General features: G+C 73.5%; 51 protein-coding genes and 5 tRNA genes (1 of these 56 cut by a window edge). 17 read left to right on the forward strand and 39 right to left on the reverse strand.

All coding sequences use genetic code 11. The features are described from left to right. Positions 1–120: 120 nt before the first annotated feature. Entirely contained in the window at positions 121–552 is a 432-nt protein-coding gene (locus tag ACFY7H_RS30870) for a hypothetical protein (RefSeq protein WP_388944914.1), read from the reverse strand. Between the two features lie 163 nt (positions 553–715). Between ACFY7H_RS30870 and ACFY7H_RS30875 the strand changes: the two genes are divergently transcribed. After that, positions 716–1219, forward strand: a complete 504-nt coding sequence (locus tag ACFY7H_RS30875) for a DsbA family protein (RefSeq protein ID WP_388944916.1) — start codon at positions 716–718, stop codon at positions 1217–1219. Between the two features lie 156 nt (positions 1220–1375). On the opposite strand, the gene ACFY7H_RS30880 is transcribed toward ACFY7H_RS30875, so the two are convergent. The 4 genes from ACFY7H_RS30880 to ACFY7H_RS30895 all read right to left on the reverse strand — a co-directional run bounded on the left by ACFY7H_RS30880 (position 1376) and on the right by ACFY7H_RS30895 (position 4854). Beyond that, the gene (locus ACFY7H_RS30880; RefSeq protein ID WP_388944919.1) at positions 1376–2029 is read right to left on the reverse strand and encodes a hypothetical protein; all 654 of its coding nucleotides are present in this window, start codon (positions 2027–2029) and stop codon (positions 1376–1378) included. Positions 2030–2039: 10 nt separating this feature from the next. Beyond that, on the reverse strand, positions 2040–2864 hold the full coding sequence (locus ACFY7H_RS30885; RefSeq protein WP_388944921.1) for a GNAT family N-acetyltransferase: 825 nt from the start codon (positions 2862–2864) through the stop codon (positions 2040–2042). A gap of 74 nt (positions 2865–2938) precedes the next feature. Beyond that, positions 2939–3760: an aminotransferase class IV gene (locus ACFY7H_RS30890; RefSeq protein ID WP_388944923.1), complete on the reverse strand. Its 822-nt coding sequence runs from the start codon at positions 3758–3760 to the stop codon at positions 2939–2941. After that, a complete protein-coding gene (locus tag ACFY7H_RS30895) occupies positions 3757–4854 on the reverse strand; it encodes a chorismate-binding protein (RefSeq protein ID WP_388944926.1) in 1098 nt (365 codons plus the stop codon). The genes ACFY7H_RS30890 and ACFY7H_RS30895 overlap by 4 nt, the downstream gene beginning before the upstream one ends. Positions 4855–5035: 181 nt before the next feature. On the opposite strand from ACFY7H_RS30895, the gene ACFY7H_RS30900 reads away from it, so the two are divergent. The 5 genes from ACFY7H_RS30900 to ACFY7H_RS30920 all read left to right on the forward strand — a co-directional run bounded on the left by ACFY7H_RS30900 (position 5036) and on the right by ACFY7H_RS30920 (position 5538). Continuing rightward, positions 5036–5108: transfer RNA gene (locus ACFY7H_RS30900), tRNA-Gly, on the forward strand. A 40-nt stretch (positions 5109–5148) separates the two neighbouring features. After that, positions 5149–5222: transfer RNA gene (locus ACFY7H_RS30905), tRNA-Cys, on the forward strand. Position 5223: 1 nt separating this feature from the next. Continuing rightward, positions 5224–5295: transfer RNA gene (locus ACFY7H_RS30910), tRNA-Val, on the forward strand. Positions 5296–5330: 35 nt separating this feature from the next. Then, a tRNA-Val gene (locus tag ACFY7H_RS30915) sits at positions 5331–5402 on the forward strand. Positions 5403–5466: 64 nt separating this feature from the next. Continuing rightward, positions 5467–5538: transfer RNA gene (locus tag ACFY7H_RS30920), tRNA-Val, on the forward strand. A 202-nt stretch (positions 5539–5740) separates the two neighbouring features. On the opposite strand, the gene ACFY7H_RS30925 is transcribed toward ACFY7H_RS30920, so the two are convergent. Then, positions 5741–5926 (reverse strand): hypothetical protein, encoded by a 186-nt coding sequence (locus ACFY7H_RS30925; protein ID WP_037797219.1) that lies wholly within the window; start codon positions 5924–5926, stop codon positions 5741–5743. A gap of 550 nt (positions 5927–6476) precedes the next feature. Between ACFY7H_RS30925 and ACFY7H_RS30930 the strand changes: the two genes are divergently transcribed. Next, entirely contained in the window at positions 6477–7652 is a 1176-nt protein-coding gene (locus ACFY7H_RS30930; protein WP_388945065.1) for a protein kinase, read from the forward strand. Positions 7653–7703: 51 nt separating this feature from the next. On the opposite strand, the gene ACFY7H_RS30935 is transcribed toward ACFY7H_RS30930, so the two are convergent. The 8 genes from ACFY7H_RS30935 to ACFY7H_RS30970 all read right to left on the reverse strand — a co-directional run bounded on the left by ACFY7H_RS30935 (position 7704) and on the right by ACFY7H_RS30970 (position 18859). Next, positions 7704–8519, reverse strand: coding sequence for a TrmH family RNA methyltransferase (locus ACFY7H_RS30935; RefSeq protein ID WP_388944930.1), 816 nt, complete (start codon positions 8517–8519; stop codon positions 7704–7706). 42 nt (positions 8520–8561) lie between these two features. Continuing rightward, the gene (gene cobA / locus ACFY7H_RS30940; protein ID WP_388944933.1) at positions 8562–9785 is read right to left on the reverse strand and encodes a uroporphyrinogen-III C-methyltransferase; all 1224 of its coding nucleotides are present in this window, start codon (positions 9783–9785) and stop codon (positions 8562–8564) included. Positions 9786–10147: 362 nt separating this feature from the next. Beyond that, on the reverse strand, positions 10148–13546 hold the full coding sequence (gene cobT, locus ACFY7H_RS30945; RefSeq protein WP_388944935.1) for a nicotinate-nucleotide--dimethylbenzimidazole phosphoribosyltransferase: 3399 nt from the start codon (positions 13544–13546) through the stop codon (positions 10148–10150). Positions 13547–13796: 250 nt separating this feature from the next. Continuing rightward, positions 13797–15017 carry a precorrin-6y C5,15-methyltransferase (decarboxylating) subunit CbiE gene (cbiE, locus tag ACFY7H_RS30950; RefSeq protein WP_388944937.1) on the reverse strand — a complete coding sequence of 407 codons (1221 nt, stop codon included), beginning with the start codon at positions 15015–15017 and terminating at the stop codon, positions 13797–13799. 167 nt (positions 15018–15184) lie between these two features. Continuing rightward, entirely contained in the window at positions 15185–15901 is a 717-nt protein-coding gene (locus ACFY7H_RS30955) for a GNAT family N-acetyltransferase (RefSeq protein ID WP_388944941.1), read from the reverse strand. 274 nt (positions 15902–16175) lie between these two features. Beyond that, on the reverse strand, positions 16176–17042 hold the full coding sequence (locus ACFY7H_RS30960) for a MetQ/NlpA family ABC transporter substrate-binding protein (protein WP_388944945.1): 867 nt from the start codon (positions 17040–17042) through the stop codon (positions 16176–16178). Between the two features lie 96 nt (positions 17043–17138). Further along, positions 17139–17807, reverse strand: a complete 669-nt coding sequence (locus ACFY7H_RS30965) for a methionine ABC transporter permease (RefSeq protein WP_388944947.1) — start codon at positions 17805–17807, stop codon at positions 17139–17141. Then, on the reverse strand, positions 17804–18859 hold the full coding sequence (locus ACFY7H_RS30970) for a methionine ABC transporter ATP-binding protein (protein WP_388944951.1): 1056 nt from the start codon (positions 18857–18859) through the stop codon (positions 17804–17806). Before ACFY7H_RS30970 ends, ACFY7H_RS30965 begins: the two co-directional genes overlap by 4 nt. A 634-nt stretch (positions 18860–19493) precedes the next feature. Here ACFY7H_RS30970 and ACFY7H_RS30975 point away from each other — a divergent pair. Both ACFY7H_RS30975 and ACFY7H_RS30980 read left to right on the forward strand, forming a co-directional pair. Further along, positions 19494–19862, forward strand: a complete 369-nt coding sequence (locus tag ACFY7H_RS30975; protein ID WP_388944954.1) for a hypothetical protein — start codon at positions 19494–19496, stop codon at positions 19860–19862. After that, positions 19855–20271, forward strand: coding sequence for a hypothetical protein (locus tag ACFY7H_RS30980; RefSeq protein WP_388944956.1), 417 nt, complete (start codon positions 19855–19857; stop codon positions 20269–20271). Before ACFY7H_RS30975 ends, ACFY7H_RS30980 begins: the two co-directional genes overlap by 8 nt. A gap of 45 nt (positions 20272–20316) precedes the next feature. Here ACFY7H_RS30980 and ACFY7H_RS30985 read toward each other — a convergent pair whose 3' ends face one another. The 3 genes from ACFY7H_RS30985 to ACFY7H_RS30995 all read right to left on the reverse strand — a co-directional run bounded on the left by ACFY7H_RS30985 (position 20317) and on the right by ACFY7H_RS30995 (position 22654). Beyond that, a complete protein-coding gene (locus tag ACFY7H_RS30985) occupies positions 20317–20820 on the reverse strand; it encodes a GNAT family N-acetyltransferase (RefSeq protein ID WP_388944959.1) in 504 nt (167 codons plus the stop codon). Positions 20821–20857: 37 nt separating this feature from the next. Further along, the gene (locus ACFY7H_RS30990; RefSeq protein WP_388944962.1) at positions 20858–21382 is read right to left on the reverse strand and encodes an RNA polymerase sigma factor; all 525 of its coding nucleotides are present in this window, start codon (positions 21380–21382) and stop codon (positions 20858–20860) included. A 102-nt stretch (positions 21383–21484) separates the two neighbouring features. Next, positions 21485–22654 (reverse strand): glycerophosphodiester phosphodiesterase, encoded by a 1170-nt coding sequence (locus tag ACFY7H_RS30995; RefSeq protein WP_388944967.1) that lies wholly within the window; start codon positions 22652–22654, stop codon positions 21485–21487. A 303-nt stretch (positions 22655–22957) separates the two neighbouring features. Here ACFY7H_RS30995 and ACFY7H_RS31000 point away from each other — a divergent pair, with 303 nt between their 5' ends. Further along, positions 22958–23587 (forward strand): lysophospholipid acyltransferase family protein, encoded by a 630-nt coding sequence (locus tag ACFY7H_RS31000; protein WP_388944970.1) that lies wholly within the window; start codon positions 22958–22960, stop codon positions 23585–23587. A 12-nt stretch (positions 23588–23599) separates the two neighbouring features. On the opposite strand, the gene ACFY7H_RS31005 is transcribed toward ACFY7H_RS31000, so the two are convergent. The 3 genes from ACFY7H_RS31005 to ACFY7H_RS31015 all read right to left on the reverse strand — a co-directional run bounded on the left by ACFY7H_RS31005 (position 23600) and on the right by ACFY7H_RS31015 (position 27246). Next, a complete protein-coding gene (locus ACFY7H_RS31005; protein ID WP_388944973.1) occupies positions 23600–25075 on the reverse strand; it encodes a membrane-associated oxidoreductase in 1476 nt (491 codons plus the stop codon). A gap of 78 nt (positions 25076–25153) precedes the next feature. Next, on the reverse strand, positions 25154–26698 hold the full coding sequence (locus tag ACFY7H_RS31010) for an MFS transporter (protein WP_388944976.1): 1545 nt from the start codon (positions 26696–26698) through the stop codon (positions 25154–25156). After that, complete coding sequence (locus ACFY7H_RS31015; protein ID WP_388944979.1) at positions 26698–27246, reverse strand: TetR/AcrR family transcriptional regulator; 549 nt, start codon at positions 27244–27246, stop codon at positions 26698–26700. Before ACFY7H_RS31015 ends, ACFY7H_RS31010 begins: the two co-directional genes overlap by 1 nt. A 100-nt stretch (positions 27247–27346) precedes the next feature. Between ACFY7H_RS31015 and ACFY7H_RS31020 the strand changes: the two genes are divergently transcribed. Then, complete coding sequence (locus tag ACFY7H_RS31020; protein ID WP_388944982.1) at positions 27347–27847, forward strand: HAD domain-containing protein; 501 nt, start codon at positions 27347–27349, stop codon at positions 27845–27847. 83 nt (positions 27848–27930) lie between these two features. Here the strand turns inward: ACFY7H_RS31020 and argH are convergent, their stop codons facing one another. Then, positions 27931–29358, reverse strand: a complete 1428-nt coding sequence (gene argH / locus ACFY7H_RS31025; protein ID WP_388944985.1) for an argininosuccinate lyase — start codon at positions 29356–29358, stop codon at positions 27931–27933. Positions 29359–29621: 263 nt separating this feature from the next. Here argH and ACFY7H_RS31030 point away from each other — a divergent pair, with 263 nt between their 5' ends. Next, on the forward strand, positions 29622–31073 hold the full coding sequence (locus ACFY7H_RS31030; RefSeq protein ID WP_388944987.1) for a hypothetical protein: 1452 nt from the start codon (positions 29622–29624) through the stop codon (positions 31071–31073). Positions 31074–31131: 58 nt separating this feature from the next. After that, the gene (locus ACFY7H_RS31035) at positions 31132–31821 is read left to right on the forward strand and encodes a L,D-transpeptidase (RefSeq protein WP_388944990.1); all 690 of its coding nucleotides are present in this window, start codon (positions 31132–31134) and stop codon (positions 31819–31821) included. Positions 31822–31845: 24 nt separating this feature from the next. Here ACFY7H_RS31035 and ACFY7H_RS31040 read toward each other — a convergent pair whose 3' ends face one another. From ACFY7H_RS31040 to argC, 5 genes are read right to left on the reverse strand one after another with little or no spacing between them, the layout of a single operon-like run. Then, positions 31846–32385: an arginine repressor gene (locus ACFY7H_RS31040; RefSeq protein ID WP_388944993.1), complete on the reverse strand. Its 540-nt coding sequence runs from the start codon at positions 32383–32385 to the stop codon at positions 31846–31848. Between the two features lie 7 nt (positions 32386–32392). Beyond that, positions 32393–33583: an acetylornithine transaminase gene (locus ACFY7H_RS31045; protein ID WP_388944996.1), complete on the reverse strand. Its 1191-nt coding sequence runs from the start codon at positions 33581–33583 to the stop codon at positions 32393–32395. Next, on the reverse strand, positions 33580–34488 hold the full coding sequence (gene argB, locus ACFY7H_RS31050; RefSeq protein ID WP_388944999.1) for an acetylglutamate kinase: 909 nt from the start codon (positions 34486–34488) through the stop codon (positions 33580–33582). The genes ACFY7H_RS31045 and argB overlap by 4 nt, the downstream gene beginning before the upstream one ends. Beyond that, complete coding sequence (argJ, locus tag ACFY7H_RS31055) at positions 34485–35642, reverse strand: bifunctional glutamate N-acetyltransferase/amino-acid acetyltransferase ArgJ (RefSeq protein ID WP_388945002.1); 1158 nt, start codon at positions 35640–35642, stop codon at positions 34485–34487. The genes argB and argJ overlap by 4 nt, the downstream gene beginning before the upstream one ends. Next, positions 35639–36667 (reverse strand): N-acetyl-gamma-glutamyl-phosphate reductase, encoded by a 1029-nt coding sequence (argC, locus tag ACFY7H_RS31060; RefSeq protein ID WP_388945005.1) that lies wholly within the window; start codon positions 36665–36667, stop codon positions 35639–35641. The genes argJ and argC overlap by 4 nt, the downstream gene beginning before the upstream one ends. A gap of 115 nt (positions 36668–36782) precedes the next feature. On the opposite strand from argC, the gene ACFY7H_RS31065 reads away from it, so the two are divergent. Then, positions 36783–37763, forward strand: a complete 981-nt coding sequence (locus ACFY7H_RS31065) for an SDR family oxidoreductase (RefSeq protein WP_388945008.1) — start codon at positions 36783–36785, stop codon at positions 37761–37763. Here the strand turns inward: ACFY7H_RS31065 and ACFY7H_RS31070 are convergent. From ACFY7H_RS31070 to ACFY7H_RS31085, 4 genes are all read right to left on the reverse strand, one after another. Further along, positions 37754–38812, reverse strand: a complete 1059-nt coding sequence (locus tag ACFY7H_RS31070) for a helix-turn-helix transcriptional regulator (protein ID WP_388945011.1) — start codon at positions 38810–38812, stop codon at positions 37754–37756. The two genes, ACFY7H_RS31065 and ACFY7H_RS31070, sit on opposite strands and share 10 nt — an antisense overlap. A gap of 69 nt (positions 38813–38881) precedes the next feature. Continuing rightward, positions 38882–39379 (reverse strand): GNAT family N-acetyltransferase, encoded by a 498-nt coding sequence (locus tag ACFY7H_RS31075; RefSeq protein ID WP_388945014.1) that lies wholly within the window; start codon positions 39377–39379, stop codon positions 38882–38884. Continuing rightward, the gene (locus ACFY7H_RS31080) at positions 39376–40146 is read right to left on the reverse strand and encodes an N-acetyltransferase (RefSeq protein WP_388945017.1); all 771 of its coding nucleotides are present in this window, start codon (positions 40144–40146) and stop codon (positions 39376–39378) included. Before ACFY7H_RS31080 ends, ACFY7H_RS31075 begins: the two co-directional genes overlap by 4 nt. 32 nt (positions 40147–40178) lie before the next feature. Next, entirely contained in the window at positions 40179–41654 is a 1476-nt protein-coding gene (locus ACFY7H_RS31085) for a PLP-dependent aminotransferase family protein (RefSeq protein ID WP_388945020.1), read from the reverse strand. Between ACFY7H_RS31085 and ACFY7H_RS31090 the strand changes: the two genes are divergently transcribed. Together ACFY7H_RS31090 and ACFY7H_RS31095 are read left to right on the forward strand one after the other, a co-directional pair. Continuing rightward, positions 41653–42612 carry a DMT family transporter gene (locus ACFY7H_RS31090; RefSeq protein ID WP_388945023.1) on the forward strand — a complete coding sequence of 320 codons (960 nt, stop codon included), beginning with the start codon at positions 41653–41655 and terminating at the stop codon, positions 42610–42612. The genes ACFY7H_RS31085 and ACFY7H_RS31090 overlap by 2 nt on opposite strands. A gap of 59 nt (positions 42613–42671) precedes the next feature. Next, on the forward strand, positions 42672–42887 hold the full coding sequence (locus ACFY7H_RS31095; protein WP_388945026.1) for a DUF1918 domain-containing protein: 216 nt from the start codon (positions 42672–42674) through the stop codon (positions 42885–42887). 1 nt (position 42888) lies between these two features. Here ACFY7H_RS31095 and ACFY7H_RS31100 read toward each other — a convergent pair whose 3' ends face one another. After that, a complete protein-coding gene (locus ACFY7H_RS31100; RefSeq protein ID WP_388945029.1) occupies positions 42889–44175 on the reverse strand; it encodes a glycoside hydrolase family 10 protein in 1287 nt (428 codons plus the stop codon). Positions 44176–44328: 153 nt separating this feature from the next. On the opposite strand from ACFY7H_RS31100, the gene ACFY7H_RS31105 reads away from it, so the two are divergent. Beyond that, on the forward strand, positions 44329–45231 hold the full coding sequence (locus tag ACFY7H_RS31105) for a 3-hydroxybutyryl-CoA dehydrogenase (protein ID WP_388945032.1): 903 nt from the start codon (positions 44329–44331) through the stop codon (positions 45229–45231). Positions 45232–45344: 113 nt separating this feature from the next. Here the strand turns inward: ACFY7H_RS31105 and ACFY7H_RS31110 are convergent, their stop codons facing one another. From ACFY7H_RS31110 to infC, 8 genes are all read right to left on the reverse strand, one after another. Further along, entirely contained in the window at positions 45345–46682 is a 1338-nt protein-coding gene (locus ACFY7H_RS31110) for a transcriptional regulator (RefSeq protein ID WP_388945035.1), read from the reverse strand. A gap of 655 nt (positions 46683–47337) precedes the next feature. Then, a complete protein-coding gene (pheT, locus tag ACFY7H_RS31115; protein ID WP_388945038.1) occupies positions 47338–49881 on the reverse strand; it encodes a phenylalanine--tRNA ligase subunit beta in 2544 nt (847 codons plus the stop codon). Next, positions 49881–51008, reverse strand: coding sequence for a phenylalanine--tRNA ligase subunit alpha (gene pheS / locus ACFY7H_RS31120; RefSeq protein ID WP_388945042.1), 1128 nt, complete (start codon positions 51006–51008; stop codon positions 49881–49883). The genes pheT and pheS overlap by 1 nt, the downstream gene beginning before the upstream one ends. A gap of 162 nt (positions 51009–51170) precedes the next feature. Next, a complete protein-coding gene (locus ACFY7H_RS31125; RefSeq protein ID WP_388945045.1) occupies positions 51171–52430 on the reverse strand; it encodes an ATP-binding protein in 1260 nt (419 codons plus the stop codon). A gap of 55 nt (positions 52431–52485) precedes the next feature. Further along, positions 52486–53343, reverse strand: coding sequence for a TrmH family RNA methyltransferase (locus tag ACFY7H_RS31130; protein WP_388945047.1), 858 nt, complete (start codon positions 53341–53343; stop codon positions 52486–52488). 117 nt (positions 53344–53460) lie between these two features. After that, a complete protein-coding gene (gene rplT / locus ACFY7H_RS31135; protein WP_007263143.1) occupies positions 53461–53847 on the reverse strand; it encodes a 50S ribosomal protein L20 in 387 nt (128 codons plus the stop codon). Between the two features lie 101 nt (positions 53848–53948). Further along, positions 53949–54143: a 50S ribosomal protein L35 gene (gene rpmI / locus ACFY7H_RS31140; protein ID WP_007263144.1), complete on the reverse strand. Its 195-nt coding sequence runs from the start codon at positions 54141–54143 to the stop codon at positions 53949–53951. A gap of 100 nt (positions 54144–54243) precedes the next feature. Beyond that, a protein-coding gene (infC, locus tag ACFY7H_RS31145; RefSeq protein ID WP_388945051.1) for a translation initiation factor IF-3 crosses the window boundary here: on the reverse strand, positions 54244–54685 show its 3' portion. The gene runs 257 nt beyond the window's last position; only the last 442 of its 699 coding nucleotides appear in the window; its start codon lies beyond the right edge, outside the window; its stop codon occupies positions 54244–54246.

The raw sequence follows: 54685 nt of genomic DNA on the forward strand, positions 1-54685 counted from the left end.
TCCTCCACACCTACAACCACCACCGCTGCCACACCGCACTGGGCGGCATGCCACCCATCAGCCGCGTGAACAACGCTGCGGGTCAATACACCTAGACCCCTCGGATCCTGTGCGACCCCGTCAGATCCCGTGCTTCTTGAGGATCGCCTCGATGTCGGAGAAGTCGTCCGCCGGGGCCGCCGTCCGGGCCGGCCCGGCGTCCTGGCGGGCTCCCCTGCCCAGGGAGGGGGCGGAGGCGCCCGGGGCGACGGCCTTCCCGCCCGTGGCACCCTCGGCGGCCTTCGGGGCCCTGCCGAGGCTCCGGCGCTCCACCGCCCGGGTGGTCATGAAGAGCACCCAGGCCAGGCCCAGCAGGGCGAAGCCGATCCAGACGCTCGGCTTGAAGACCATCCCGGACACCCACTGCACGACGCCGGTCAGCACCAGCCCCACGGGCACCAGCGAGTAGGCCGTGATCCGCACGGCCGCGAGGAACCGCCTGCGGTACGCGGTCAGCGCGGCGACGCCCAGGCCCGCCGCGGACACCGCGGAACATATGGTCTCGGCCAGCATGCGGTCCTCCGGCGGTCTGCGGTGGGCGGTCTGTCCCTTCCATCCTGCACCCGCCCCCGCCCCCGCAGCCACGCTCCCCGCCCCTTCCGCGCCGATCTCCGGGACATCTCCGGGTCGGATCTCCTCCTCAGGGGTCCGCAAGGAGGTCTGGGAGACTGTCCGCATGACCGATTCCGTGATCCTCGAAGTCTGGTGCGAACTCCAGTGCCCCGACTGCCACAGCGCCCTGGACGACGTACGCGCCCTGCGCGCCCGCTACGGCGACCGGCTGGACGTCCGGCTGCGGCACTTCCCGCTGGAGAAGCACAAGCACGCCTTCGCCGCCGCGCAGGCCGCCGAAGAGGCCGAGGAGCAGGGGCGGGGCTGGCCGTACGCGGAGGCCGTGCTGGCCCGCACCGCCGAGCTGGGCGAGCGGGGCGAGGCCGTACTGCTGGACGTCGCGCGTGAACTCAACCTGGACGTCGAGGAGTTCGACACCGCCCTGATCGACGGCCGGCACATCCTGATCGTGGACGCCGACCAGGCCGAGGGCAAGGCCATCGGCGTGACCGGCACCCCGACGTACGTGATCGGCGGCGAGCGACTGGACGGCGGCAAGAGCCAGGAGGGCCTGCGCGCCCGCATCGAGGAGATCGCGGACCGGATGCTCGCGGGCGAGAGCGCCTAGGGGTCGTCTCTTTCGGATCTTGCCGGTCAAGCCCGCGGCGTCTGGTGCGGTGCCTCGCAAGGCGGAGGCACAGCGCGCGTACTGGACGTACTCGGCTGTGCCGACAACGCGGCGAGGTGCCGTGCCAGGCGTCGCGGGTCACGCAAGATCGACGGCCTAGGGGCCGTCCGTCGCCCCGGCCGGCGCTACGGCGCTCCCCGCGCGGTCCGCCAGCCAGGCGGCGATCCGCCGGCGGTACTCGGGATTGCTCCAGGGGCTCTCGTAGCCGGCCGTCCACTCCAGGTGCCGCATGACGTTCTCCGAGCGGTCCGGGTGGCGCACCGCGACCACGTCGACGCCGGCCTCGCCCGTGGAGCAGCCGACGTACACGCCGCCGTCGAGCGCCATCATCGCGAAGCCCGGATGGGCCGCGTGCACGCCGAGGAACGCCGAAGCCGCGCCCCGGCCCATGATGTCCCACCGCTCCAGGAGCCGGACGCGGGTCCAGAGCGAGGGGGGCGCCCAGCGGGAGCCCTCGTGCGCGTACCGCAGGGCGGCGCGGTGGGTCCGGGTGCCCTGGGGGAGCTGGACGAGGAACTCGCGCCGGTGGTCGAAGAGGCCCGTGGAGACGGCGAGGTCGTACCAGTCCTCGTTGAGCCGCTGGACGAGGCGCGGGGTGCCGTAGGGGTGGGAGAAGCCCCCGGCGAAGTCCTCGGCACGGTATCCGATGACGAACGGCATGACGCCGTCCGGCACCGCGTCCGGGATCACCTCGAGACCGGCCCGCCGCAGCGGCCGGTACACCTTGCGCTCGCGCTCCCTGGCCCCCATCGGGCACAGCCTAGATCAGCTCCTTGGCGTAGTGGAGGTCCGTGGGCCGGAAGCCGAGGGACTCGTACAGGCGCAGGGCGGGGGTGTTGCCCGTGAACACGTGCAGTGCGAGCAGCCGGTGGCCGGCGGCGATGGCCGTGCGCTCCGCGAGGAGCATCAGGCCCCGGCCGTATCCGTGGCCGCGGTGCTCCTCGGCGACGGCGACGTCGAAGACGTACGAGCCCTCCCCGGCCGGCGCCACCCAGACGTGGCCGACGGGGGTGCCGGCCGCCTCCAGGACGGCGAGGGAGACCCCCGGCGTGGCCGGTCCCTGCGGGAGCCGCGCGTCGTGGTCGGCCCGCGCCTTGGCCTGGGCGGCCTCCTGCGGCATCCCGCGGGCGACCCAGCTCGCCGCGTAGTCCGCGCGGGCCCGCGCGTCCCAGGCCTCGTACTCGGCGCCGGTCATCGGCCGGCCGGCGGTGCCTTCGGGGAGGGCGGGCGGCTCGGCGGGGAGTTCCTTGGCCATGTTCCGGCCCTGCTCGGTGTACCCGAGGGCCGCGGCGAGCCGCAGGCCGCCCGGGGAGCCGGCCGGGACGGAGACCCGTACCCGCCGGCAGCCCCAGCCGCGGAGCACCTCCTCGGCGGCGAGCGCCGCGACCGTGGCCCGGCCGCGGCGGCGGTCCGGCGCGTCGATGGCCAGGTCCCGGATCTCCCCCACCGTCGGCCCGAAGGGCGTGTCGGCGGCGATCAGCAGCGCTCCGACGCGCCTGCTGTTGACGCGGACCTCGTACGGGCGTGAGCGCGCGCCCGAGCCGCTCTGCTGAAGCGGCCCGCTCGGCCGCAGGGTGGTGGTCATCGTCGATTCCTACCCGCCCCGCGCCGCCGTGACCAGGGGGCCCGCGCCGGAGGGGGCCCCGTGGCTCCTGGGGCCTACGGGTCGATGTCGGCGGCGGCGCGCTCGTCGAAGACGCGCATGGCCTTGGCGGTGACGGGTCCCGGCGCGGCGGTCAGGAGGCGCCCGTCGACCCGGTGCACGGCCTGTACGTCGCGCAGGGTGGAGGTCAGGAAGACCTCCTCGGCGCGTTCCAGGACGTCGAAGGGCAGGTCGGTCTCCTTCGCGCCGGTCCATTCGACGGCCAGGGCGCGGGTGATGCCGGCCAGGCAGCCCGAGGTCACGGGCGGGGTGTGCAGTTCCCCGTCGAGGACGACGAAGACGTTGGAGCCGGTGCCCTCGCAGAGCTGTCCGACGGTGTTCGCGAAGAGGGCCTCGGAGGCACCCGCCCGGTTCGCCCGCGCCAGCGCGACCACGTTCTCCGCGTAGGAGGTGGTCTTGAGCCCGGTGAGCGGGGAGCGCTCGTTGCGGACCCACGGGACGGTGATCACCGCGGTGGTGTCGGGGCGGCGGGTGGTCTCGCCGACGGCGACGACGAGGGTGGGCCCGGTCTCGCCGCGGTCGGAGCCCAGCGGGGACAGGCCGCCCGTGTACGTGATCCGCAGCCGGCCGAGCGGCACGGGGTTGGCCTCCAGTACGGCGGCGCAGGCGCGGCGCACCTCGTCGAGGTCGGGGTCCGGCAGGCCCAGGCCGCGCGCCGAGCGGGTGAGCCGCTCCAGGTGGCGGGTGAGGGCGAAGAGGGTCCCGTGCTGGGCCTTGAGCGTCTCGAAGACCCCGTCGCCCACGGTCAGCCCGTGGTCCAGTACGGAAACCTTCGCGTCATCGGCGTCGCGCAGCGTGCCGTCGAGCCAGATCCTCACCGTACGGTTCCTCCACTCAGGTCGTGCGTCTCGTGTGCGGCCGGCGGCTCCGTGCCGGGTATCGGCCCGCCGGAGGCCAGGGCGACCAGCCGGGCGGCCTTCAGCTCGGTCTCGGCCCACTCCCGTTCGGGGTCGGAGCCCCAGGTGATCCCGGCGCCGGTGCCGAAGCTCAGGCGAGGGCCGCCGGGTGCCTCGCGGTCGATCCAGAAGGTGCGGATGCCCACGGCGAGCGCGGCGGTGCCACGGTCGGCGTCCACCCAGCCGATGCCCCCACAGTAGGGGCCGCGGGGGGCGGTCTCCAGCTCTTCGATGATCCGCAGGGCGGAGGACTTGGGAGCGCCGGTGACGGAGCCGGGCGGGAAGGTGGCCGAGAGCAGCTCGGGCCAGCCGGCGCCCTCGGCGAGTTCGCCGCTGACGGTGGAGACGAGGTGGACCAGGCCGGGGTGCTCCTCCAGGGCGCACAGCTCGGGGACGGTGACGGAGCCGGTGGAGCAGACGCGGCCGAGGTCGTTGCGTACGAGGTCCACGATCATCACGTTCTCGGCGTGGTCCTTGGGGAGCAGGTCGGCGGCGGTGCGGCCGGTTCCCTTGATGGGTCCGGACTCGACGTGGCGGCCGGCGCGGCTCAGGAAGAGCTCCGGGGAGGCGGTGGCGATCTCGACGCCGTGGGCCCTCAGCCGAATCGTTCCTGCGTAGGGCGCGGGGTTGCCGCGCGCGAGGAGGGCGGTCAGGGCGTCCACATCGGCCGCGGCCGGGTCCGGCAGGGGCGCGGACATCACCCGGCAGAGGTTGGCCTGGTAGACCTCCCCCGCCGCGATGTACTCGCGGATCCGGCGGACGCCCGCGACGTACGCGGAGCGGTCGAGGGAGGAGGACCACCGGTCGGCGGCCGGTCCGCGCCAGGCTCCGGGGACGGGCGCCGGTACGGGGTCGGGGCGTATGTCTCCGAAGCGTGCGCAGACCAGCCGGCCTTCGAAGTCTGCGGTCACCGCCCAGAACCCGGTGGAGTCGAGGGCGGAGGGGTCGCTGGTGACGTCTCGGAGGTCGGTCGCGAGAAGGCCGCCGAAGCGGGCCAGGGGAGGCAGGTCGTGCACGGCTGCGAGTCTATGACCGGTGGCGCGATGACGCCGGTGGGGTGACCGACGGGTGACCTCCGGTGATCGGGTGGCAGCACGCTGCGGAAACGCGTTTTTGAGCTGGCCCGGGAATCCGCTAGAGTTCAACACGTCGCCAGGGAGCGAAGGGGAAGAACCCCGGAGCGGACACGGTGACACTGCGGACGTAGCTCAGTTGGTAGAGCACCACCTTGCCAAGGTGGATGTCGCGAGTTCGAGTCTCGTCGTCCGCTCTGAGTGGGGGATCTTCCCGAGAACCCCTGCGCACTCCGAGGTGGAGTGGCCGAGAGGCGAGGCAACGGCCTGCAAAGCCGTCTACACGGGTTCAAATCCCGTCTCCACCTCCAAGGACGATTAGCTCAGCGGGAGAGCGCTTCCCTGACACGGAAGAGGTCACTGGTTCAATCCCAGTATCGTCCACTGGTCCGCAAGGACCTTGATCCGCGAGGATCCCCGCGCGATTAGCTCAGCGGGAGAGCGCTTCCCTGACACGGAAGAGGTCACTGGTTCAATCCCAGTATCGCGCACGCAGAACGTGAGCACTCGACTGACTGCACACCTTGTTAGACCTGTGGTTCCGTACCGCAGCCCGCGCGATTAGCTCAGCGGGAGAGCGCTTCCCTGACACGGAAGAGGTCACTGGTTCAATCCCAGTATCGCGCACCGCACCGGAAGCCCCGGCCGTCACGACGGCCGGGGCTTCCGCGTTCTCCGGGGTGCGGTCACGCGAAAAAGGGTGCTGCCCGTCCGACTCCCCAGTCGTACGGGCAGCACCCTTCACCTGCCGTCCGTCGCGCCCCCGTCCCCACGGGGTACGACGGGCCGATGCCCGGCCCGGACCGCTCTTCCGGACCCGGGGCGCCGCTCAGCGCCCCAGCATCACACCCACGGACGACGCCTGCGCCGCCACCTGATCGAATCCTCCGAAGAGGAAGAGCAGGAGGGCGGCCAGGGGGAGCACCATGGCCGCGGCCACCAGCGGGTGGCGCGTACCGGACTCATGGCCGTTGAACGCGAATGCCTTGCGTCCCTGCCGTGCGATGTCCGCCATGGTCCTCTCCCTGTCGTTTGCAGCGGCGGGCTCGTGACCTCGGGGGACGAGTGCGCCGCCCGCCGCTTGTCTTCAACACTAGGCGGGAGCAAGGCTCCTGGCCTCATGCCCTCGTACCCATTGCCTGGCCTCCAGGAGGATGACGAGGCGGGCCCCCGCCTACTCCCCTGGGTGGAGATCCCTCCCCCGCGCTGGGGGTCTTCCCGGAGGGGATGACCGGAGGGTAGTGACTTCGCTCACTTCCGTCACTCCCCGCACACACGTGTCTTCGTACGGGGTGTTGACGGCCCCGCCCGCCCGGACGGGCCGATCCGCCGCGGGAAGAGCTCCTCGTGGGAGCGGCGGGGCCGTCAATCCCCTTGGCCCGAGGGCGGTTTGGGGCGGGGGGCCGGGGGCGGTCGGAAGAGCGGCGCGGGAGCTGTCACACCCTCAAGTGGCGTGCCCCGCACTGACAATCGAATCCTCCGGTGAGGGCGCGGCCTCTGAGCGCTCGTGCCGGATGGTCCGTAAGCTGTGCCAGATCAGCAGGACGACCGTCAGCGGGGTGGACATGGCGATGATGCGGCTCCGGCGCGAGGACCCGCGTGTCGTCGGCTCGTTCAGACTGCACCGGCGGCTCGGTGCCGGCGGCATGGGCGTGGTCTACCTGGGGTCGGACCGGCGCGGCCAGCGCGTGGCCCTCAAGGTGATCCGGCCGGATCTCGCCGAGGACCAGGAGTTCCGTTCCCGGTTCGCGCGCGAGGTGTCCGCCGCCCGGCGCATCCGCGGCGGCTGCACCGCGCGGCTGGTGGCCGCCGACCTGGAGGCCGAGCGCCCCTGGTTCGCCACCCAGTACGTGCCCGGCCCCTCGCTGCACGACAAGGTCGCCGAGGAAGGGCCCCTGACGGCCGCGCAGATCGCCGCGATCGGCGCCGCGCTCTCCGAGGGCCTGGTCGCCGTGCACGAGGCGGGAGTCGTCCACAGGGACCTGAAGCCCTCGAACATCCTGCTCTCCCCCAAGGGCCCCCGGATCATCGACTTCGGCATCGCCTGGGCCACGGGGGCGAGCACCCTCACCCACGTGGGCACCGCCGTCGGCTCGCCCGGTTTCCTCGCACCGGAGCAGGTGCGCGGCGCCGCCGTCACCCCGGCCACCGACGTGTTCGCGCTCGGTGCCACGCTCGCCTACGCGGCCACCGCCGACTCGCCCTTCGGGCACGGCAGTTCCGAGGTCATGCTGTACCGCGTGGTGCACGAGGAGCCGCATCTCGTCGGGGTCCCGGACGCCCTCGCGCCGCTGGTGCAGGCCTGCCTGGCCAAGGACCCCGAGGAACGGCCGACCACGCTCCAGCTGTCGATGCGGCTGAAGGAGATCGCCGCCCGCGAGGCGCAGGGGCTGGGCGACGGCCGCCCGCCGGCGCAGCGGGCCCGCGTCGAGCGGCCCGTGGCCCGGCCCGCCGAACGCGCCCCGGGCCAGGCGGACCGGAGCACGGAGCGCCGTACGGGAGGCTCCACTCCCGTCGCCAGACCCCAGCGGCCCCAGGGCGGGCCCCGGTCGCGGCCGTTGTCCCCCCGCAACCCGGGGTCCACCGCCGGACGCGCGGGGGGCCGCACGGGGCCGCGTACGACCGGTACGGGACGCCGCCCGTCGCGGCCGGACCCGAAGCTGCTGCGGCAGCGGCTGATCGTGTTCGTCGTGGTGACCCTGATCGTGGCACTGGGCATCGCCCTCGCGCAGAAGCTCTGAAGGGGTGTCCCGCCTCGTCGGCGGGACACCCCTCCAGGTCAGGGCCGGTGACTACGCGCGGCCGCTGCCGGCGACCGCGTAGAAGGCGACGGCCGCCGCCGCGCCCACGTTCAGCGAGTCCACGCCGTGCGCCATGGGGATGCGTACCCACTCGTCGGCGGCGACCAGCGCCTGCGTGGACAGCCCGTCGCCCTCCGCCCCCAGCATCAGCGCGACCCGCTCCAGGGTCTGCGGGGCGGCCACGTCGATCGGCGAGGCCTTCTCGTGCGGGGTGAGGGCGAGCAGCTTGAAACCCGCCTCCCGGACGGTGTCCAGGCTCTTGGGCCAGGCCTCCAGGCGGGCGTACGGGACGGAGAACACCGCGCCCATCGACACCTTCACCGAGCGCCGGTACAGCGGGTCCGCGCAGTCGGGCGACAGCAGTACCGCGTCCATGCCGAGGGCGGCGGCGCTGCGGAAGATGGCCCCGATGTTGGTGTGGTCGTTGACCGCCTCCATGACGGCCACCCGGCGGGCCGAGGCCAGCAGTTCCTGCGCCGTCGGCAGCGGCTTGCGCTGCATCGAGGCGAGGGCCCCGCGGTGCACGTGGTAGCCGGTGACCCGCTCGGCCAGGTCCGGGCTGACCGCGTAGACCGGGGCGGGCAGTTCGTCGATGACGTCGCGCATGACGTCGACCCACTTGGCCGACAGCAGCATCGAGCGCATCTCGTACCCGGCGTCCTTGGCCCGCCGGATGACCTTCTCGCCCTCGGCGATGAACAGGCCCTCGGCGGGCTCGCGGCGGCGCCGCAGCTCGACGTCGGTCAGGCCCGTGTAGTCGCGCAGGCGCGGGTCGTCGGGGTCTTCGATGGTGATGAGATCAGCCACAGGGTGATACTGCCTTGTCCTGGGTGCGGTGCCAACGGCCTGTCAGGCGCCGGCGAGGGGTGCGTTGACGCGGACGACGTCGCCGATCACGATGACGGCGGGCGGGCGGACCTCCTGCGCCTTGACGGTCTCGCCGACCGTGGCGAGGGTGGCGTCCACCCGGCGCTGGGTGGCGGTGGTGCCCTCCTGGACGACCGCGACGGGGGTGTCGGCGGAACGGCCGTGGCGGACCAGGGCCTCGGCGATCAGGCCGATCTTGTCGACGCCCATGAGGATGACGATGGTGCCGGTGAGCTTGGCGAGGGCCGCCCAGTCGACGAGGGAACGCGGGTCGTCGGGACCGACGTGACCGCTGACCACCGTGAACTCGTGCGCCACCCCGCGGTGGGTGACGGGGATGCCGGCGGCGCTCGGGACCGAGATGGAGCTGGAGATGCCCGGCACGACGGTGCAGGGGATACCGTGCTCGGCGAGGGCCTGGAGCTCCTCCATGCCGCGTCCGAAGACGTACGGGTCCCCGCCCTTGAGCCGGACCACGGCCTTGCCGGCCTTGGCGTGCTCGATCAGGGCGTTGTTGATGGCCTCCTGGGCCATGAAACGGCCGTACGGGATCTTCGCGGCGTCGATGACCTCGACGTGCGGCGGCAGCTCGTCGAGCAGGTCGCGGGGGCCGAGCCGGTCGGCGATGACCACGTCCGCCTCGGCGAGCAGGCGGCGGCCGCGCACGGTGATCAGGTCCGGGTCGCCGGGCCCGCCGCCGACGAGGGAGACACCGGGGACGCGGGGGCGGGCGGCGGTGAGGGAGCCGTCGCGCAGCCCCTCGACGACCGCGTCGCGCACGGCGGCGGAGCGGCGGGGGTCGTTGCCGCTGAGCACGGCGACGGTGACGCCCTCCACACGGCCGGTGGCCGGGGTCCAGGCGGTGGCCGCGTCGGCGTCGTCGGCGCGCACGCACCAGACGCGGCGGCTCTCGGCCTCGGCGGAAGCCGCGTCGTTGGCCTCCCTGTCCCGCGTCGCGATGAGCGCGTACCAGGCACCGTCGAGGTCGCCGTCCTGGTAGCGGCGGCGCTCCCAGCGGATCTCGCCGGTCGCCGCCATCGCGTCCACGGAGGGCGTCGCGGAGGGGGACACGAGCAGCACGTCGGCCCCGGCCGCGATCAGCGCGGGCAGTCGGCGCTGGGCGACCTGCCCGCCGCCGATGACGACGACGCGGCGCCCTGCCAGACGGAGTCCTACGGGGTAGGCGGGGTGTGCCGGGTTTGCCATGGCGGTTGCGGCTCCTGATGCGGCGGGGTGGGGTCTGCGGGGCCGCTGCTGCGCTGGAGCGGCTGGGCGGGCACGCGGTGCGGGGCGCCCGTCCGGGACCACGATACGACCCATCGGCGCTGGTGGTACCTGCGGGGGCGAAGTTCGGGCGGCCTCGGGGGCGGTCTCCGGCCGGGGCGCGGAGCCGGGGCGACGGGCTCCGGCGGGGCGGGGTCGGGAGGGTGCGGGGGGTTCCCGTCAGTCCCATCGTCCTTCCGTGTCGTGCCGGCCCGCCAACGCCCCGGGGCCGGACACCCCCTGGTGTCCGGCCCCGTTCAGCTGTGGCGCGTGGCGCGTGCGTGCCTGCGTGCCCGCCGCCGCCCCTACTTCTCCGTCACGCCCGCCGCGTCGAAGGTGGCGACCTCGTGCATCGCGCGGGCCGCGCTCTGGACCAGCGGGAGCGCCAGCAGGGCGCCGGTGCCTTCGCCGAGGCGGAGGTCCAAGTCGACCAGGGGGCGCAGGCCGAGCTTGTTGAGGGCGGCCACGTGGCCCGGTTCCGCACTGCGGTGGCCCGCGATGCAGGCCGACAGGGCTTCGGGGGCGATGGCGCGGGCCACCAGGGCGGCCGCGCCCGCGCTCACGCCGTCCAGGATGACCGGGGTGCGCAGCGAGGCCCCGCCGAGGAGGAGACCGACGATCGCCGCGTGCTCCAGGCCGCCGATCGCCGCCAGGACGCCGATCGGGTCGTTCGGGTCGGGCTGGTGGAGCTCCAGGGCGCGGCGTACGACGTCGACCTTCCGGGCGTGCGTCTCGTCGTTGATGCCCGTGCCCCGGCCGGTGACCTCGGCGGGGTCCACACCCGTGAAGACGGAGATCAGGGCCGCCGAGACCGTCGTGTTGGCGATGCCCATCTCGCCCGTGAGGAGCGCCTTGTTGCCCGCCGCGACCAGGTCCCTGGCCGTCTCGATGCCGACCTCGATGGCCGCGACGGCCTCCTCGCGGCTCATCGCGGGGCCGACGGACAGGTCGGCCGTGCCGGGGCGGACCTTGCGCGGCAGGAGGCCGGGGGTGGCGGGGAGGTCCCCGGCCACGCCGACGTCGATGACGCAGACCTCGGCGCCGACCTGGTTGGCGAAGGCGTTGCAGACGGCCCCGCCGCCCAGGAAGTTGGCCACCATCTGCGTGGTGACCTCCTGGGGCCAGGGGGTCACGCCCTGGGCGTGGACACCGTGGTCACCGGCGAAGATCGCGACGGCGGCCGGCTCCGGGATCGGCGGCGGGCAGACCCGGGAGAGCCCGGAGAGCTGCGCGGAGATGATCTCCAGCATGCCGAGGGCCCCGGCGGGCTTGGTCATGCGCTTCTGCCGCTCCCACGCCTCGCCGAGCGCCTTCGCGTCGAGCGGGCGGATGCCGGCGACGGTCTCGGAGAGCAGGTCGTGCGGGGCCTCGCCGGGCAGCGCGCGGCGGCCGTACGTCTCCTCGTGCACGACCCACGCCAGCGGACGGCGCTGGGACCAGCCCGCCTGCATCAGCTCCGGCTCCTCCGGGAACTCGTCCACGTACCCGACACACAGGTACGCGACGACCTCCAGGTGCTCGGGCAGCCCGAGCGCGCGGACCATCTCGCGCTCGTCGAAGAAGCTGACCCAGCCGACGCCGAGGCCCTCGGCGCGCGCGGCGAGCCAGAGGTTCTCGACCGCGAGGGCGGAGGAGTACGGGGCCATCTGCGGCTGGGTGTGCCGGCCGAGGGTGTGGCGGCCGCCGCGGGTGGGGTCGGCGGTGACGACGATGTTCACCGGGGTGTCGAGGATGGCCTCGATCTTGAGTTCCTTGAACTGCTTGGCCCGGCCCTTGGGGAGCGACTTGGCGTAGGCCTCGCGCTGCGTCTGGGCGAGCTCGTGCATCGTCCGGCGGGTCTCGGCGGAGCGGATGACGACGAAGTCCCACGGCTGCGAGTGGCCGACGCTGGGCGCGGTGTGGGCGGCCTCCAGGACGCGCAGCAGCACCTCGTGCGGGATGGGGTCGGTGCGGAAGCCCTTGCGGATGTCGCGGCGCTCGCGCATCACGCGCAGGACGGCCTCGCGCTCCGCGTCGGCGTACGCGGGGGCCGCTTCGCCGGGTGCCGGCTCCGCGGCGGCTTCCACGGCTTCCACGGCTTCGGCGGGCGGCACGGCGGCCTCCACCGGCTCGGGCTGCGCCTCGACCGGCTCGGCGGTCTCGGCGGCGGGCTCCTGCGCGGCGGGGACAGGGGTCTCGGCGGAGGCTTCGGCCTGGACCGGCGCTTCCGCGGGGGCCGGCTCGACGGCCTCGGCCGGACCCTGCGGCTCGGCGGCGACGGCGGGTACTTCGGCGGGCGCGGCGGCCTGCGCCGCCTCGGCGGGCTCCGGTGCCGCGGGTGCGGCTTCGGCGGCGGCCGGGACGGCCTCGGGGGCCGCGGGCGCGGCCTCGGCGGGGGTCCCGGGCGCGGGAACGACCGCCTCGACGGCCGCGGCGGCCGCGGGAACCTCGACGACCGCCTCGGGGGCGGTCGCTGGGGCTGCCTCGGCGACCGGAGCGGCCTCGGGCGACGGCTCGGCGACGGCAGCCGGGGCCACGGCGGGCTGGGCGACGGCGGCCGGCTCGGCGACGACGGCCGACTCCGCTACAACGGCCTCCACAGCGGCGGGCTCCGCCACAAAAGGCTCCGCCACAAAGGGCTCGGCAACAACCGGCTCGGCGACGACCGGCTCGGCGACGACCGGCTCCGCAGCAACAGGCTCGGCGACGACCGGCTCGGCGGCGGCAACCGGCTCGGCCGTCCACGGGGTCCCCGCCTGCGGCGGGACGTCCCCGGGCTGCGGGGCGGCGCCCGGCAGGTCCTGGTGCTCGGGGCCGGGGGCGGGGGCGGCGGGCACGGCGGCGGCCGGGTCGCCCTGCACGGCCTCGGCGCCCGGGGCCGCGACGGCCTCGGCGCCCGCAGCAGCGGCCTCGGCCTCGACGGCCTGCGCGGCGGCAGCGGCGGCGGCCACCTCGGGGGCCGGCACCACGACCGGCTCCGGCGCGACGGCCGGGGCCTCCACCGCCTCCGCCTCGGCCAGCTGCGCCGGCACGGCGGGGGCGGCCTGCGGCTGCTGCGCCTGGGGCGCGGCCTGCGCCACGGGAGCGGCGGGCGGTACCGGTGCGGCGGCCGGGCCCCGGTCCGCGAGGGAGCGTACGACTCCGCCGGTGGCGTCGGGCATGGGCGGCCCCATGTGCAGCGGGCGGCGCGGCGGCATCACGGGAGCGGCGGGCGGCGCCTGTGGGGCCGGCCCGGCCTGCGGGACCAGGCCGCCGAGGTCGAGGGAGCCGGAGTCGCGGCCACCGGTCTCGTGCGCGCCCGCGCTGTAGACGGCGGGGTCGGCGAAGGGGGTGGGGAAGCCGGGCGCGTGCTGTGCGGCGGCGGGGAAGGCCTCGGGGTAACCCTGTTCGGGGAAGCCGATGTGACCGGGGTCGGGGTAGCCGGCGGCGGGGTCCTGCGGGTACTCCGTGTAGACGGGCTCCTGGTAGTCGCCGGGGAAGGCCGGCACCGGCGGGACCACCTGGGGGTCGCTCCAGGCGCCCTGCCCGTGACCGCTCGGCATCAGGAGCAGTTCCTCGTCCTCGGCCTCGGCCGGGTCGTCCACGAGGTCCTGGAAGGCGTACCCGGCGGGGGCCTGGGGCGGCGTCGGGGGCAGGGGCGGGACCGGTGCGGGCATGCCCTGCTGATCCACCATGCCCGTGTTGTCCGGGTGACCCTCGCCCGGAACCTGGCCGGTGTCAGTCATGCGTACCCCTCGCCCATCGGTGTTGCCTCTTCGATCGCCCGGCCGCCCACAGGGCCCGCCGTGCGGACTTTGCCGTGCGGGTCGTCGCGCGGTGCGGCGTCTGGCGTGCGCACCCACAACAACTCCTGAGCATTGTCGCGCTCGTCGGCCGCCGTGTCGGCCAGAAACCGGCACGGTCCGCTGTGGACTGCGCCACGTCGCGCGTCCACCTGGCGGTACGACGATCGGCCAGCCTACCCCGGGCTCCGCGTCAGCGGTTCACGGGGCGTTCGGCTGCCAGCAGGAACACCACGGAACGCTCCTGTTCCGCCCAGGTCCGGGGGTCGAGGGCAACGGACTGGAGCAGCGCGCACTCGACGGCGTACCCGTGTTCGGTGAGGGTGCGTCCGATGGCCTCGGCCTCGTCGCGCGTGGAGGCGTGGCTGACGATCCGTTCGGGACGCCGTTCGGCGACGGCGGCGACGACCGCGGGGCCTCCGCCGCCGACGCGGACCACGTCGGGTTCGGGCAGGCTCTCCAGTACGTGCGGGGCGCGGCCCGGGACGACCTGGATCTGGACACCGCGCGTGCGGGCGGCGGCGGTTACGCGTTCGCAGGCGCGTGGGTCGGCGTCGACGGCGATGACGGCGGCGCCGTGGGCCGCGGCGTCCACGGCGAGGGCTCCCGAGCCGGCTCCGATGTCCCAGACGAGGTCCCCGGTGCGGGGGCCGAGCCGGGCGAGCTGGGCGGCGCGCAGCTGGGCGGACTCCCCCTCCCCCGGCCGGTGTCCGTCGGCGGCGGGCTGCGGGCGGGCCCAGCCGCGTACGGGGGCCGGGCCGGGGCTCTGGCCGAGCAGCCAGCCGGGGTCGGCGGCGGCGGGGGAGGGCCCGGCGCCGCCGATGACGATGACGACGTTGGGGTCGCGCCAGCTGTGGTCGGCGGCGGCGTCGGAGGTGAGGACGGTGACGCGTTCGCGCTCGGTGCCCAGTTCCTCGCAGATGACGAAGGTGCGGTGGACGCCTTCGAGCAGCAGGGCGAGTTCGGCGGGGCCGGCGCCGGGCGAGGTGAGCACGGCGACCTTGGTGTGGGCGCGGCAGACGTTGACGGCGCGGCGCAGGGTACGGGGGTGGGCGACGACGACCTGGGCGTCGTCCCACGGCATCCCGGCGCGGGCGAAGGCGGCGGCGACGGCGGAGACGGCGGGGACCACCTCGACCTCGAGGCCGTGTTCCGGGGCGCGCAGGGTGCGTACGACGCCGAAGAAGCCGGGGTCGCCGTCGGCGAGGACGACGGCGGTGCCGCGGTGGCCGGCGATGCGGCGGGCGGCGAGACCGAGGCTGCCGAGGCGGATGCGTTCCGCGCCCGGCGGGATTTCGGGGAGCGCGAGGTGGTGGGCGGCTCCGGCCACGAGGGTGGCGGCGGAGAGCGCGGAGCGGGCGGCCGCGGTCAGGGGGGAGCCGTCCCAGCCGATCACCGTGACCCGGTCGGCCATCGTCGTCGGTCTCCTGGGGTGGGGTTGGGGACGCCTTTCGGCGTTCTCGTCGGCGTCTTCGGTGTTCTCGCCGGCGTCGGCGTCTCCGGCGTCGTCGGCGTCTTCGGCGTTCTCGTCGGCGTCGTCGCCCCGTCAGGGGGTCACGGTGAGACTACCTGGTCATCGGGTCAGTGCCGGTCGGCGCCGACGGCGTAGCCGTGTGCGTCGGCACGCCGGCGCAGGGGGTATCCGTCGTCGTGGCCGGGGCGTCCGGCGGGGCCGGGGCGGGCGTGGCGGCTCTCGTACACGTCGTACTCGTCGGTGTCGTCGAGGTCTTCGGGTACCAGGCTCCAGACGATGAGGTCGGTGCGGGTTCCGGTCCAGCTGCCGTCGGCCGCCTGGGTCCGCACTATCCATGCGTTGCGCAGGACGCCTTCGCTGATGCAACCGATCTTCTGGGCGACCTGCTGGGAGGCGGTGTTGTCGGCGGCGGTGCGCAGTTCGAGTCTCTCGAAGCGCTGGTCGCGCAGGAGCCACTGGGCGACTGCGAGCACGGACTCGCTGGCGTAGCCCTCGCCGCGGGCCCAGGGGGCGGTGACGTAGCCCACCTCGGTGGTGCGGGTGCGCCAGTCGGTGTTCCGGAGGTGGACGATGCCCACGAGGCGCTGGGTGAGGAACTCGGTGACGGCGAAGACGATGCCTCGGCCCTCGGTGCGCTCGGCGTGGGAGAGCACGGTGGCCCAGGCGTGGGCGTCGGCGTGGGTGTAGGGGTGCGGGACCGAGGTCCAGGCGGTGATCTGCTCGTCGTTCATCATCTCGGCGAGCGCGGTGACGTCCTCCTCCTCGAAGGGGCGCAGCACCAGCCGGTCCGTGCTGATGGTGACGTCCGGGAAGGTGGTAGTCATGCGCAGCTCCATGCCTGGGACCGTGGGGCGGGACCGTTCGTACGGGACCGTTTGTGCGGGTCGTAGGCCACAGCATGCAGCATCGGCCCGGGGATGTGCAGGGCCGGGCCGCCCGGAGGCGGGCATCCTCCGGGCGGCCCGGGCAGCCCTCGGCCCCGCGCGCCCGAGGGGGTGCGCGGGGCCGGGAATCCGGCGTCCGCCAAGGGGACTTGGGTCGGACGGTCCTGGGTTGGACGGTCCTGGGTCGGACGGTCCGGCGTCAGGCGGTCCGGCGTCAGGCGGCCGGGGAGCCGAAGGCCGGGGTGACCGAGCCCTGGTACTTCTCCTCGATGAACTTCTTGACCTCGTCGGAGTTCAGGAGCTTGGCGAGCTTCTGGATGCGCGGGTCGTTCTGGTTGCCTTCCTTGACCGCCAGGAAGTTGGCGTACGGGTTGCCGTCGGCCTTCTCGAGGACCAGGGCGTCCTTGGCGGGCGCGAGCTTGGCCTCGAGGGCGTAGTTGCCGTTGATGACGGCGGCGTCGACGTCGTTCAGGGCGCGGGGGACCGTGGCGGCCTCCAGCTCCTTGAACTCCAGGCCCTTCTTGTCGGTGATGTCGGACAGCTTGGCGCTGGTGCCGACCCCGTCCTTGAGGGTGATCAGCTTGTTCGCGGCGAGCAGCTGGAGGGCGCGGCCCTCGTTGGTGGTGTCGTTGGGGACGGCGATGGTCTGGCCGGGCTTGATGTCCGAGAGGGCCTTGACCTTCTTGGAGTAGAGGCCGAGGGGTTCCAGGTGCACGTTCACGACGGGCACGATGCGCGTGCCGTTCTTCTTGTTGAAGTCGTCGAGGTACGGCTTGTGCTGGAAGTAGTTGCCGTCGACCTGGCCCTGCTCGGTGGCGGTGTTGGGCAGGACGTAGTCCGTGAACTCCTTCACCTCCAGCTTGAGGCCGTCCTTGGCCGCGAGCTTGTCCTTGACGAAGTTCAGGATGTCGGCGTGCGGGCTCGGGGAGGCCGCGATGACCAGCGGCTTGCTCTCGTCGACCTTGCCGCCGTCGGTCTTGGCGGCGGTGGACGGGTCCGAGGAGCTGCCGCAGGCGCTGAGGGCCAGGGCGAGCGCGGCGGAGGCGGCGGCGATGGCGGTGAGCTTGGTGTTCTTACGCACGAAGAGTGCCTTTCTTGCTTTTCGCGGGTGTTCGCGGGGTGATGGCCCAAGCACGACAAGTGCGGGCTCTGCGGTGGGGAGGTTCTTGTGGGGGCTTCAGGCTGTCCGGCCGCGGCGCGCGAGGACGCGTACCACGCCGTCGCCGATCAGCTGGATCACCGTGACGAGGGCGATCAGTACGGCCACGGTGGCGAACATGAAGCCGGTCTCGAAGCGCTGGAAGCCGTAGGTGATGGCCTTGGAGCCGAGTCCTTCGCCGCCGACGGCGCCGGCCATGGCGGAGTAGCCGACGAGGGTGATCACGGTGGTGGTGACGCCGGCGACCAGGGAGGGCAGGGCCTGCGGGAGCAGGACCTTGCCGACGAGGGTCGGGATGCCGCCGCCCATGGACTCGACGGCCTCGATCAGGCCGTGGTCCACCTCGCGGACGGCCGTCTCGACGAGCCGGGCGAAGAAGGGGACGGCGCCGATGGCCAGCGGGACGATCATGGCGGTGGGGCCGATGAAGGTGCCGACCACGGCGGTGGTGACCGGGATCAGGAAGATCAGCAGGATGATGAACGGCAGCGAGCGGCCTATGTTCACGATCACGCCGAGGACCTTGTTGAGCGGCCGGTTCTGCAGGAGACCGCCCTTGTCGGTGAGGACGAGGAGGATGCCGATGGGCAGTCCGCCGAGGACGGTCACCAGGGTGGACCACAGCACCATGTAGAGGGTGTCGTAGGTGCCCTGGGTGAGCAGGGGCTGCATCTCGGACCAGGTCACTTGGCACCATCCTTGACCAGTGCGGCGATCTCGGAGTCGAGGTCGGAGTCGTCGTCGACGAGGTCGACCTGGAGGCCCTGCTCGCGCAGGAAGCCGACGGGCACGACGTTGTCCTCGTAGCGGCCGGGCAGTTCGATGCGCATGCGGCCGATCTGGCGGCCGGCGACGGTGTCCATGGCGGCGCCGAGGATCGAGATGTCGATGTTGTACGTGCGGGAGAGCTGGGAGATGACCGGCTGGGTGGCGGCCTCGCCGTGGAAGGTGACGTCGACGACGGTGCGGTCGGGGCCGGTGGCGGTTCCGCTGACCGGGAAGAGTTCGCCGGCGAGCTCGGAGCCGGGGGTGGCGAGCAGTTCGGCGACGGTGCCGGACTCGATGATCCGGCCCCGCTTCATGAGCGCGGCGGAGTCGCAGACGGCCTTGACCACGTCCATCTCGTGGGTGATGAGCAGGACGGTCAGGCCGAGCTGGCGGTTGAGGTCGCGCAGCAGCTGGAGGATGGAGCGGGTGGTCTCGGGGTCGAGGGCGCTGGTGGCCTCGTCGGAGAGGAGCACCTTGGGATCGCCGGCCAGGGCGCGGGCGATGCCGACGCGCTGCTTCTGGCCGCCGGAGAGCTGGCTGGGGTAGGCCTTGGCCTTGTCGGCGAGGCCGACGAGGTCGAGGAGTTCCAGGGCCTTGCGGGAGCGTTCACGGCCGGAGACGCCGAGGATCTCCAGGGGCAGCTCGATGTTGGCCTGGACGGTGCGCGAGGACAGCAGGTTGAAGTGCTGGAAGACCATGCCGATGCGGCTGCGGGCCTCGCGGAGCTCCTTGCCGGCGCGGCGGCCGCGGCCGGCGAGGGCGGTGAGCTCGACGCCGTCCACGGTCACGGTGCCGCTGGTGGGGCGCTCCAGGAGGTTCACGCAGCGGATGAGGGAGGACTTGCCGGCGCCGCTCTGGCCGATGACTCCGTAGACCTCGCCCTCGCGGACGTGCAGGTCGACGCCGTCCAGGGCGGTGACCTCGCGGCCACGGGACTGGTAGACCTTCGTGAGGCCCGATGTGGTGATCACAGGATTTCCGTCGCTGTCGAGTGCACGGGGTGCGGGTGCCGTGCACGGGGCAAACATCTGGGGACGCGATACGGGTCTAACCGTCACAAAACGATGGTGTCGACGCGTGCGCGGGGCAGGAGCGGTCCGTACCGGAGTCAGTCGGAGGTGTCGTCCGACCGGGGTGGCGGAGTTGCTCGGCCGGTCTCGCTTCGGGGCGCGAGACTGCGTGAAGGGGCCCTCAGAAGGCGCACATTCGACACATACAACGAGCACCGGGCGTCATCGTCGCCTCGGTCGCAAGGGTGCGGCTGCTCGTCGTGGTCATGCGCCCCAGTAAAGCAGACACGTCGACTCACCGATCAATGCTGTCCGCATAGCGGACGGAATGGGGCCGCATCCCGGACGCGGCGGGACGCCTCCACCCCTCCGCACCGAGCCCGGCACCGGGCTCGCCCGCCCAGTGCCGGCACGGCCGGGAGGCATCTGACCGCCACGTCCGCGCCGAGCCCGAGGACGGGGTGCGCTGTGGCCAAGGCCACGGTCCGCGTTCGGGCCGCGCGGCCGGCTCCGGCATGCGGCGGTGCGCCTTCCGGCCGGGCGCGCCCCGAGGGGCGGGCACATCGGGCCTTCGGGCCCGTAATACCCTCGCTGCATGCTCGTCGCCCTGACGGTCGCCATCGGTGCGGCCGCCCTCGCCCTCGCCGCCTGGTGCGGTCACGCCGCATGGCGGGACCAGCCGACCAAGGACTGGCACTTCATCGGCATGGCCGTGGTGACCGTGCTGGTCCTCGCCCAGCTGGTGATCGGCCTGGTCCAGCTGGGCCGGGGCGAGAAGCCCGCACAGGGGACGGTGATCTTCGTGGCCTACCTGCTGGGCGCCTTCGCGGCGGTCCCGGCGGCCGGGATGCTCTCGCTGACCGAGCGCACCAAGTGGGGCTCGGTGACGGTGGCCGCGGGCGCGGTCGTCCTCGCCGTGCTGGAAGTACGCCTCTACGACATCTGGGGATCCGCAGGTGCCTGACACGACGACCGCCCCGCCCGCCGGGCGCAAGCGACTGGTCTCCGGTCCGGGGCTGCTGCTGGTGTGGCTCTACGGCGTGATGGTGGTCGGCGCGGTCTCGCGCTCGGTCTACCAGATCGCCACCGAGTTCGACCGGGCGCCGCTGCCGTACTCGCTGTCGGCGGCGGCGGCCCTGGCGTACGCCTTCATCACGTACTCCCTGGTGCGCGGCGGGGAGAGGGCCCGCAGGGCGGCGCTGGTGTGCTGCGGCGCCGAGCTCGCCGGTGTGCTGGCCGTGGGCGCCTGGACCCTGGTGCGGCCCGAGGCCTTCCCCGACGCGACCGTCTGGTCGGACTTCGGCATGGGCTACCTCTTCATCCCGTTGATCCTGCCGGTCACCGGGATGCTCTGGCTCCGGTCCAGGCGCTGAGGTCGCGGACCCGGTCCGCGACCGGGCCCGCGACACCCGGTGCGGCTACGCGCTGACGGCGTAGTCGGTGTCCTTGGCGTCCTTCTCCAGGATCACCAGGTGCACGCCGTCGGAGGCGGTGCGGTTGCCGACCTGGGCGTAGCCGGCCTTGCGGTAGAGCCGCAGGTTCGACTCGCTCTTGTGGCCCGTGTGCAGGCGGAAGCGGGTCGTGCCGCCGCGGCCGGCGAGGGCCTCCTCGACCCCGCGCAGCAGTCGCGCGCCGAGGCCGTGGCCCTGGAGGCGGGGGTGCACGCACAGCTTGGCGATGCTGGCCGTGCCGTCCTCGCCGACGCTGCCGCGCACCGCGCCCACCACTTCGTCGCCGAGCCGGGCCACCAGGACGGTGTCCTCGGCGAGCTCCGCCTTCAGGGAGTCCAGGGACTGGGTGAGGGGCTGGATGAGGTAGTTGCCGTACAGCTCGGCCTCCCGCTGGAACGCCAGGTACTGCAGCTTGAAGATCTGCTCGGCGTCCTCGGCGGCCGCCGCCGAAATGGTCACACTCATGCCCATGTGCGCATGCCTCCCGCTCACCTGGTGGCTCTCCGGTCTACCGCTCCTTTCCCCATGGGTCAGGAGCCGCAACCTCGACAGCGAGCATTCTGCGCAGACATCCCAGGCAACGGGAACGTACCGGTCCCAAACTTCCTTGTGAGATACCCAACTCCCCTGCGATTTCACGGTAAGTCAGGTCTCTGGGCGACAGAAGTGCTGCCATCAGTTCCGGACAGCGTCCCGGCAATCGGGCGACCGCCGATCGGAGGGCCCGATTCGCCTCGCCGTGCAGCAGGGCGTCCTCCGGCTCGCCGGCGGCGTCCGCGGGCGTGCCGCCGTACGGGACCTCGCGGCGGGCCCGGCGCCGTGCGTGCCGGGCCTCGGCGCGCACCGCCCGGCGCAGCCAGCGGGCGCGGCCGGCCGGGTCGGGTGCGCGCGGGCCGCGCTCCAGCAGCCGCACCCAGACGGCTTGTTCGAGGTCGGCGGCCTCCACTCCGGCGGCCGGGGCCTCGGCGGCCGCCTCCGCGGAGAGCAGCGGGCCCAGCTCCTCGAGCAGATCGGGTTCCTGTAACAGGTCCATGCCGGGCGGGACGCGAGTGCCGGGCCGGGCGGTTTCCCCTCCGGGTCCGGCCCACCCGATCGGGGGCCGGGGGCTTGACCGGCAAGATCCGAAAGAGACGACCTAGCGGTTGACGCCGCGGCCGGGGCGGAAGGCCTCCGCCGCGAGGAGTCCGGTGTCCGGGTTGTCGGTGAAGATGCCGTCGATGCCCAGTTCGAAGTACCTCTGGAAGGCTGCGAAGGCGTCTCCGTAGGCGGCCGGGTCGGTGCCCTTGCGGTACTCCGCGGGCAGGAAGCTGTTCTCGTTGCGCGCGGTGTAGGGGTGGAGCACCAGGCCCCGGGCGTGGGCGTCGCGTACGAGGGTGGTCGGGGTGGTGAGCCTGCCGGCCGCGTCGCGGGGCACGATCAGGTCGAGGGTGGGGCCGATGCCCTGGGCGAAGCCGGCGATCCACTGGAGCCCCTCGGGCTTGACCAGGTCGGCGACCGTACGGGGGTCCTTGGCGACCTCGAAGTCCCAGGGCCGGGTGTTCGCGGCCGAGAGCAGCACCACGCGCGGGGCGGACACCAGGCGCGCGAGCCGCTGGATGCTGGAGGGCTCGAAGGACTGGAGGAACACGGCGGCGTCGCGGCCGTCGCGGCCGTAGCGGCGCAGCAGCTTGGCGAGGGGCTCCTCCAGGCCGAGGCCCAGGCTCCGGAAGTAGGTGGGGTGCTTGGTCTCGACGTGCAGCCAGATCCGCTTGTCGCGCAGGCGTCCCTCGCGGTTGGCCCAGCGCAGCACCTCTTCGAAGGTGGGGACGGCCCACCTGCCGTCGTAGAGGGTGTTGCGCTGGCGGACGGCGGGGATGCGTTCCTTCGCGCGCAGGGTCTTCAGCTCGGCGAGGGTGAAGTCCTCGGTGAACCAGCCCGTGACGGAGACCCCGTCGACGGTCTTGGTGGTGCGCCGGGAGGCGAACTCGGGGTGGTCGGCGACGTCGGTGGTGCCGCCGATCTCGTTCTCGTGGCGGCAGACGAGATGGCCGTCCTTGGTGGGGACGAGGTCCTGCTCGATGACGTCGGCGCCGAGGTCGAGGGCCAGCTCGTAGGAGCCGAGGGTGTGCTCGGGCCGGTAGCCGCTGGCGCCGCGGTGTCCGATCACCAGGGGGACGGGCAGATCGCGGTAGCCGCCCCCGCCGTGCTCGCCGTGCTCGCCCGGGGCGGCCGTGGCGGTTCCCGCCGTCATTGCGGTGATGCCGGTTCCGGCCGCCAGTACGGCCGCTCCGAGCACCGTCCGCCGCGCTGCCCCACCGTGTGTCATCAGTGCCACTCCTCGTTCTGCGACGGGCCCGCGGCCCCGGGATCTCCGGGGGGCGTGGAGGCCCGGATCGGCGTGGCGATCGTAGGCGGGGGCGGGTGGCCCTGGGATGGGCTCCGCCGGAACATGGCGGAAACATGTGTCAACAACGCGTATCCAGCTCGTGAACCCGATGTGCGATCAGGGGTGACCCGCGAGTATCGTCCTCACCTGCACTACCGCCGTGTGGTGCGAAAGCCGCTTTTCGATGCCGGAGGGCTCACGTTGTTCCGTACCGCGCTCATCAAAGCCACCGTCGGACCGGTCATGCGCCTGATGTTCCGCACCAAGGTGGAGGGGCTCGACAACATCCCGGGCACGGGTCCGGTGATCCTGGCGGGCAATCACCTCACCTTCATCGACTCGATGATCCTTCCGCTCGTCTGCGACCGTACGGTCCACTTCATCGGCAAGGACGAGTACGTGACGGGCAAGGGCCTCAAGGGCCGCCTGATGGCGTGGTTCTTCACCGGCGCGGGCATGATCCCGGTGGACCGGGACGGTGCGAACGGCGGCGTCGCCGCGCTGATGACGGGCCGCCGGATCCTCGAGGAGGGCAAGATCTTCGGCATCTACCCCGAGGGCACCCGCTCCCCCGACGGCCGGCTGTACCGGGGCCGCACGGGCATCGCCCGCCTGACCCTGATGACCGGCGCCCCGGTGGTCCCGTTCGCGATGATCGGCACGGACAAGCTCCAGCCCGGCGGCGCGGGCATGCCGCGCCCGGGCCGGGTCACGGTCCGCTTCGGCGAGCCGATGGAGTTCTCCCGCTACGAGGGCATGGACCGCGACCGCTACGTGCTGCGCGCCGTCACCGACTCGGTGATGGCGGAGGTGATGCGGCTGTCGGGCCAGGAGTACGTGGACATGTACGCCACGAAGGCCAAGGCCGCCTGAGCGCCGGCGCGCTCACTGCCGCTGGAGTGACCGGCTGACGCCCGCCGCCGTGGTGGTGGCGAGGACCCAGCCGGTCACGATCAGCAGGTACGACAGCCACTGGTACCAGCCGGCCGGGGCGAAGGCGCCCTCCTGGCCGAAGCCGATGATCGGCAGCATCAGGTCCAGGGTGTAGAAGAGCGGGTTGAACTCCGGCGCCTCCCCCGCCTTCAGGGCCCGGGGCGGCGCCAGCCCGTAGGCGACGGTCCCGGTGACGGTCAGCGCCAGCAGCCACGCCGCCGCGCGCAGGGGCCGGAAGCCGTAGCCGACGGTGACGTCCTGGAGCAGGCCCCAGAGGCGGGTGTGCCGCGGCCGGGTGCGCCGGTGGCGGCGCAGCTTGGCCAGCTGGGCCGTGCGGGCGCCCGCCTCGTCGCCGACGGTGCGGTAGGAGGCGGCCAGCTGCTCGTAGGCGTACGGCAGGTACCCGTCCTCCTCGCGTTCCAGCAGCGGCAGCCGCTCCTCGGCGGGCAGGTGCGGGTGCAGCAGCCGGTAGCTGAGCCCGTCGGCCCGGACCACGGGCGGCCAGACGGACGGCTCGGCCCACAGCATGTCGAACTGGCTGCGGCGCAGGTTGACGATGCCGTCGATGGTGGGGCACTTGCGCAGCCAGAACTCCCCCATGACGGCGGAGCTGGCGCGCAGCGCCACCCGGCCGGGGTTGGACAGGCTCGCGCGGGTCAGTATCACCTGGCCGGGGACGCGGGCCCCGGTGAGGTTGACCATGCCCTCGGCGTGGAGCCGGTGGCCGCGTACGTCGCTGCCGACGGCGAGGGTCTCGGCGTGCAGGGCGATGCCGCCGGGGTTGACGAGCCGGGCCCCGTCGAGGCTGACCTGGCCGGCGATGGTGGCTCCGTTGAGGCGGAACTCGCCGTGGACGGTGAGGCCGCCGGCGATGATGTCCGTCCCTATCTCGGCGTGGTTGAGCTGGAGCGGCGGCTCGTCGACCTCGTCGGGCAGGCTCCCGGGCCGGATGACGGCGCCCTGGAGGAAGAGGCCGCCCCCGATCTTCGCGCCGGCGAGCCGGACGGGACCGTCGATGCGGCAGCAGGAGAGCCTGAGCACGACCTCGACGCGTACGGTGGCGGCGGTCAGGCCCGGCAGGGTGGAGTCCCCGAGCACGACGGCGCGCAGCTGGGCCCCGTACATCATGGGCTTGCGTTCGAACCAGCAGACCCGCATCCGGATCGGGTGGTCCACGACCGCGTACTTGAGGTCGAGCTTGCCGCTGATCTTCGCGCCGTAGAGCTTGATCCCCGCGACGTGTCCCTCCTCGGCGGAGCCGCCGACCAGCAGGGCGCGCAGCACCTCGGCGCGGACGGTGCGCCCGGGGCCCCAGGAGGCACCGTCGTGGGAGGTCTCCTCGGGGCTCTCGCGGAAGTCGACTGCCTCACCGCGAGGGAAGGCCTCCCATACGCGGCGTTCGGCCGGGGTCAGATCGTTGATCTCCATCGCGGGGATGGTGTCCCGGGGTCCGACGGACTGTCAATTCCGCCGATCGCCTTGCGGGCGGCGCCGCCTGGCGGTGCGTCAGTGTTCGACGCCCTCCTGGAGCTCCTGGCCCTTGAGCAGGAACCAGGCGGCCGCGGCGGTGGCCAGCAGGACGGCGGCGCCGACGCCGGAGGCGAGCCGCAGGCCGTCCACGAAGGCCTCCTGGGCCGCGCCGACCATGGTGTGGGCGGTCTGCGGGTCCAGGGCGCGGGCGGCCTCGACGGCGCCGCCGAGCGACTCGTGCGCGGCGTCGGCCACCGGGGCGGGGACCGTGGCGGGGGCGGTGAAGCCCTGGTAGACGCCGGTGACGACGGAGCCGAGCAGGGCGATGCCGAGGGCCGCGCCGAGTTCGTACGCGGTCTCGGAGACGGCCGAGGCGGAACCGGCCTGTTCCTTGGGGACGCTGGAGAGGATCACGTCGGCGGTGACGGTGAAGGAGAAGCCGGCGCCGAGGCCGACGACGAGGAGCGCGGCGCCGAGCAGCGGGTAGCCGGTCTCGCGGTGGATCACGGTGAGCGCCGCGAGGGCCAGGCCGATGGCGGCGAGGCCGCCGGTGACGATGACGCGTACGGAGTAGGCGCGGGCGTACTTGCCGGCGACGAGGCCGGTGACGACGGCGCCGACGGCGGCGGGCAGTTCGGCGAGTCCGGCCTCCAGGGGGTCGCGGCCCTGCACCAGCTGGAAGAACTGGGAGAGGAAGAACACGAGACCGGAGAGGCCGAAGACGGTCAGCAGGTCGGCGAGGACCGCGCCGGAGAAGCCGCGGTGCCGGAAGAGCCGCATGTCGAGCAGGGGGGAGGCCAGGGTGAACTGGCGGCGTACGAAGGCGTAGAGGCAGGCGGTGCCGAGGGCGGCGGCGATCCAGACGCCCGGGGTGGCGCCGTGGGTGGCCGCTTCCTTGACCGCGTACACGACGCTGATGACGCCGACGAGGGACAGGGCGACGCTGATCAGGTCCCAGGGGCCCGCGACCGGGTTCTTGGACTCGGGCAGCAGCCGTATGCCGACGAGGACCAGGGCGGCCATCACCGGGAGGTTGATCAGGAAGACCGAGCCCCACCAGAAGTGCTGGAGCAGGGCGCCGCCGACGACGGGACCGACGGCCGCGCCGGCGGACGCGGTGGCGCCCCAGATGCCGATGGCGAGGCTGCGCTCGCGCGGGTCGTGGAAGATGTTGCGGATCAGGGCGAGCGTGGACGGCATCAGGGTGGCGCCGGCCACGCCGAGCAGGGCCCGGGCGACGATCATCATCTCGGGGCTGGTCGCGTAGGCGTTCAGGACCGAGACGGCGCCGAAGGCGGTGGCCCCGGCGAGGAGGAGCTTCTTGCGGCCGATGCGGTCGCCTAGGGAGCCCATGGAGACGAGCAGGCCGGCGATGACGAAGGAGTAGATGTCGCCGATCCACAGCAGCTGGGTGCCGGACGGCTTGAGGTCCTCGCTGAGGGAGGGGGTGGCGAGGCCGAGTACGGTGGCGTCGACCGCGATCAGCAGGACGGCCAGGACGAGCACGGAGAGTGCGAGCCAGCGCCCGCGGCTCTTCCCCTCCGCTCCCGTCCGCCGCTTCAGCTGTTCGGTTCGGCTCATCACTCCACACTCCGTCGTGCGCCACCGAGCAGCAACTCGGTGATCATGTACTGGAAGTCCTTGGCGGCGACCCGGCCGTCCATGACGGCCCAGGCGCAGGTGCCGATGAGGCCGTAGAGGGCCTCGGTGAGCCAGGCGGGGCTCAGGTCGATGCGGATGTCGCCCTCCTGCTGGCCGCGCCTGAACAGCGCGCTGACGCGGGCGTCGAGGCGGGCCCAGCCCTCGTTGACCTGGTCGCCTTCGAAGAGCTGGTTCTCGGTGACGAGGAAGGCCAGCAGCTGGGCGTTGGGCTCCGCCTCGGCGATCAGCCGCCTCAGGGCGTCCACGGCCGTTCCCTCGTCGAGCCGGGCCCGGTCGAAGGCCCCCTCGAACTCGCGGATGCCGAGGTCCTCCAGGGCGCGCACGAGGGCGTCGCGGCCGGCGAAGTGCCGGTGGAGGGTGGCGCGGCCGATGCCCGCGGCGCGGGCGACCTCGTCCATCGTGGCGGTCGATTTGCGGGAGAGCAGGGCCGCCGCGTGGCGGAGCACCTGGTCACGATCCATGGCCATGAGACAAGCATAAACCGAATGAGACGCCCTCGTCTCATTCCTGGATTCGGATCAAGAAAAATCGGCTGCCGGACGGCAGCCGGAGAGGAAGTCTGCACCCATGAAGCCACTGCTGCTGATCGACGTCGACGGCCCGCTGAACCCGTACGCCGCCCAGGCCGAGCGGCGCCCCGAGGGTTACACCACCCACCGGATGCGGCCCACCGGCTTCACCGAGGGCAAGCCGCTGCGGGTGTGGCTGAACCCGGCCCACGGGGCGGAGCTGCTCGCGCTGGCGGACGCGTACGACCTCGTCTGGGCCACCACCTGGAAGGACGAGGCGAACGACTGGATAGGGCCGCGCCTGGGGCTGCCGAGGCTCCCCTTCATCGACTGGCCGCGGATGCACGGCCGGGCCCCGCGCGGCACCTTCTGGAAGACGCAGTACGTCCTCGAGTACGCGGGCGCGCGGCCCTTCGCCTGGATCGACGACGACATCACGGCGATGGACCACGAGTACGTCGACCAGCGCCACCCCGCCCACGCCCTGCTGATGTACGTGGACGAGCGGATCGGCCTGACCCGGCCGGACTTCGACGCGCTGGCGGACTGGGTGCGCTGACCCGCCGGGCGGGCGCCGGACCCGACACGCCCGCGGGGGCGGTACGGGCCCGTCGGCCCGTACCGCCCCCGCGGGCACGTCGGCTACTGCTTGTGGGCGGCCCATGCGTGCTGGATGACCAGGTCGGCCTTCAGCTCGGTGAGCTGGACCGCGACCGCCGACGGGGCGGTGCCGCCGCGGCCGTTGCGGGAGGCCAGCGCGCCGGGGACGTTGAGGACGGTACGGACCTCGGGGGTCAGGTGCTCCGAGATCTTCGCGAACTGCTCGTCCGTGAGCTCGTCGAGCTCGATCCCCTGCGCCTCGCACTCCTTGACGCACTCGCCGGCGACCTCGTGCGCGACGCGGAAGGGCACGCCCTGCTTGACCAGCCATTCGGCGATGTCGGTGGCCAGCGAGAAGCCCGCCGGGGCAAGCTCCTCCATCCGCTCCCGGTGGACGGTGAGGGTGGCCATCATCCCGGTGAAGGCCGGCAGCAGCACCTCGAGGGTGTCGCAGGAGTCGAAGACCGGCTCCTTGTCCTCCTGGAGGTCCCGGTTGTACGCCAGGGGCAGCGCCTTCAGGGTGGCGAGCAGGCCGGTGAGGTTGCCGATCAGGCGGCCCGACTTGCCGCGCGCCAGCTCCGCGATGTCGGGGTTCTTCTTCTGCGGCATGATCGACGAGCCGGTGGAGAAGGCGTCGTGGAGGGTGACGAAGGAGAACTCCTTCGTGTTCCACAGGATGATCTCCTCCGCGATGCGGGACAGGTTGATCCCGATCATCGCGGTGACGAAGGCGAACTCGGCGACGAAGTCGCGGGAGGCCGTGCCGTCGATCGAGTTGCCGACCGAACCCCGCTCGAAGCCCAGGTCGGCGGCGACCGCCTCCGGGTCCAGGCCGAGCGAGGAGCCGGCCAGGGCGCCCGAGCCGTACGGGGAGACCGCGGTCCGGGTGTCCCACTGCCGCAGCCGCTCCGCGTCCCGGGACAGGGACTGCACGTGGGCCAGTACGTGGTGGGCGAACAGGACGGGCTGCGCGTGCTGGAGGTGGGTCCGGCCCGGCATCGCCACGTCCGCGTGCGCCTCGGCGAGGCCGACCAGCGCGTCCTGGAGGTCGGCGATCAGCCCGCCGATGATCCGCGCGTGGTCGCGCAGGTACATGCGGAAGAGGGTGGCCACCTGGTCGTTGCGGGAGCGTCCGGCGCGCAGCTTGCCGCCGAGGTCGGGGCCGAGCCGCTCCAGCAGGCCGCGCTCCAGGGCGGTGTGCACGTCCTCGTCGGCGATGGTGCCGGTGAAGGAGCCGTCGGCCACATCGGCCTCCAGCCGGTCGAGCCCGGCGAGCATGCGGTCGAGCTCCTCGGCCGTGAGCAAGCCCGCCTTCGCGAGGACGCGGGCGTGGGCGCGCGAGCCGGCGATGTCGTACGGCGCCAGGCGCCAGTCGAAGTGGACCGACGCGGACAGCTTCGCGAGGGCCTCGGACGGGCCGTCGGCGAACCGGCCGCCCCAGAGCCGGACGTCACCGTTGTTGCTGCTCACAGCTACTGCTCCTCATGAGGGTGGTGGTGCGACGGTCTCCCCGCCGCGCAGGAAGCGGAGAGGCCGTCTCGGTACAGCGTCAAACGATTCACGGCGCGACGCGACGCGCCGTGGTGACCGGCCGCAGTAGGCATAACTATGCATTGCTCCGTATGTTTCGTCAATCAGGGTCCGGTGCCCCCTCGCTGACCTGCTCGCATACCGGGAGGCGGGCTCCGTCCGCCGCCGCCTACGATCGGGCGCACACAATCCGGGGAGGGCACATGTGGAGCGCGGCCGAGAACGCGTCCTGGGGGCGGACGGTGGCCAAAGAGCTGCTGGAGGGGGACGCCTCCCCGGTCGCCGGCCGGCTCCTGGGCAACGGCCCGGAGGCCTGGATCGCCTTCGACGAGGAGGTGCGCCGCCTCCAGCGCTCCTCCCCCGGCCGGGCGGCCGGCGGCGGCCGGCTGGAGGCCCGGCTGTGCCACCCCGACGGGCGGATACGCGCGGCCGCACTCGCCGCGTGGCGGCTCCCGCCGCTCGAACTCGTCCTGATCCGGTGCGCCGACCGGGTCCCGCAGGTCCGCGACCGCGCCCGCCGGGTCCTCGGCAGGCTGACGGCCAAGTACCCCGCCGACGTACTGACCGGCATCACCCCGTTCGTCCTGCGGCTCGGCGGCCGCGCGCACGGCACCTGGGCGGTGGAGCAGCTCGAGGCGGCCCTCTCCGGCCGCCACTCCCTCCTCGCCGCCTGGTGGCGCCCCGGCCGGCCGTGCACGACGTGGAGCTGGAACGCGCTGACGCCCCAGCAGCGCGACCGCCTCCTGGCCCGCCTGCGCGGGAGCGCCGACCTGGCGAGCCGGCGGTTCGCCGCCCGCGTCACCCTCGCCCGCGGGCGGTTCGGCGTACGGGAGACCGCCCGGCAGGCCGCCGCCGAGCCCGACCCGGTGACGGCCTCGCTGTGGACCGGTGCCGCGCTGGCGGCGATGGCCGCCGACGGGCCGGACGACGGGGCGGTCGACGCCCTGCTCGGCTCCCGCTTCCCCGCGGTGCGGGCCGCCGGGGTCACCGCCCTGCGCCGGGCCGGGCGGGCGGCGCAGGCCGCGGACCACCTGGCGGACCGGTCCGGCCGGGTCCGGGCCTGCGCCCGCTGGGTGCTGCGCCAGGACGGCCGCGACCCGTACGCGCTCCACCGCGAGCTCGTCACCGACCCGGAGCGGGTGAGCCGGTACGCGGTGGCCGGCTTCCGCGAGGTGGCCGGGCCGGCCGACGGGCCGCTGCTGCGCGGCCTGCTGGGCCACCCCGACGGCGCGGTGCGGGCCGCCGCCCTGGCCGCGCTGCGCGGGCTCGGCATCGCCGTCGAGGACGCGGCCCTGCTCGCGCTGCTGGAGGACACCTCGGCGTCGGTGGCCCGGGAGGCCGCGCTGTGCCTGCTCCCCGCGGCCGCGGGGCTGGACGCCGCCGCGCTGGCCGACCGCACCGGCCCCGCCTGGCCCCCGCACACCCGCCGGGCCGCTTTCCGGCTGCTGCACGGCCGGGGCGGGAGCGCCGAACTGCGGGCCTGCGTCGCCATGCTGACGGACCCCGACCCGGACCTGAACCGGCGGGCGCGCAGCAGGGTGCTCCACTGGAACTGGCTCAGCACCCTGGACGAGGGCGAGGCCCACCACGCGGAGCTGGGCGCGCTGCTGGCGCGGTCCGCCCGGCTGCTGGACGTGCGGGAGCTGCGGCTGTGACGCCCTCCCCCGGCCTGCCTGCGCCGCCGGGGGAGGGCGCGGACGTACCGTCTGACGTGTGCTGCGTACCGCTCTGCTCGCCGGCTCGCTGGTCCTCGCCGGGCTGCTCCCCTACGACTCCGCCCCGCTGCCCGCGCGTCTCGCCGACACCGGCGGCGGCAGCCAGCTGATCACCGCCGTCGCCCCCGCGCCGGGGTCGACGACGGGGGTGCTGACCTGGTGGGACCGGCGCGCGGGCCGCTGGTTCGAGGCGGGCAGCGCGCCCGCCCGGTTCGGCGCGAACGGCCTGGCCGAGGGCGGGTCCCGGGTCCAGGGCACCAGCACCACCCCGGCGGGCCTGTACGGGCTGCCGTACGCCTTCGGCATCGCGCACGCCCCGGCCGGCACGGCGTACCGGTACCGGAGGGTGACGGACCGTTCGTGGTGGTGCCAGGACAACGCATCCGCCGCCTACAACCGCTGGACGGAGCCGCTGCCCGCCGACTGCGCGCCGGGCGAAGCCGAGCACCTGGTGGCGTACGCGGAGCAGTACGCGCACGCCCTGGTCATCGCCTTCAACTACGACCGGCCCGTACGCGGCCGGGGCGCGGGCATCTTCCTGCACGTGAACGGCGAGGGAGCCACGGCCGGCTGCGTCTCGGTCCCGCCCGGCGCGATGCGCGAGCTCCTGCGCTGGGCGGACCCCCGGCGCCGCCCCCACATCGCGATCGGCACGGAGACGGGCGCCCTCGCGGTCACCCGCTACTGAGGGGGCAGGCTCCGGGGGCCGGTCCTAACCTTCCTTCTGCGCCAGGCGCAGCAGGTGGTCGGCCAGGGCCTGGCCGCCGGCCGGGTCGCGGCTGATGAGCATCAGGGTGTCGTCGCCCGCGATGGTGCCGAGGATCGCCTGGAGTTCGGCCTGGTCGATCGCCGAGGCGAGGAACTGGGCCGCGCCGGGCGGAGTGCGCAGGACCACGAGGTTCGCGGAGGCCTCCGCCGAGATCAGCAGTTCGCCGGAGAGGCGGCGCATGCGCTCCTCCTTGGCCGACTCGCCGAGGGGGGCCTGCGGGGTGCGGAAGCCGCCCTCGCTGGGAACCGCGTAGATCAGCTCGCCGCCGGTGTTGCGGATCTTGACGGCGCCCAGCTCGTCGAGGTCGCGGGAGAGCGTCGCCTGGGTGACGCTCAGCCCGTCGTCGGCCAGCAGTTTGGCCAGCTGGCTCTGGGAGCGGACCGGCTGCCGGTTGAGGATGTCCACGATCCGGCGGTGGCGGGCGGTGCGGGTCTGCGGAACGGAGGGGCCGCCGTTCTGCTCGGGTTCCTGCGCCTGGCTCATCGTCGTCTCATTCTCCGGGTCGTCCCGCTTCGTCGAGGATGCCGGGAAGTGCCCGGACGAACGCGTCGACCTCGGCCTCGGTGATGACGAACGGGGGCATCAGCCGTACGACGTCGGGGGCGGGCGCGTTGACCAGGAATCCGGCCTGCTGGGCCGCGAGCTGCACCTGCGGTGCGAGCGGCTCCGTCAGCACGATACCCAGCAACAGGCCCGACCCGCGGACGTGGGAGACCAGCCCATGGGCGGAGGCTTCGATTCCGGAGCGCAGCCGCTCTCCGCGCGCCTTGACCTGGTCGAGCAGTCCTTCGGCGGCGATGGTGTCGATCACGGCGAGTCCGGCGGCGCAGGCGACCGGGTTCCCGCCGAAGGTGGTGCCGTGCTGGCCGGGCTGGAGCAGGTCCGCGGCCGGGCCGAAGGCGGCCACGGCGCCGAGGGGCAGACCGCCGCCGAGGCCCTTCGCGAGCGTGACGAGGTCGGGCTCGACGCCCTCGTGCTGCTGGTGCTCGAACCAGCTGCCGCAGCGGCCGATCCCGGTCTGCACCTCATCGAGGGCGAGCAGCGTGCCGGTCGCCCGGGTGATCTCGCGGGCGGCGGTCAGGTAACCGGCGGGCGGCACGACCACGCCGTTCTCGCCCTGGACGGGCTCGATGAGGACGAAGGCGGTGTCCTCGGTGACGGCCGCCCGGAGGGCCTCCACGTCACCGTACGGGACGTGCGTGACCTCGCCGGGCAGCGGCAGGAAGGGCTGCTGCTTCGCCGGCTGGCCGGTCAGGGCGAGGGCGCCCATCGTCCGGCCGTGGAAGCCGCCGCTGGTGGCGACCATGTGGGTCCGCCCGGTGAGCCGACCGATCTTGTAGACGGCCTCGACCGCTTCCGCACCGGAGTTGCAGAAGAAAACGCGGCCTTCGCGGCCGAAGAGCTGGAGCAGCCGCTCGCCGAGCGCGAGGACGGGCTCGGAGGCGTAGAGGTTGGAGACGTGTCCAAGGGTGGCGATCTGCCCGGCCACGGCGGAGACGACGGCCGGGTGGGCGTGGCCGAGGGCGTTGACCGCGATGCCGCCGACGAAATCGGTGTACTGCTTGCCGTCCGCGTCCCAGACCTGTGCGCCCGCACCGCGTACGAGGGCGAGCGCGGGGGTGCCGTAGTTGTTGGTCAGCGTCCCCTGCCAGCGGGCCCCGTACTCCTGGTTGCCGCTCACGTGCCGTTCCCTCCCTGTGCGTCGGGCACGACCATCGTGCCGATTCCCTCGTCGGTGAAGATCTCCAGCAGGATCGAGTGCTGGACCCGCCCGTCGATCACCCGGGCGGTGCTGACGCCGCCGCGCACGGCATGCAGGCAGCCCTCCATCTTCGGCACCATGCCGCTGGACAGCTCGGGCAGCAGCTTCTCCAGCTCGCTGACGGTGAGCCGGCTGATGACCTCGTCGCTGTTGGGCCAGTCCGCGTAGAGGCCCTCGACGTCGGTGAGGACCATCAACGTCTCGGCGCCGAGCGCGGCGGCGAGCGCTGCGGCCGCCGTGTCGGCGTTCACGTTGTACACGTGGCCGTCGTCGGCGCTGCGCGCGATGGAGGAGATGACCGGGATCCGGCCGTCGGCGAGCAGGGCCTCGATCGCGCCGGTGTCGATGGCGGTGATCTCGCCGACCCGGCCGATGTCGACGGCCTCGCCCTCGATCACCGGGGTGTGCCTGGTGGCGGTGATGGTGTGGGCGTCCTCGCCGGTCATGCCGACGGCGAGCGGTCCGTGCTGGTTGAGCAGGCCGACCAGTTCCCGCTGGACCTGGCCCGCCAGGACCATGCGTACGACGTCCATGGCCTCCGGGGTGGTGACCCGCAGGCCGGCCTTGAACTCGCTGACCAGGCCCTGCTTGTCGAGCTGGGCGTTGATCTGCGGGCCGCCGCCGTGGACGACGACGGGCCGCAGGCCGGCCTGGCGCAGGAAGACCACGTCCTGGGCGAAGGCGGCCTTCAGGTCCTCGTCGATCATGGCGTTGCCGCCGAACTTGATGACGACGATCTTGCCGTTGTGCCGGGTGAGCCACGGCAGGGCCTCGATGAGGATCTCGGCCTTGGGGAGCGCGGTGTGGCGCCTCGCGGTGCTCATGAGCTGTACGCGCTGTTCTCGTGGACGTACTCGGCCGTCAGGTCGTTGGCCCAGATGACCGCGGACTCGGAGCCGGTGGACAGGTCGGCGGTGATGCGGACCTCGCGGTCCTTCATGCTCACCAGGTCTCGGTCTTCGCCGACGGAGCCGTTCTTGCAGACCCAGACGCCGTTGATGGCCACGTTGAGCCGGTCCGGGTCGAAGGCCGCCCTGGTGGTGCCGATGGCGGACAGGACCCGGCCCCAGTTGGGGTCCTCGCCGTGGATGGCGCACTTGAGCAGGTTGTTGCGGGCGATGGACCGGCCGACCTCGACCGCGTCCTGCTCGCTGGCCGCGCCGACGACCTCGATGCGGATGTCCTTGCTGGCGCCCTCCGCGTCGCCGATCAGCTGGCGGGCGAGGTCGTCGCAGACGCTCCGTACGGCCTCGGCGAAGTCCTCGTACGCCGGCACCCGGCCGGAGGCGCCGGAGCCGAGCAGCAGCACCGTGTCGTTGGTGGACATGCAGCCGTCGGAGTCGACCCGGTCGAAGGTGGTGCGGGTCGCGTCCCGCAGGGCCTTGTCGAGGGTGGCGCTGTCCAGGTCGGCGTCGGTGGTGAGGACGACGAGCATGGTGGCCAGGCCGGGGGCGAGCATGCCCGCGCCCTTGGCCATGCCGCCGACCGTCCAGCCGTCCCGGGAGACGGCGGCCGTCTTGTGGACGGTGTCGGTGGTCTTGATGGCGATGGCGGCGGCCTCGCCGCCGTCGGTGCTGAGGGCGGCGGCCGCCGTCTCGATGCCGGGGAGCAGCTTGTCCATGGGGAGCAGGACGCCGATCAGGCCGGTCGAGGCGACCGCGATCTCACCGGCGTTGTGCTCGCCGCCCAGGACGGCCGCCACCTTCTCGGCGGTGGCGTGGGTGTCCTGGAAGCCCTTGGGGCCGGTGCAGGCGTTGGCGCCGCCGGAGTTGAGGACGACCGCGCTGACGGTCGCGCCGCGCAGCACCTGCTCGGACCAGCGCACGGGGGCGGCCTTGACGCGGTTGGAGGTGAAGACGCCCGCGGCGGCCAGTCGCGGCCCGTTGTTGACCACGAGGGCCAGGTCGGGGTTGCCGTTCGCCTTGATCCCGGCGGCGATGCCCGCCGCCGTGAATCCCTGTGCAGCCGTCACGCTCACGGCGCCACTCCCATCGTGGAAAGACCCAGCGCCTCGGGGAGTCCCAGGGCGATGTTCATGCTCTGCACCGCGCCGCCGGCGGTGCCCTTGGTGAGGTTGTCGATCGCGCTGATGGCGATGATCCGCCGGGCGGACCCGTCGTACGCGACCTGGACGTGGACGGCGTTGGAGCCGTACACGGCCTTGGTGGTGGGCCATTGGCCCTCGGGAAGGAGCCGGACGAAGGGCTCGTCGGCGTAGGCCTTCTCGTACGCGGCGCGCAGTGACTCCGCGGTGGTGCCGGGCAGCGCCTTGGCGGAGCAGGTGGCGAGGATGCCGCGCGGCATCGGCACGAGGTTCGGGGTGAAGGAGACGGAGACCCGCTCCCCCGCCAGCGGGGAGAGGTTCTGCACCATCTCGGGGGTGTGCCGGTGGGCACCGCCGACGCCGTAGGGGGTGACGGTGCCCATGACCTCGGAGCCGAGCAGGTGCGGCTTGAGGGCCTTGCCGGCGCCGGAGGTGCCGGTGGCGGCGACGATCACAGCCTCCGGCTCGGCGAGGCGCGCCTGGTAGGCGGGGTAGAGCGCGAGCGACACGGCGGTCGGGAAGCAGCCGGGGACGGCGATGCGCCTGGTCCCGGCCAGGGCGGCCCGGCCGCCGGGGAGCTCGGGGAGCCCGTAGGGCCAGGTGCCGGCGTGCGGGGCGCCGTAGAACGCGTCCCAGTCGGCGGAGTCCTTCAGCCGGTGGTCGGCGCCCATGTCGACGACGAGCACGTCCTCGCCGAGCCCGGCGGCGACGGCGGCGGACTGTCCGTGCGGCAGGGCCAGGAAGACGACGTCGTGGCCGGCGAGGACCTCGGGGGTGGTCGCCTCCAGGGTCCGTCCGGCGAGCGGGACCAGGTGCGGCTGGAGGGGGCCGAAGGGCTGCCCGGCGTTGGAGTGCCCGGTCAGGGCGCCGATCTCCACCTCGGGGTGCGAGAGCAGCAGGCGCAGGACTTCACCGCCCGCGTATCCGCTCGCTCCGGCCACCGCAACACGTACCACCATCGGACCCTCCTCCTCGACGGCATGACTATACGTACCTATGCAGTTTTATGCAAAGCCTTCCACTCTCGGTAAAAGGTGACGCGTTCTGTCAGTTTTGGCAGGAACGCTGGAGGACATGAGCAACGAGGACACCATCAAGCAGAACACCCGGAACACCGCGCAGACCAGTCCGGCCGGTCCGCTCGCGGGGCGGATCGCGCTCGTGGCGGGTGCCACCCGCGGGGCGGGACGAGCTCAGGCCGTGGAACTGGGCCGGGCCGGTGCGACCGTGTACGTCACCGGCCGAACCACCCGGGCCCGGGCCAGCGAGGTCGGCCGGACGACCGAGACCATCGAGGAGACCGCCGAACTCGTCACCGCGGCGGGCGGCACCGGAATCGCCGTTCCCACCGACCACCTCGACGAAGCCCGGGTAAGGGCCCTCGTCGAGCGGATCGACCGGGAGTACGGGCGGCTCGACATCCTCGTCAACGACCTGTGGGGCGGCGAGCACCTTCTGGCCACCTCGGTGTTCGGGAAGAAGAGCTGGGAGACACCGCTCGCCGACGGCCTGCGGATCCTGGAGCTGGGCGCGCGCTCGCACGTGATCACGGCGGCGCTGCTGCTTCCGCTGCTGATCCGCTCCGACGCGCCGCTGCACGTGGAGGTCACCGACGGCACCGCGCACTCCAACCGCCGCTACCGGGAGAACATCTACTACGACCTGGCCAAGAACGCCCCGATCCGCCTCGCGTTCGGGCTGGGCCAGGAGCTGGCGGAGTACGGGGGCACGGCGGTCGCGGTGTCCCCGGGCTTCCTGCGTTCGGAGCAGATGCTCTCCCACTTCGGTGTGAGTGAGGAGAACTGGCGTGACGCGATCGCCCAGGAGCCGACGTTCGCGATCGCCGAGTCCCCGCGCTACCTGGCCCGTACGGTCGCGGCGCTGGCTGCCGACCCGGACCGCGCGAAGCGGTGGAACGGCAGGTCCACCTCCAGCGGGGAACTCGCCAGGGCCTACGGGGTGACGGACGTGGACGGCAGCCGGCCGGATGCCTGGGCCTACTTCGAGGACGTCGTCCACGGCGGCAAGGAAGGCTCCCCCGAGGACTACCGCTGATCCTCGGTTTCCCCGGGTCGCGCTTCCCGAGGGCCGGCCCGGTAGAGCGCGGCCAGGGCTTCGGCGCGCTCGCGGAAGCGGGCGCGCAGGGAAGCCGGGGCCAGCACCTCGGCGTCCGCGCCGAGCCGGGCCAGCTGGTCGAAGGCGACGTCCTCGGACTCCGCCGGCAGCTCGAGGGTGACCAGGCCGGCGGGGTCCGGGGCGCTCGCGGAGGCGAGCGCGTCCGTGATGGCGGCCCCGTCCGCCACGGCGGGCAGCCGCCGCAGCCCCCGGCCGGTCAGCCGGACCGTGACGGTGGTGCGCAGCAGGCTGCGGGCGAAGGCGGCCGAGCCGGCCTCCCAGTGCGCGGCCAGTTCGAAGGCCGGGTCGCGCACGAACGGCTCCTCCGCTCCGTGAACGGGGCCGAGGGCGGTGATCCGGTCGACGCGGTAGGTACGCCAGCCGCCGTCGTGGTCCTCCCGCTTGGCGGGGACGCGGGCGACGGCGTACCAGGTGCCGGCCTTCAGCACGAGCCCGTACGGCTCCACCACCCGCGCCACGGCAGAGGCCGGGGCGCCGTCCCGGCCCGGCCATGCGTACGTCAGTTCGACGGCCCGGTCCGCCCACACCGCGCGGGCCAGCTCCGGCAGCAGTTCCGGGGTGGCGGGTTCGCGGAACCAGGCCGGGGCGTCGAGGTGGAAGCGCCGCACCGAGGACTCGGCGGCCTGGCGTACCGACGGGAGCAGGGTCGCGGTCAGCTTCAGCCGGGCGGTCGCCGCCGCGTCCGACAGCCCCAGATCCCGCAACGCCGAGGGCAGACCGGACAGGAAGAGCGTCTCCGCCTCGCTCGGACGGAGCGTGGTGAGCCGGGTCCGGTATCCCGCGGCAAGGAAGTACCCGCCCACCCGGCCCCGCTCCGACCGGACGGGGACCCCGGCCTCCTGCAACGCCTGGGCGTCGCGGATCACGGTCCGCTCGGAGACCTCCAGTTCACGGGCGAGAGCGGCCGCGGTCAGGCCGGGGTTCGACTGGATCAGGAGGGCCATGCGGATCAGGCGGGCGGCACGCATCCCCCAAGGATCGCCGACCCGGCGGACGAACGGGACTGCCTGCCGCCGCCGGTCCGCGTGGGCGCCGGCTCAGCACTCCCGCTCGTACTCCACCTGCTCCAGCGGGTGGCCGTCGCCGAAGTCGAGGAGCCTGGCGGCGCCGGTCCCCGCGAAGCCCCACTTGGCGTAGAAGCGGCGCGAGCGCGGGGTGTCGCGCAGGGTCCACAGGTGCGCGCGGGCGAATCCGTCACCGCGCAGGCGGTCCAGCGTCGCCTCCATCAGCACGGCGGCGACGCCGCTGCCCCAGCCGTCGGGGTGGCCGTAGAAGCTGAGGATCTCCGCGAGGCCCGGCCGGGTCGTGGAGGGGCATGACCATGACATCGCCAGGGGCCGGCCGCCGGCCTCGGCCAGCAGGAGCGTCCGGGGGTCCTCCGCGAGCCGCGCGTGCCAGCGGGTGCGCCGGCTGCGGACGCCCTCGGCGGCGAACTCCGGGGTGAAGAAGGGGGCGTACGCGGCCTCCCAGGCGGCGGCGTGGATCTCGCCGACGGCCTCCCCGTCGTCCGGGTCGGCGGCGCGGACCGTGATCACGCGGTGACCGCCGGTACGGCGCCGAGGGGGTGGCGGACCCATACGTTCGGCTCCACGTAGACCGCGCGGTCGTGAGCGGGCTCGCAGTGGACGGGGGTGAGCGCTCCCGGTACGCGGACCGGGCCCGGCTCGTCGAAGGGCAGGCCGGTCCACTGCCGCCACTGGTCGAGGGTGCCGCTGATGGTCATCGAGGCGGGGGCCACCGAGTCGATGACCGCCCCCGCGCGGACGTGGACCCGCAGCCACGGGTCGTGGGGCAGTCCGTCCTCGCGGGTCCGGTACGCGTACTCCGCCATCGGGGTGTCGGGCTCGGCGGGCTTGCCGCTCGGCCGGACCGGGGCCACCACCTCGGTGAACCCGGCCGCGCGGGCGCCCTCGCGCATGGCGGCCAGCATCCGGCCGGAGAGCCCCTCGCCCTGCCGGCCCGCCGCGACGGAGATCTCCAGGGCGCTGACCGTGTCGGGCCGGACCCCGCGCCGCCGGTCGGAGAAGGCCCACATCAGGACCCGGTCCCAGCCCTGCCCGGGCAGCACCCCGCCGCGCTCGGGCGTGTGCAGCGCGAAGGGCACGCTGAAGGCGCGGGCCACCACCGCGTCGCCCTCGGTGGCGATGAAGACGTACTCGGGGAACTCGGTGACCAGGCGCGGGTACAGCAGCCAGCCGATCGGGTCCTGCAGGGCGAACTCCGGCCAGGAGTCCTCCATGTCCCAGAGCCGCGGGGCGAGTTCGGGGCGGCGGGCGAGGGAGGTGATCTCTATGCGGGTCATACCCGCAGGTTAGGGTCGGCTTCCCGGTCCCCTCAACGGGTTTGTGCCCCCTCGGCCGCCCCGCCCGGCAGGCCCTCGGGCAGGGCGCCCCGCAGCCGCTGCACCGCCTCCACCAGCTCCCCCGGGCCCGAGACCCCGGCGAAGCTCAGCCGGATGTGCGCGGCGGGCGGTTCGGCGCAGAAGTACGGGCGCCCCGGGGTGACGGCGACCCCGGCGCGCAGGGCCGCCGCCGCGAAGTCGGCGTCGTCGCCGCCCCCGCCGGGGCGCACCCAGAGCTGGAAGCCCCCCGAGGGCAGGTGGGCCGGTCCGGTACCGGGCAGCTCCCGCCGCAGGGCGCCCGCGAGCACGTCGCGCCGGTGGCGCAGCTCGGCGGCGACGGTCCGCAGGTGGCGCGGCCAGGCGGGCGCGCCGACCAGTTCGAGCGCGGCCTCCTGGAGCGGCCGGGGCACGAAGAAGGTGTCGACGACCTGGATGGCCCGCAGCCGGTCCAGGACCGGGCCGCGGGCGGCGAGCGCGCCGACCCGCAGGCTGGGCGAGGTGGCCTTGGTCAGGGAGCGGACGTGGACCACGACCCCGTCGGAGTCCTGGGCCGCGAGCGTCGCGGGCAGCGGCCCGGCGTCCTCGTGGGCGAGGTTGCGCGCGTAGTCGTCCTCGACCACGAAGGCCCCGGCGGCCCGCGCGATGCGCAGCACCTCGGTGGCGCGCGCGGCGGACAGTACGGCGCCGGTCGGGTTCTGGAACAGCGGCTGGCATACGAAGACGCGTGCGCCGGTGGCTTCGAAGGCGGCGGCCAGCAGCTCCGGCCGGACCCCGTCGGCATCCACCGGGACGGGTACCGGCCGGCAGCCGGAGGCGCGGGCGATGGCCAGCAGGCCGGGGTAGGTGGGCGACTCGACCAGGATCGGCGCGCCGGGCGGGGCCAGCGCCCGTACGGCGGTGGTCAGCGCGCTCTGCCCGCCGGCGGTGATCAGCACGTCGGCGGCGCCGACCGACCCGGCCGCGCCCCCGATCTCCCGGGCGAACCAGTCGCGCAGCTCGGGCAGTCCCTCCATGGGCGGCCGTCCCCAGGCTCCGGGGCGGCGTCCGGCGCGGGCCAGGGCCGCGGCCATGGCCCGCTCGGGCTGGAGCGAGTGGTGCAGGTAGCCGCCGTTGAGCTCGATGACCCCGGCCGGGGGTACGGCGAGGGAGTTCACCACCCCGGCGGCGTCCACGGAGCGAGGGATCACCTCCCCGGCGCCCTCGGAGCTGAGGGCGAGGGCCTGCCAGGAGGTGTCCCCGGGGGCGGGGTCGTTCGTACGGGGATGCGCTCGGAAGGCGCCGGCGCCGGGGCGGGTGACGACGAGGCCCTCGGCGGCGAGCTGCGCGAGGGCCCGGGAGACGGTGACGGGGCTCACCCGGTAGCGCTCGACCATGGCCCGGCTGGAGGGCAGCTTTCCACCCACCGGGTAGCGGTCGAGCTCCGACCGGAGGGATTCTGCCAGCTCGGCCACACTGCTACGCTCGTACATGACAGCACAGAATAGCGCTACTGGCCTCGCCCCGATAGCACTCCAGGTGGACGGCAGCACCCGCGACGGCAGCACGCGCGACGGCAGCACCCGCGGACGTACGGGCACGCGCAGCGGTACCGCTCTGGCCCTGCTCGGGGTGGTCGCCTTCTCGCTCACCTTCCCCGCCACCGCCTGGGGGCTGGAGAGCTTCGGCCCCTGGTCCCTCGTCGCCCTGCGCAGCGTGCTGGCGGCGGTGATCGCCGGCGGCTTCCTGCTGGCCGGACGGGTACCCCTGCCTGCCCGAGAGCACTGGGCGGGCCTGGCCGTCGTCGCCGCAGGGGTGGTGGCCGGCTTCCCGCTGCTGACCACCCTCGCCCTGCAGACCTCCACCACCTCGCACGCCGCCGTCGTCGTCGGCCTGCTGCCGCTGACCACGGCCGCCCTCTCGGCCCTGCGCACCGGCACCCGCCCTTCGGGCCGCTTCTGGGCGGCGGCCGTCGCCGGCGCCGCGGTGATCCTCGGCTTCACCCTGGCCCAGAGCGGCGGCTCGGTCTCGACGGGGGACGTCTACCTGTTCGGGGCGCTGCTGGTGTGCGCGGCCGGCTACACCGAGGGCGGACGCCTGGCCCGCGCCATGCCGGGCTGGCAGGTGATCGGCTGGGCGCTGGTGCTGTGCCTGCCGCTGTCGCTCGTGGGCTCGGCGCTGGCGCTCGCCTCGGAGCCGGTGCACCTGAACTGGCACGGGGTGACCGGCCTGGTGTGGGCGGCGGCCGGCTCGACCTTCCTCGGCCTGTACGTCTGGTACCGGGGGATGGCCGAGATCGGCGCGCCGCGCGCCAGCCAGCTCCAGCTCGCCCAGCCGCTGCTCACCCTGGTGTGGTCGGTGGCGCTGCTGGGCGAGCGGCTGTCCCCGGCCACCCCGCTGGCCGCCTGCGCCGTCCTGGTCTGCATCACCGTGACCCAACGGGTCAAATAGCCATGGATCGGCCTAAACTTCTTGCACCGGATCGGACCGGCTCCGAGGGAGGTCAGCACATGCGCGCGACCGAGGGCGACCAGTTGGTGCAGCACGGCAGGATCGTGGGCCAGCACGACAGGGTGGGCGAGATCGTCGAGGTCCTGGGTGAGAACGGCGCTCCCCCGTACCGGGTCCACTTCCCGGACGGGCACGACGCCGTCATGTCCCCCGGCCCCGACTGCGTCGTACGCCACCCGGACGAGTCCGGGGGCAAGTCCGCCGCCCGGCAGTGACTCAGGTCGGCGGCACCGCCGTCGGGTAGTGGTCGGCGACGACCCTGGCCAGCGCTCCATTGGGGTCCGCGACCACATGCTTCCCCGAGAAGTACACGTGGCCGCGGACCTCCGCGTACCGGCGGGCGAAGGTCAGGTGCCGGGACAGTTCCGCGGGGTCGCGCCAGGCCGCGGTGGAGCTGCGGGCGTCGCACAGGTAGAGCGCCTCGCCCACGTACAGGTCCACGCCGGTGCCCGCGACGGTCTTCGCCCACCAGGGCACGACCGTCGCGTAGTCGGCCTGCGGGTGCCCGATGTGCCAGTACGCCTGGGGCGCGATGTAGTCGACCCAGCCCTCCAGCACCCACCTGCGCGTGTCCGCGTAGAGGTCGTCGTACGCCTGGAGCGCACGCGTGGCCGAGCCGCGCCCGTCGGTGCTCTGGTTGCGCCACACCCCGAAGGGGCTCACGCCGAACCGCACCGTCGGGTGGTCGGCGCGCAGCCGCCGCGACATCTCCTCGACGAGGGTGTCGGTGTTGTGGCGGCGCCAGGCGGCGCGCGAGGAGAAGGAGCCGCCGTACTCCGCGTAGGCGTCGTCGTCGTCGAAGTGCTCCCCGGCGACGGGGTACGGGTAGAAGTAGTCGTCCCAGTGCACCGCTTCGACGGGGTAACGGGAGACGGCGTCCAGCATCGCCTTCTGCACGAAGGCCCGCACCTCCGGCAGCCCCGGGTTGTAGTAGAGCCTGCCGCCGTACGCGACGGTCCAGCCGGGGTTGCGGCGAGCCGGGTGCGAGACCGCGAGACGGGAGGGGTCGGTGTGCTGGGCCACCCGGTACGGGTTGAACCAGGCGTGCAGCTCCAGCCCGCGCGCGTGCGCCTCGGCGACCGCCGTGCCCAGCGGGTCCCAGCCCGGGTCTCGGCCCTGCACCCCGGTCAGCCACTGCGACCACGGCTCGTACGCCGAGGGCCACAGGGCGTCGGCGGCCGGCCGGACCTGGAGGACCACGGCGTTGAGCCGGCGCGCCACGGCCGTGTCGAGGAGCCTGATCAGCTCGGCGCGCTGCTCCCGGGCGGGCAGACCGCTCCTGGAAGGCCAGTCGACGTTCTGTACGGAGGCGATCCACATCCCGCGGAACTCCGCGGCCCCGGCCCGGCCTCCGGCGCCGGCCCGCGCCGGGAGCACCCCCGGCGGCCCCGCCGGTTCCCCCGCCCGTGCCGCCGCGCCCGTCGCCGCCGCCGGCCCCGCCGCCGTCGCGGCCAGCACGCCCGCGGCCCCCGTCAGCAGCCCCCGCCGTCCGATGTACGCCATGTGAAGACTCCGTTCCGCTCCGTGACATCGCTCTGCGTGCGCACAGCATGCCCGCCCCGGCCCGCCGCCGGAGGCAACGCCGGAGTAACGTCGTGGGGCGTGGCGGGCGCCGGGGTGCAGTTACCACTGCCGAACACGGGGGACCCGCGATGGATGAGCAGCGAAAGGCACGATGTGACGGACCTCTCTACCCTTCCGACCGACATCGCACGGGTCGGCGTGGTGGGCTGTGGCCAGATGGGCGCAGGCATCGCCGAGGTGTGCGCCCGCAGCGGTCTTGAGGTGAAGGTCGCCGAGACCACCGGCGAGGCCCTGGAGATCGGGCGTACCCGGCTGCACAACTCGCTGACCAAGGCCGCCGAACGCGGCAAGATCAGCGAGGAGGAGCGGGACGCCACCCTGGCCCGCCTCAGCTTCACCACCGACCTCGGCGAGTTCGCCGACCGCGACCTCGTCATCGAGGCCGTCGTCGAGAACGAGCAGGTCAAGACGGAGATCTTCCAGGTCCTGGACCAGGTGATCACCCGCCCGGACGCGATCCTCGCCTCCAACACCTCCTCGATCCCGCTGGTCAAGCTGGCCGTCGCGACTTCGCGGCCGGACCAGGTCATCGGCATCCACTTCTTCAACCCGGCGCCCGTCCAGCGGCTCGTCGAGCTGATCCCGGCGCTCACCACGAGCGAGGAGACGGTCAAGCGGTCCGAGGCCCTGGTGCGGGACGTGCTGAACAAGCACGCCGTCCGCGCGCAGGACCGGTCCGGCTTCGTCGTCAACGCCCTCCTCGTGCCGTACCTGCTGTCCGCGATCCGGATGTTCGAGTCGGGCATCGCGAGCCGCGAGGACATCGACAACGGCATGGAGCTGGGCTGCGCCCACCCGATGGGCCCGCTCAAGCTGTCCGACCTGATCGGCCTGGACACCATCGCCTCGATCGCCGATTCGATGTACGCCGAGTACAAGGAGCCGCTGTACGCCGCTCCCCCGCTGCTCCAGCGCATGGTCGACGCGGGCCGTCTGGGCCGCAAGACGGGCTCGGGCTTCTACCCGTACGGCTGAACCGCCTGGGGCGGCCCGGCCGCGGATGGCGCGCCGGGAGGGCCCGGCCGCCCCGTCGGCGGCCGGGCCCTCCCGCGTCCGCCGGCGGCGGCACGGCAGCGGCTGACGCCCCCTCACAGGGGGACGCGCAGCGCCCCGTCGATGCGGTACGCGGTCTCCTCCGCGCCCGCGCACCCGCTGCTCAGCAGTTGCTCCCGGACGGCCCGCAGCCGGTCCCGCAGGCGCAGCGACTCCATCCCCTTGGCCCGCTCGGCCATTTCGGCCGCCGAGGCCACCGCCCGCTCGGCCTCCCCCTGCCGCAGCTGGATCTCGCACAGCATCGCGAGGCGGTGCACCCGCCCCCGGTCGTGCGCCGGGGTCCCCACCGCCTCGGCCGCCTGCTCGTGCGCGCCGGCGAGGTCCCCCAGGCTCAGCAGCGCCTCCGCCACCTGTACGTTGACCAGCCCCGGCTGGACGTAGCCGGTCTCGGCGGGCTCGGCCCCGGGCACGATCCGCCCGGCGGCCGCCTCGGCGCGCCGGATGCCAGCCAGCGCCGCCCGCCCGTCGCCGAGTCGCGCGTACGCCTTGGCCTGCATCGCGTACAGGTCGGCGCCCAGCGCCGGGGTGACGTCCCGGCCGGCGGCGCGCAGCGCGGCCTCGGCGAAGGCCACGGCCTGGCGGTAGTCCTTCAGGTGCAGCGACTGGTTGACGAGCAGGGCGATCACGTACGCCCCCAGCCCCCGGTCCCCGCTGGCCTTGGCGAGCCGCAGCGCCTGGTGGAAGTAGCGCTGGGCGAGGCCGTGGGCGTCGGAGTCGTACGCGCATATCCCCGCGACCGCCACCAGGGAGCCGCCGGCCCGGTGCAGCGGCCGGCCGATCTCGTCGGTGTAGCTCCCGCGCAGCATCGGCGCGGTCTCGCTGCCGAGGAAGCGCACGATCCGGGCCCGGGTGGCCATCCCGCCGGCCCGGCGGTACATCAGCTCGTAGTGCACCCGGGCCGCGCGCAGGATCTCGACGTGCTCGGGGCCGATGCGGTGCGGGCCCTCCCGGGACACGTCGGCGTCCTCGGGCGGGTTCTCCCACTCCCACACCGGGATGACGGCCGGGGTGCCGGTGAGGGCGTGCGCGGTGAGCTGTGCGGGCCGGCCCAGCTCGTCGGAGCGCCACAGCGCGGTGGCACGGTCGACGAATCCGCTGAGCCGGGTGGTGTGCGGGCTCTGCCGGCCTGGGATCCCGAGCCCGATGTCGTCGAGTGCGACGGGACGGTGGAGCCGCCCGCCCAGCACCTCGCAGATCAGGTCGGGAACCTGGCCGCGGGGGCGCTGCCCCTTCAGCCAGCGGGAGACGGCGGTGTGTTCGTAGCGCAGCGCGAGTCCACGGGACCGGCCGGCCTGGTTGACATGCGCGGCGAGTCCGGCGTGGGACATGCCCGCCTCGGCGAGGAGGGCGTCGAGCAGGGCATTGGGCTGCATGGGCCCCTCCAAGGGCTCGTCGCCCTCAGGCTAGTGGCTGAGCGGTGGGCTCGGGGGCGTTCCGCGTTTCCTTCACACGGGGTGTGAAGTGAGTGCGCGCATAAATGCGTTGCGCACCCTGCCGCGCGGGGCCCCGGGGGCGGTTCACTGAAGAGCCTCGCCAAGGAGGCAGCCCGGTCGTCGGCTCCCCCTCGTACAGTGCGACGACCCGGCACCGCGCCGCCCGCCCCTGCTGTCTGCCCGACACTCCATGGCAGGCGCGGGCGGCGCACCACGGCTCCGAGGGGTCCGGTTGGTCGCCGGGCCCGCCGGGGCCGGGCCGGTTCCGTACCGGGTCCGTCCACCGGCCCGGTACGGAACGGCTCCGCCGGTGACAAGGGTCCGCCCGGGCCGTTCCACTCCCCCCGGGACGGGCGGACCCGCACCGGTCGGCCGCGGCGCGGCACACCGGGGGCGGCGTCGACGGTGGGGCCGCCCTCCCGGTGCCGTGCACGGCGCGCACGCCCGCAGCCAGCCGCGCGGGTGTGCCCGTGCGCGGGCGCACCGCTGCGCGGAGCGGTCAGGCCCCGCAGGGTCCGGGGTGCCACCCGAACGGGTGAGGGGCGCGCCCGGTGATCCGGACGCGCCCCTCAGCGCGGTTCAAGCGGCGGCGGCGTTACGCTCCCCGCAGCACCGCTCCGGTCCGCTCGCCGGCCAGGGCGACGGCGGCGTCGCGCGCGGCCGTGGACTCCTCGGCGGTCAGCGTCCGGTCGGGCGCCCGGAAGCGCAGCGCGTACGCGAGGGACTTCTTGCCCTCGCCGACCTGCTCACCGGTGAACACGTCGAACAGCCGCAGGGACTCCAGCAGTTCGCCGGCGCCCTTGCGCAGCGCGTCCTCCACCGCCGAGGCGGGGACGGAGGCGTCCACGATCAGCGCGACGTCCTGGGTCGCCACCGGGAAGGTGGAGATCCGGGGCGCCTGCACGGCGCCGCCGCCGGCCGCCGCGAGGCGGTCCAGGTCGAGCTCCATGGCGCTGGTGCGGGCGGGCAGGCCCATGGCCTTGACCACGCGCGGGTGCAGCTCGCCGGCGTGGCCGATGACCTGCTCGACACCGTCGACGGTGACGACCAGCTCGGCGCAGCGGCCCGGGTGCCAGGGGCCGTACTGGCCCTGGCGGACGACCAGCTCCGCACCGGCCTCGACGGCCAGCGCGCGGGCGGCCTGGACGGCGTCCGCCCAGCCCGCCGGACGTCCCTTGCCCCACCAGCCGGCCTGCTCGCGGGCACCGGCCAGCACGACCGCGGCGTACCGCGGCTGCGCGGGCAGGGCCGCGTCGAGGGTGGCGACCTCCTCGTCCGTGGGACGCCGGTCGACGGGCAGCCGTACGGCGACACCCGGCTCGGCCGCGGCACGGAAGACCGAGCCGGTCTCGAAGAGCGCGAGGTCGTGGCTGCCCCGGCTGTCGTTGCGGCGCAGCGCGCCGAGCAGACCCGGCAGCAGCGTGGTGCGCAGCGCCGGCTCCTCGTCGGAGATCGGGTTGACCAGCTTGACGACCTGGCGGCTCGCGTCGTGCGCGGGCAGCTGGAGCTGGTCGAAGACGGCCTCGCCGATGAAGGGGTAGCTCAGCGCCTCGACGTAGCCGGCGCCGGCCAGCGCGCGGCCGACGCGGCGGTGCAGCTGCTGGCGCGCGGTCAGGCCTCGGCCGGAGGGGACCTGCGGGAGGGTGGACGGGAGGTTCCCGTAGCCCTCCAGCCGGATGACCTCTTCGGCGAGGTCGTTGGGCTCGGCGAGGTCGGGCCGCCACGAGGGGACGGTGACGACGAGCTCGTCCTGGCCGTAGACGTCGCAGCCGATCTCCTGGAGGCGGCGCACGACGGTCTCGCGGCCGTACTCCATGCCCGCGACCCGGTCCGGGTGGTCCGCGCGCATCGCGATGGTGCGCGGGGCTCCCGGGGCGGTGAGCTCGGTGACGCCGGCCTCGGCGGTGCCGCCGGCGAGCAGCACCAGCAGGTCGACGGTCCGCTGGGCGGCCGCGGCGGCGGCCTGCGGGTCGACGCCCCGCTCGAAGCGCTTGGAGGCCTCGGAGGAGAGCTTCAGGCGGCGGGCGGTGCGCGAGATCGACACGGAGTCGAAGTGCGCGGCCTCGATCACGACGTCGGTGGTGCCGGTGACGGCGCCCGTCGACCCGGAGGGATCAAACGCAGTGGTGACGGAGTCGGCGATCTCGGTGTTGGCGCCGCCCATGACACCGGCGAGCCCGATGGGGCCGCTGCCGTCGGTGATCACCAGGTCCTCGGCGTCGAGCGTGCGCTTGACCCCGTCGAGGGTGACCAGCTCTTCGCCCTGCTCGGCCCGACGAACACCGATCTGGCCGTTCAAACGCGAGCGGTCGTAGGCGTGCAGCGGCTGGCCGAGCTCCAGCATCACGTAGTTGGTGATGTCGACGGCCAGCGAGATCGGGCGCATGCCCGCCTTCTGGAGGCGGCGCGTCAGCCAGATCGGGGACCGCGCCTCGGGGTCGAGGCCGGTCACCGTGCGGGCGGTGAAGCGGTCGCAGCCCTGCGGGTCGGAGATCTGCACGGCGTAGCCGTACGAGTTCGGCGCGGGCACGTCGAGCAGCGCCGGGTCGCGCAGCGGCAGGCCGTAGGCGGTGGCGGCCTCGCGGGCCACACCGCGCATGGACATGCAGTAACCGCGGTCCGGGGTGATGTCGATGTCGAGGACCTCGTCGACGAGCTGGAGCAGCTCGATCGCGTCGGTGCCGGGCTCGTACTCCGGCGGCAGCACGATGATGCCGTGCGTGCCGTCGTCGCCCATGCCCAGTTCCTCGCCGGAGCAGATCATGCCGTGCGAGGTCCTGCCGTACGTCTTGCGCGAGGCGATCGCGAAGTCGCCGGGCAGGACGGCGCCGGGCAGGACCACGACGACCTTGTCGCCGACGGAGAAGTTCCGGGCGCCGCAGACGATCTCCTGCGGCTCGCCGGTGCCGTTGGCGGAGCCGACGTCGACCGTGCAGAACCGGATCGGCTTGCGGAAGCCCTCGAGCTCCTCGATGGTCAGCACCTGGCCGACGACGAGGGGGCCCTTGAGGCCGGCCCCGAGCTGCTCGACGGTCTCGACCTCGAGGCCGGCGTCGACCAGCTTGGCGGCCACGTCACGGCCGGTCTCGCCCGCGGGGAGGTCGACGTACTCCCGCAGCCAGGAAAGCGGGACGCGCATCAGATCTCACTCCCGAACGGCCGGGTGAAGCGCACGTCACCCTCGACCATGTCTCGCATGTCTTCAACGTTGTGACGGAACATCAGCATCCGCTCGATGCCGAAGCCGAAGGCGAACCCGCTGTACTTCTCCGGGTCCACACCGCAGGCGACGAGCACCTTCGGGTTGACCATGCCGCAGCCGCCGAGCTCGATCCAGCCCTCGCTGGAGCAGGTACGGCAGGGGCGGTCGGGGTTACCCACCGACTCGCCGCGGCAGACGTAGCACTGCATGTCCATCTCGGCGGACGGCTCGGTGAAGGGGAAGAAGTGCGGGCGCAGCCGGGTGGTGGTCTGCTCCCCGAAGAGCTCCTTGACCATGTGGTCGATGGTGCCCTTGAGGTCGGCCATGGTCAGGCCCTCGTCCACGGCGAGCAGCTCGACCTGGTGGAAGACCGGGGTGTGCGTCGCGTCGAGCTCGTCGGTGCGGTACACGCGGCCCGGGCAGACGATGTAGACGGGCGGCTTGCGCTCCAGCAGCGAACGCGCCTGCACCGGGGAGGTGTGGGTGCGCAGCACGACACCGGACTCGTCGCCCCCGGTGCCCTTGGGGCCCTGGACGAAGAAGGTGTCCTGCATCTGGCGCGCCGGGTGGTCGGGCGTGAAGTTGAGGGCGTCGAAGTTGAACCACTCCGCCTCCACCTCGGGGCCTTCCGCCACCTCATAGCCCATGCCGACGAAGATGTCCGCGATGCGGTCCATCAGCGTCGTCAGGGGGTGGCGGGCGCCGGCGGGCACGCGGTCGTAGGGCAGCGTGACGTCCACCGCCTCCTCGACCAGCACCCGCTCGTCGCGCTCGGCCTCCAGCTGCACCGTGCGGGCCCCGAAGGCCTTGTTCACGGCGCCGCGGGCCTGTCCGACGCGCTTGCCCGCCTCGGCCTTGGCCTGGGGCGGCAGGGCGCCGATCTCGCGGTTGGCGAGCGCCAGGGGCGAGCGGTCGCCCATGTGCGCGGTCTTCGCCTCGCGGAGCTCGTCGAGGTCGCCGGCGGACGCGAAGGCGGCGAGCGCCTCGTCCCGCATGCGCTCGATCTCTTCCGGTTTCAGTGCCTCGACCTCGACAGGGTCGTACGACTTGTTCGGTGCCGACATCTCTTCCCGTACTTCCGATGGCTGGCTGGTGGGTCCCCGCGCGACCTGGATCGAAACGGCTCGGATCGATCGGCCCAAGGACACAAAGGTGCCAAAGGACGAGTCTAAGGGCCGCCGGGGGTGGAGGAGCCCGTGGGCCGCCTGGCGAGACCGTTCGCAGGGTTACTGCGTGAGGTAGGCCGGGGCGCTCACGGGCAGGATAAATCGGAACTCGGCTCCGCCTCCGGGGCCTCGGCCGACCGTGATGGTGCCGCCGTGGGCCTCCACGATGCCCTTGACGATGTACAGGCCCAGGCCGGTGCCGCCGCGCTTGCTCCCCCGCCAGAAGCGGGTGAAGACGCGGCCCATCGACTCCTCGGGGATCCCGGGGCCTTCGTCGGTCACGGTGACGGCAGTTCCCTTCTCGTGCGGCGCCACGTCGATGGTGACCGTTCCGTCACCGTGGCGCACCGCATTTTCGAGGAGGTTGCCGAGGATCTGGTCGATCTTGTCCGGGTCGGCCCACAGGTCCGGCAGCGGGCTGCTGACCCGTACGAGGAACCGCTCGGGCGCCTGCCCGTTGGCGGTGAGCGCCTGGACGTGGCGGCCCACGGCGGCGGCGATGTCGACGGGCTGGCGGCGCACCTCCAGGCGGCCGGAGTCGATGCGGGAGATGTCGAGGAGCTCGGCGATGAGCCGGGTGACGCGGTTGGCGTCGGCGTCGACGGTCTCCAGCATCAGCCGCTTCTGGTCGTCGGTGAACCGTTCCCACTTGGCGAGCAGGGTCGCGGTGAACCCCTTGACCGAGGTCAGCGGGGAGCGCAGTTCGTGCGCCACCGTCGCGATCAGCTCGGCGTGGCTGCGCTCCGTGCGGCGCCGGGCCTCGGTGCCGCGCAGCGTGACCACGAGGCGGCTGAGCGGGCCGGTGGGGTGGGTGCGTACGTAGCGGGCGGAGACGAGCACCTCGCGCCCGCCGGGCAGCAGCAGGTTCCGCTCGGGCTGGCCGCGCCGGGTGGCGAGCCCCCCGTACGGGTCGGTCATCGCCCACCAGCGGCGGCCTTCGAGGTCCTCCAGCGGCAGCGCGCGCTCGATGCGGGCACCGAGGGCCTGGCCGGCCGCGATGGCGGTGATCCGGGACGCGGCCCGGTTGAAGCAGACGACGTGCCCGGTGTGGTCGGCGACGACGAGCCCGTCGGGCAGCTCGTCGGGATCCATCCGGAAGGCGTCGCCCCCCTCCCCGGGAGCTCCGCCGGGCCCCTGGCCGTTGGCACCGGGGGCACGGCTCCCGCGGCCGGCGGGGCCCGCCTGGGGCGGTACGGAGGCCAGGGCGTCCGGGGCGGCCGGCGGAACGGGCGGCGCGCCGCCCGGGGGCCGGGCGGCGTCCCCGAACCGCTCCTCGGCCGCGTCCGCGGCCCCTGGTGAGCTGTTCGTACCGACGGTCATGTCCCCGTACCCCGCATCTCCGGGTAGCTCAGTGGGCCCCCGGGCGGCCACATTACTAGCTGGGGGTCACGGAGCGGCACCCTCCGGGCGCCCGCTGTGCGCGCGCGGACGCGTAGAGGCACACGGCCGCGGCCGTCGCGAGGTTCAGGCTCTCGGCCTTGCCGTGGATCGGGACCCGGACGACGGCGTCCGCGAGGGCGCGGGTCTCCTCGGGCAGGCCCCAGGCCTCGTTGCCGAAGACCCACGCCGAGGGCCCGCCCATGGTGCCCGCGTCCAGCTCGGCGTCGAGGTCGTCCTCCCCGGCCCCGTCGGCCGCGAGGATCCGTACCCCGGCGGCCCGCAGCCCTTCCACGGCCTGCTCCACCGGGACTCCGACGGCCACCGGGAGGTGGAAGAGAGAACCGACGGAGGCCCGTACGGACTTGGGGTTGTACAGGTCGACGGAGGCGTCGGTCAGCACCACCGCGTCGGCGCCGGCGGCGTCCGCGCAGCGCAGCACGGTGCCGGCGTTCCCGGGGTCGCGGACGTGGGCGAGGACGGCGACCAGCCTGGGCCCGGCCTTGAGGATCTCCTCGAAGGGGGAGTCCAGGAAGTGGCAGACGCCGACCAGGCCCTGCGGGGTCACGGTCTGGGAGACCTCGGCGAGCACCTCGTCGGAGGCGTAGTGCACCCGGGCCCCGGCGAGCAGCGCGGCCTCGACGATGTCGGCGTAGCGCTCGGCGGCCTCGACGGTGGCGAACAGCTCCATCAGGGTCGCGCCCTGGGCCCCGCGGTGCTCGACGGCCTCCCGGACGGCCTGCGGGCCCTCGGCGATGAACCGGCGCTCCTTGGTGCGGAAGTTGCGCCGCGCCAGCCGGCGGGCGGCGGCCACCCGCGGGGATCGGGGGGAGATCAGCTCGGTGGGGTGACCCATGGTGTCTGCGGTTCTCTCTCGGGTTCTGCGGGGCGGGGCGAAAGCACACGGACCCGCAGGCGGGAAGCCTGCGGGTCCGTGGGGTGCCGGTCGCGTGGAGCGGGCCGGCCAGGCGCCTTAGGCAGCGGCCTTGGGCGCGTTCACGTCGGCCGGGAGGGCCTTCTGCGCGACCTCGACCAGCGCGGCGAACGCGTTGGCGTCGTTGACGGCCAGCTCGGCGAGGATCTTGCGGTCCACCTCGATGTTGGCGGCCTTCAGACCCTGGATGAGGCGGTTGTACGTCATGCCGTTCTGGCGGGCAGCGGCGTTGATGCGCTGGATCCACAGCTGACGGAAGTCGCCCTTGCGCTTCTTGCGGTCGTTGAAGTTGTAGACCAGCGAGTGGGTGACCTGCTCCTTGGCCTTGCGGTACAGGCGCGAACGCTGACCGCGGTAGCCGGAGGCCGCCTCGAGGATCGCCCGGCGCTTCTTGTGGGCGTTTACTGCCCGCTTGACGCGTGCCACTTTTTACTCCTTGTAGCGGGGCCGTGGTTGTCTTCACACGGCCCGAAATTCGATGGGGTCCCGGTCCTGACGTCCCGCTCCCTCGGGGGGAGCGGAGGACATCAGATGCCGAGAAGCTTCTTGATCTTCGCGGCGTCGCCGGGAGCCATCTCCGCGTTGCCGGTCAGGCGACGGGTGATGCGGGACGACTTGTGCTCGAGCAGGTGGCGCTTGCCGGCGCGCTCGCGGAGCACCTTGCCGGAGCCGGTGACCTTGAAGCGCTTCTTGGTACCGCTGTGCGTCTTGTTCTTCGGCATGGCGCCGTTATCTCCTCGTCGGTGGCGCCCCCGCCGGTCCGGCGGGACCGGCACGCGGGAGCGTCATGTTGTTGGGTGATCCGGGACGGGCTGTCCGGGATCAGGCCTCGGCGTTCGCCTCGGCGGAGCCGTCGGCCTCGACCTCGGCCTCGGCGGCGGCCTCCGGGGCCTCCTCCTCGGCCGGAGCGGCCTCGGCGGCGACGCCCTGGCGCTCGGCCTTGCGCGCGGCCTGCGCCTCGCGGGCTTCGGCCATCGCCTCGGTCTTCTTCTTGTGCGGACCGAGAACCATGATCATGTTTCGGCCGTCCTGCTTCGGGTTCGACTCGATGAAGCCGAGGTCCTCGACGTCGGAGGCGAGACGCTGCAGCAGTCGGTAGCCGAGCTCCGGCCGGGACTGCTCGCGACCACGGAACATGATCGTGATCTTGACCTTGTCGCCCTGCTTGAGGAACCGAACGACGTGACCCTTCTTGGTGTCATAGTCGTGCGGGTCGATCTTCGGCCGGAGCTTCATCTCCTTGATGACCGTGTGCGCCTGGTTC

The sequence above is a fragment of the Streptomyces sp. NPDC012794 genome, assembly GCF_042901085.1.
Taxonomy (GTDB): Bacteria; Actinomycetota; Actinomycetes; order Streptomycetales; family Streptomycetaceae; genus Streptomyces.

What these genes read in the sequence shown, in the direction of transcription:
- ACFY7H_RS31020 (WP_388944982.1), top strand. Translation starts at nt 27,347, where the DNA reads ATGAAGCCACTGCTGCTGATCGACGTCGACGGCCCGCTGAACCCGTAC.
- ACFY7H_RS31085 (WP_388945020.1), bottom strand. Translation starts at nt 41,654, where the DNA reads ATGTACGAGCGTAGCAGTGTGGCCGAGCTGGCAGAATCCCTCCGGTCG.
- ACFY7H_RS30955 (WP_388944941.1), bottom strand. Translation starts at nt 15,901, where the DNA reads ATGACTACCACCTTCCCGGACGTCACCATCAGCACGGACCGGCTGGTG.
- ACFY7H_RS31105 (WP_388945032.1), top strand. Translation starts at nt 44,329, where the DNA reads ATGAGCAGCGAAAGGCACGATGTGACGGACCTCTCTACCCTTCCGACC.
- cobA (WP_388944933.1), bottom strand. Translation starts at nt 9,785, where the DNA reads ATGGCAAACCCGGCACACCCCGCCTACCCCGTAGGACTCCGTCTGGCA.
- ACFY7H_RS31095 (WP_388945026.1), top strand. Translation starts at nt 42,672, where the DNA reads ATGCGCGCGACCGAGGGCGACCAGTTGGTGCAGCACGGCAGGATCGTG.
- ACFY7H_RS30995 (WP_388944967.1), bottom strand. Translation starts at nt 22,654, where the DNA reads ATGACACACGGTGGGGCAGCGCGGCGGACGGTGCTCGGAGCGGCCGTA.
- ACFY7H_RS31070 (WP_388945011.1), bottom strand. Translation starts at nt 38,812, where the DNA reads ATGCGTGCCGCCCGCCTGATCCGCATGGCCCTCCTGATCCAGTCGAAC.
- ACFY7H_RS31010 (WP_388944976.1), bottom strand. Translation starts at nt 26,698, where the DNA reads ATGAGCCGAACCGAACAGCTGAAGCGGCGGACGGGAGCGGAGGGGAAG.
- ACFY7H_RS30870 (WP_388944914.1), bottom strand. Translation starts at nt 552, where the DNA reads ATGCTGGCCGAGACCATATGTTCCGCGGTGTCCGCGGCGGGCCTGGGC.
- ACFY7H_RS30880 (WP_388944919.1), bottom strand. Translation starts at nt 2,029, where the DNA reads ATGGGGGCCAGGGAGCGCGAGCGCAAGGTGTACCGGCCGCTGCGGCGG.
- ACFY7H_RS31090 (WP_388945023.1), top strand. Translation starts at nt 41,653, where the DNA reads ATGACAGCACAGAATAGCGCTACTGGCCTCGCCCCGATAGCACTCCAG.
- argB (WP_388944999.1), bottom strand. Translation starts at nt 34,488, where the DNA reads ATGAGCACCGCGAGGCGCCACACCGCGCTCCCCAAGGCCGAGATCCTC.
- ACFY7H_RS31015 (WP_388944979.1), bottom strand. Translation starts at nt 27,246, where the DNA reads ATGGCCATGGATCGTGACCAGGTGCTCCGCCACGCGGCGGCCCTGCTC.
- ACFY7H_RS31130 (WP_388945047.1), bottom strand. Translation starts at nt 53,343, where the DNA reads ATGGGTCACCCCACCGAGCTGATCTCCCCCCGATCCCCGCGGGTGGCC.
- ACFY7H_RS31030 (WP_388944987.1), top strand. Translation starts at nt 29,622, where the DNA reads ATGTGGAGCGCGGCCGAGAACGCGTCCTGGGGGCGGACGGTGGCCAAA.
- pheS (WP_388945042.1), bottom strand. Translation starts at nt 51,008, where the DNA reads ATGTCGGCACCGAACAAGTCGTACGACCCTGTCGAGGTCGAGGCACTG.
- argC (WP_388945005.1), bottom strand. Translation starts at nt 36,667, where the DNA reads ATGGTGGTACGTGTTGCGGTGGCCGGAGCGAGCGGATACGCGGGCGGT.
- ACFY7H_RS31080 (WP_388945017.1), bottom strand. Translation starts at nt 40,146, where the DNA reads ATGACCCGCATAGAGATCACCTCCCTCGCCCGCCGCCCCGAACTCGCC.
- cbiE (WP_388944937.1), bottom strand. Translation starts at nt 15,017, where the DNA reads ATGGCCGACCGGGTCACGGTGATCGGCTGGGACGGCTCCCCCCTGACC.
- ACFY7H_RS30985 (WP_388944959.1), bottom strand. Translation starts at nt 20,820, where the DNA reads ATGGGCATGAGTGTGACCATTTCGGCGGCGGCCGCCGAGGACGCCGAG.
- ACFY7H_RS31110 (WP_388945035.1), bottom strand. Translation starts at nt 46,682, where the DNA reads ATGCAGCCCAATGCCCTGCTCGACGCCCTCCTCGCCGAGGCGGGCATG.
- ACFY7H_RS30925 (WP_037797219.1), bottom strand. Translation starts at nt 5,926, where the DNA reads ATGGCGGACATCGCACGGCAGGGACGCAAGGCATTCGCGTTCAACGGC.
- ACFY7H_RS30990 (WP_388944962.1), bottom strand. Translation starts at nt 21,382, where the DNA reads ATGGACCTGTTACAGGAACCCGATCTGCTCGAGGAGCTGGGCCCGCTG.
- pheT (WP_388945038.1), bottom strand. Translation starts at nt 49,881, where the DNA reads ATGCGCGTCCCGCTTTCCTGGCTGCGGGAGTACGTCGACCTCCCCGCG.
- ACFY7H_RS31125 (WP_388945045.1), bottom strand. Translation starts at nt 52,430, where the DNA reads ATGACCGTCGGTACGAACAGCTCACCAGGGGCCGCGGACGCGGCCGAG.
- ACFY7H_RS30875 (WP_388944916.1), top strand. Translation starts at nt 716, where the DNA reads ATGACCGATTCCGTGATCCTCGAAGTCTGGTGCGAACTCCAGTGCCCC.
- ACFY7H_RS30930 (WP_388945065.1), top strand. Translation starts at nt 6,477, where the DNA reads ATGGCGATGATGCGGCTCCGGCGCGAGGACCCGCGTGTCGTCGGCTCG.
- ACFY7H_RS31000 (WP_388944970.1), top strand. Translation starts at nt 22,958, where the DNA reads ATGCGCCTGATGTTCCGCACCAAGGTGGAGGGGCTCGACAACATCCCG.
- ACFY7H_RS30885 (WP_388944921.1), bottom strand. Translation starts at nt 2,864, where the DNA reads ATGACCACCACCCTGCGGCCGAGCGGGCCGCTTCAGCAGAGCGGCTCG.
- ACFY7H_RS31100 (WP_388945029.1), bottom strand. Translation starts at nt 44,175, where the DNA reads ATGGCGTACATCGGACGGCGGGGGCTGCTGACGGGGGCCGCGGGCGTG.
- ACFY7H_RS30975 (WP_388944954.1), top strand. Translation starts at nt 19,494, where the DNA reads ATGCTCGTCGCCCTGACGGTCGCCATCGGTGCGGCCGCCCTCGCCCTC.
- ACFY7H_RS31005 (WP_388944973.1), bottom strand. Translation starts at nt 25,075, where the DNA reads ATGGAGATCAACGATCTGACCCCGGCCGAACGCCGCGTATGGGAGGCC.
- ACFY7H_RS31065 (WP_388945008.1), top strand. Translation starts at nt 36,783, where the DNA reads ATGAGCAACGAGGACACCATCAAGCAGAACACCCGGAACACCGCGCAG.
- rpmI (WP_007263144.1), bottom strand. Translation starts at nt 54,143, where the DNA reads ATGCCGAAGAACAAGACGCACAGCGGTACCAAGAAGCGCTTCAAGGTC.
- cobT (WP_388944935.1), bottom strand. Translation starts at nt 13,546, where the DNA reads ATGACTGACACCGGCCAGGTTCCGGGCGAGGGTCACCCGGACAACACG.
- ACFY7H_RS31040 (WP_388944993.1), bottom strand. Translation starts at nt 32,385, where the DNA reads ATGAGCCAGGCGCAGGAACCCGAGCAGAACGGCGGCCCCTCCGTTCCG.